Origin of the sequence: Bacillus sp. 5mfcol3.1, assembly GCF_900114335.1 — a bacterium.
Classification (GTDB): domain Bacteria; phylum Bacillota; class Bacilli; order Bacillales; family Bacillaceae_G; genus Bacillus_A; species Bacillus_A thuringiensis_S.
This window is the reverse complement of sequence record NZ_FOST01000011.1, coordinates 1-48,832: the sequence shown is the minus strand read 5'-3', so window position 1 is coordinate 48,832 and position 48,832 is coordinate 1. Positions and strand designations below refer to the sequence as shown.

Here is a 48,832-nt window from a genome sequence, read left to right as displayed (position 1 = left end):
ACTAGCTAATGCGACGCGGGTCCATCCATAAGTGACAGCCGAAGCCGCCTTTCAATTTCGAACCATGCAGTTCAAAATGTTATCCGGTATTAGCCCCGGTTTCCCGGAGTTATCCCAGTCTTACGGGCAGGTTACCCACGTGTTACTCACCCGTCCGCCGCTAACTTCTTGAGAGCAAGCTCTCAATCCATTCGCTCGACTTGCATGTATTAGGCACGCCGCCAGCGTTCATCCTGAGCCAGGATCAAACTCTCCAATAAAGTTAGTTTGTCTAGCATCTAAAAATAAAAATTGACGTTTCACGTTGTTTGTTTCGTTCAGTTTTCAAAGAACTACGTTTTCGCTCACAAGCGACTTTATCAATATAACATTTTGTTATATTTTCGTCAACAACTTTTTTCAATAAGTTGTTTTTCGTTTGTTTTGCTTGTTACCTTTCGTGGCAACGGATATAAATATACCAGTTTAATTATTAAAATGCAATAGTTTTTCTAATAAAATTTTTAACTTAGTAAAAAAGTATAAAAACAGCACATTTCTTCTATATAAATATAATTTCTCGCACCAGCAAGATCTATTATACCCACGCAACTCATACTCAAATAAAAAAAGCTTTGGAGAAATCTCCAAAGCTTAGTCTTGTTTATGACGCATAGCAGGGAATAATAATACATCACGAATAGATGGTGCATTTGTTAATAACATAACTAGACGATCAATACCGATTCCTAATCCACCCGTAGGAGGCATACCGTACTCAAGAGCTTCGATATAATCATCATCCATCATGTGAGCTTCGTCATTACCTTGCTCACGCTCTTTTAATTGAGCTTCAAAACGTTCTTTTTGATCAATTGGATCGTTTAACTCAGTGAATGCATTTGCATGTTCACGTGCAACGATAAATAACTCGAAACGATCTGTGAATCGTGGATCTTCGTCATTCTTTTTCGCAAGTGGCGAAATTTCTACCGGATGACCGTAAATAAATGTTGGTTGAATTAATTTATCTTCTACTTTTTGCTCGAAGAACTCATTAATGATATGACCAACTTCCATTGTATCCTTAATTTCTACATTATGTTCTTTTGCAAGCTCACGCGCTTCTTCTACACTCATCGGAGTCCAGAAATCCGCTCCAGAGTGTTGCTTAATTGCATCTACCATATGAAGACGTGTCCATTCTGGTTCTAGATTAATTTCATAATCACCATATTGGATCGTTGTTGTACCCAATACTTTTTTCGCAATATGAGCAACCATATTTTCTGTTAGTTTCATAATATCATTATAATCAGCGTACGCTTCATATAATTCAATCATCGTAAACTCAGGATTATGACGAGTTGATACACCCTCATTACGGAATACACGGCCGATCTCATAAACTTTTTCTAATCCGCCCACAATAAGACGTTTTAAATGAAGTTCAATTGCGATACGCATATATAATTCCATATCTAACGCATTATGATGCGTAGTGAAAGGACGAGCAGATGCTCCACCCGCAATCGCGTGCATCATAGGCGTTTCTACTTCAAGATAACCGTTGTCATCTAAATATCTTCTCATTTCACGAATGATTTTACTACGAGTAACAAATGTTTCACGACTTTCCATACTTGTAATTAAGTCTAAGTAACGTTGACGGTATCTTTGTTCAACATCTTTTAATCCATGGTATTTATCCGGCAATGGACGAAGAGATTTCGTTAAAAGCGTAAATCCTGTTGCTTTTACTGAAAGTTCTCCAACGTTTGTTTTGAACACTTTACCTTCAATACCTACTAAGTCACCTAAATCTGCTGTCGTAAATAACTCGTACTCTTCATCTCCAACAGTATCTTTACGAACGTAAATTTGAACTTGTCCGTGTAAATCTTGAATGTGTGCGAATCCAGCTTTTCCTTTACCGCGTTTTGTCATAATACGACCAGCGATAGAAACCGTGATTTCCTTCTCTTCTAATTCTTCTTTAGAGAATTCTCCATATAGACTTACTAAGTCGGTTGTTGAATTTGTGCGTTCAAATCGTTTACCGAACGGATCGATTCCTTGCTCACGTAAATTATGTAGCTTTTCACGACGAACAAGCAATTGGTCGTTTAATTCTTCGTGGTTCATGTTATCCATGATATTGATATCACTCCAGCTCTATTAATTTTTACAATATATACAGTATAGCATTTTCTACTCAACTAGAAAAACTGCCAGCAACTAACTGGCAGTTCTTCTTTCTTTCACGTAATTATAGGAAGTGTGTAGAAGAATGTCAATCTTCTCCGTCCTCCTTATTAACCAACGTAAATTGTTTGTTGTTTCGCCTCTACTTCTTCTACAAATGCACCTAATACATTCGCAAGGTCTTCACGCGTGTTGCAAGTATTGATACCATTACGCACACTCGCATTACCACGAACACCTTTTAAATACCAAGCCGCATGCTTTCTCATCTCTCTTACAGCAACATTTTCGTTCTTTAAATCGATAAGACGATCTAGATGCAACATACATACATCAATTTTCTCACGGACTGTTGGTTCCGGCATTAATTCACCTGTCTCTAAATACTTTACCGTACGATAAATCATCCATGGATCCCCAAGAGCTGCACGACCAATCATAACACCATCTACACCAATCTCATCAAGCATACGCTTCGCATCTTGCGGTGTTTCGACATCACCATTTCCGATAACCGGGATATTCACAGCTTGCTTTACTTGTTTAATGATATCCCAATCTGCTTTCCCTTCATACATTTGCACTCGCGTACGTCCGTGAACCGCCACAGCTTGTCCGCCAGCACGCTCAACAGCTCTAGCATTTTCTATTGCGAAAATATGTTCTTCATCCCAACCGATACGCATTTTAACCGTAACCGGCTTTTCAACAGCATCTACAACCGCTGCTACCATTTCGTATATTTTATTTGGATCTAGAAGCCACCTTGCCCCCGCATCACATTTAACGATTTTCGGTACTGGGCAACCCATATTAATATCAATAATGTCTGCTGTCGTATATTTATCTACGTATTTCGCAGCATCTACAAGCGTTTCTTTCTCTCCACCGAAAATTTGTAAACTTAATGGTTTTTCTCTCTCATCAATATATAACATATCTAATGTTCTTTTGTTATTCAGTAATATTGCCTTATCACTTACCATTTCAGCACAAACTAAACCTGCACCAAATTCTTTAACTGTTAAACGGAATGCAGAGTTACACACTCCCGCCATCGGTGCTAATACAACCGGATTTTTCATCTCAATATTTGCAATCTTTAACAATCAACCTACTCCTTCCCGCACAGTCACTTTGGCATTAATTCATCTATCGAAACATTTAACGCCTTAGCAACTTCTACTACAAAATCTTGAGAAGGCGATCGATTCCCTCTCTCAACTTCACCTAAAACAGATACTGATACCCCTAATTCTTTAGCAAAACCTTCTTGCGTGTAGCCTTTTAGCTTTCGAAAAGCACGAATGCGTCTTCCCCATTTTTCTGCTTCCATACCGTTACTCCCTCTCGCCTTTTCATTTCTTCTACTTGTGAACGTGAAATGTTTTGTTTTATATCCTGATTAATCTCTAACAACGGAACGATAACAAAAGCTCTTTCGAACATCCGCGGATGCGGAACAATAAGATTCTCTGCTTCAATATTCTCTTGATTATAAAGTAAAATGTCAAGGTCGATAGTCCTCGGCCCCCACCTAATTTCCCTTTTTCTTCCTAGGTCATTTTCTACTTTTTGTGTTACTTTCAATAATTCTTGCGGTGATAAATTGGTAGAAATTTTTATAACTAAATTTAAAAAACAACTTTGGTCAGTATAGCCAACTGGATCAGTTTCATACACTGACGAAACATCATCAACTTGAATATACGGACTTTTATTTAAAAACTGAATGGCTTCAGTTAAATACGTATAACGCTCTCCAATATTTGACCCTAATGCAATGTACGCTATATTATTCATGGACGTTCTCTCGTAATTTCTACTGCTACAGCGCGATAATGGCCCGGTATCGGCGGATCTGGTTTAATCACCTTAATTGTACACCGTGAAATACTTTTATATTGCTTTAATATATCTGCAGCAATATTTTCAGCGATACTCTCCACAAGCTTATACTTTCTATCCTCAACAACTTTTCTACATAATTCGAAAAGCTCTCCATAATTGACCGAATGCTCTAAGTCATCACTTTCCCCTGCACGCTTTAAATCCAACTCCACCGTTAAGTCAACTTTAAATCTCTGACCTAATCTATTCTCCTCTGGAAACACACCATGATAACCGTAAAATTCCATATCATGGATATAAATTTTATCCAATTACCTTACCCCCTTACCAATCATCGCATCCATCATTTTAGCCATACGCGCCATTTCTTTCACATCATGGACACGAACAAACTCACAGCCCTTTTCAATACCAAGACAAACAGTAGCTCCCGTTCCCTCAAGGCGTTCCTCTACTGGCAAATCTAATACGTGCCCAATAAAGGACTTTCTCGAAGTACCTAAGAGAACCGGATAACCTAGCACATTTAACTGTTCTAAATTACGCATCGCCTCTAAGTTCTGCTCCGGTGTTTTAGCAAAACCGATACCTGGATCTAAAATAATATTCTCATCTCGCACACCAGCATTTTTAGCAATTTTAATACTGTCATACAAATCAGCAATCATATCCGCCATTAAATTACGATAATTCATATTATCACGGTTATGCATTAAAATGATGGGTACATCATAATGGGCTGCGACTTCAGCAATTTTTGGCTCCGCCTTCGCCCCCCAAATATCATTAATAATATGAGCACCAGCCTCAATTGCTTGCTTTGCAACTTCAGCTTTATATGTATCGATAGATATAGGTAATTTTACTTCTTTTGAAACTGCTTGAATCATCGGGACGACTCGCTTTATTTCTTCTTCTACTGATACTTTAGCAAAACCTGGGCGAGTAGATTCGCCACCAATATCAATAATATGAGCACCTTCACCTTGCATTTCTTTTGCGTGACGTACCGCAGCATCTACCTCGTTGTAACTCCCACCATCAGAAAACGAATCTGGTGTTACATTTAAAATCCCCATAATTAATGTCTTTTCATTTAAATTCAATGTATATTCGCCGCAGCGTAAATCATAATCCCACTTCAAACTACACATCTCCTCTTCGTAATTCATTTCTGCTCCATAATTTCTCTCTTTGCATTCCATAAAGGTACATTAAACTTTTTGTAACCACTCCTACTTTACCCGGGAAATCCTGCGCTTCTATACGATAAAGCGGAACAATTTCTTGAATGGAGTTTGTTACGAAGACTTCATCCGCTGAAAGTAGCTCATCTTTTGTAAAGAAACCTTCCTTTACTTCTATATTTAATTCTTCAGCACTCTTTATAATAAACGCACGAGTGATACCATTTAAAATACCTGTCTCTAACGAAGGTGTATATAAAACATCACCTTTCACAAAAAATAGATTCGAAACAATACCCTCTGCAACATAACCTGCTTCAGTAAGGAAAATACCTTCCTTGCTCACAACATTTCCAATTTCACGCTTACCTAAAATATTATTTAAATAGTGATGAGACTTCAGGCGAAATGTCCCTTCCGGTGTATTTCGCACTTGTTTTAAAATAACACCTTCTTTTTCTACTACATCTCCTGGAGCTGTTAAAGGTTTTATAAAAACAATAACCGAAGGCTCTTCGTATATTTCCGTTTGTAATCCTATTTCATCTATACCCGCCGATACATTAAAACGTACATATGCATGCTTCAATTCATTCTTAGCGAGTAAATCTTTCAAAATAAGCATCACATCATTTTTTGTCATTGTCCATTTAATTTGCAATGTATCCAGCGCCTCTATTAAACGGTCATAATGATCATCCAATAAGAAAGGATGACCATTATAAATACGAAACGTTTCAAAAACTCCAAGACCATATAAATAACCATGATCATAAGGAGAAATTCTCGCTTCACTTGCTTCTACATACTGACCATTTACGTAAATTAACATAATGTCGCACTTGGACTGTATTTACGAATGAAATTCTGCAATAACTCTTTCCCATGAGAAGTCATAATAGATTCCGGATGGAATTGCACACCCTCTATCGGCAATGTCTTATGACGAAGTGCCATAATTTCCCCTTCCTCCGTCCAAGATGTTACCTCTAAGCAATCTGGTAACGTCTCTTTCTTAACAATAAGGGAATGATAGCGCGTCGCAGTAAACGGATTAGGAATATCCGAAAAAATCGTCTTTCCATCATGATGCATAAGCGAAGTTTTCCCATGCATTAATCGCTCTGCACGAACAACTTCTCCACCAAACACTTGTGCAATAGATTGATGCCCTAAACAAACTCCAAAAATCGGAATCTTCCCCGCGAAGTATTTAATAACTTCCATACTAATCCCCGCTTCATTAGGACTACATGGACCTGGAGAAATCATTAGAAAATCTGGTTTCATATTCTCGATATCTGAAATCGTCACTTCATCGTTACGTTTAACAACGAGCTCTTGTCCAAGTTCTCCAAGAAACTGCACTAAATTAAATGTAAAAGAATCATAATTATCAATCATTAATATCATTTCTCTCACCTAACCGTTTCTTCGCTACGTTCTTTTGCACGCCATAAAGCAATCGCCTTTTTTAACGACTCTTTATATTCATTTTCCGGATTTGAATCAATTACAATTCCCGCCCCCGCTTGTACATGAGCTTTTCCATCTTTAGCAAGAAGTGTTCTAATTACAATATTCAATTCTGTATCTCCAGAATAACCAATCCAACCGATTGAACCTGTATAAATCCCTCGGCGAACAGGTTCTAATTCCTCAATAATTTCCATTGTACGTATTTTCGGGGCACCAGTAATTGTTCCACCAGGGAATACAGCCTTCACTAAATCAAAAGCATCTTTATCTTCTTCCACCTCACCACGCACATTAGAAACAATATGCATAACATGTGAGTATTTCTCAATTACCATAAATTCATCTACTTCTACAGTGCCATATTTACAAACACGCCCTAAATCATTTCTTTCTAAATCCACAAGCATTACATGCTCTGCTCTTTCTTTTTCGTTCTCAATTAATTCTCTTGCTAATTCTTCATCCTCTTGCTCATCCGCGCCTCTAGATCTCGTTCCAGCAATTGGTCTTGTACTTACTTCAGTTCCTTGTTTCTTAATTAACAACTCTGGCGATCCACTAACAATTTGAAAATCCCCAAGCTCCAGGTAACCCATATATGGAGATGGATTAATTTCACGAAGACTTGTATAAATTTCTAGTGGATGCGTTTGTAAAGTTCTTTCTTGTCTCGTCGACAAGTTTACTTGGAACACATCACCCGCCCCAATATATTCTTGAATACATTCAACTGCCTTCATAAAGCCTGTTTCTGTAAAGGCAACCGCTTCATTTTTCTTTTTAGGACGTTCAAACGGCATAGTCACTTCAGGCACTTCTGCCACCCAAAGATCCTTCCATTCATTTAAACGTTCTTCTGCTTCTGCATGCTTATCTACATAATGTGTAATAATCCACAATAGCTTTTCTTTTTGATCATAGACAAACACATCGTCAAATAATAAAAAGTATATATCGGGTATATTCAGATCATCCTCTGCAAGAGAAGGGAGTTTTTCGATATAACGGATACAATCATAACTAAAGTAGCCAATTGCACCACCTTGAAAAGGCGGGTACTCTGGATTGTAGTCTGTTTTCCATTTCTCCATATATTCTTGCATTAAATCTAATGAATTCCCTCTTTTTATTGTTTCCTTACCGCTTTCACTTATATGTAACTTTTCACCCTTCCCTTGGATTACCGCTACCGGGTTTAAACCCACTATGTTATAACGACCGCCACGTCCACTTTCCAGCAAAATATGTTGCGGCTTATCCTGAGAAAGAAATTTATATTGCTTAAAGAAATCTAACTGATATGGAATAGAAAGCGCTAAAGATTTTCTTCGTTGCATATCAACACCCCGTCTTCTTTTATCCCACCCTCTTAGATGAACCAGCTCCAACTACATAAGTTATTTATATAGAGATTGATTATACTCGAAGGCTAGTGAAAATAATTTAATTATACTACCTCTTATTTTACATGAAGTTTTCTAGTCATTCACTCTTTTCCTATTTCCAATCCAAAAAGAAAAAGCATCCTTTTTCAAGGATGCTTTTTCAATCGCATTTAATTATGATTCAAATTGATAAAGTGGTGTACTTAAATAACGTTCACCGTTACTCGGGATAATAACAAGTATCTTTTTCCCTTTACCTAACTTTTTCGCAACTTCTGTTGCTGCATAAATAACTGCGCCTGAAGAGATACCAACTAAAATACCTTCCTCTTTAGCCACTCTTCTTGCATATTCAAATGCTTGCTCTGTTTTCACTTGAATAATTTCATCATATACTTCTACATCCAACGTCTCCGGAACAAATCCCGCCCCAATTCCTTGGATTTTATGTGGACCTGGTTTCCCACCAGATAATACTGGTGAATCTGCAGGTTCTACTGCATAAATTTTAATATCTTTATACGCTTCCTTCAGCACTTCACCAGCACCAGTAATCGTTCCACCTGTACCAATACCTGCAATAAACGCATCTAATTGGTCGCCCATTTGTTCAATAATTTCTGGACCTGTTGTTAAACGGTGAATTTCTGGATTTGATTGGTTTTTGAACTGTTGTGGTATAAAGTAGCCATGCTCTTTCGCTAATTCAGTCGCTTTACGAATTGCTCCACCCATCCCTTCAGGACCTGGAGTCAATACTAATTCAGCACCGTAAGCACGTAATAAATTACGACGCTCAATACTCATTGTTTCTGGCATTACTAAAATTGCATTATATCCTTTAGCAGCCGCTACCATCGCTAAACCAATCCCTGTGTTACCACTTGTTGGCTCAATGATTGTATCGCCCTCTTTTAACAATCCCTTTTTTTCAGCATCTTCAATCATCGCTAGTGCAATACGATCTTTAACGCTACTCCCTGGATTCATAAATTCTAGTTTTAAGTATATATCTGCGCTGTCTGATTCTACGATGCGGTTCAACTTAACGATCGGCGTTTTCCCGATTAATTCTGAAACTGATTGTGCCACTCGCATTCCTGTCACTCCTAACACCGAGTATTTTTATTGGTTTTATCTATATTTAGATTTTGTCAGAAAATTCCCTGTTTGTCAATCTATTCGGAGGGTTAATCCCCTTATTACAAATTCTCAATTAAATTTGTAATATCTTCTTTAGAGAACTTGTATCGTTCATTACAGAAATGACAATGAACTTCTGTTTCTTCTTCTTCTTCACGAATTTGCTCTAACTCTGTTTTACCTAAACTAATTAACACACTCTCAATACGTTCACGTGAGCACGTACAATTAAATTGAACATCCATTGTTTCTAATACTTTTACTTTATCTTCTCCAAGGACTGCATATAGTAGCTCTTCTGGAGAAAGACCTTGTTCGATTAATGTTGATACAGGCGGGATTTTTTGCAAACGATCTTCAATGAATGAAATTGTTTCTTCCTGTGCGCCCGGCATAATTTGAAGGATAAATCCACCCGCCGCTAATACGCTGTCATCTCCATTTACAAGTACACCCACACCAACAGAAGAAGGCGTCTGCTCAGAAACTGCGAAATAATACGTGAAATCTTCCCCTAGTTCTCCCGAAACGATTGGAGATTGACCGATAAACGGCTCACGCATACCAATATCTTTAATTACTGTTACAAACCCTTCTGTACCTACCGCTTGATATACACGTAATTTCCCTTGTTCCGTTCCTTCAAAATCAACATGCGGATTCGTTACGTAGCCACGTACATCCCCATTTGCATGAGCATCTACTAAGATAGGGCCAATCGGACCATTACCTTCTACCTTAATCGTTAACTTTTGATCACCTTTTAACATCGCACCCATCATTGTACCTGCAGTTAAAGAACGACCAAGTGCCGCCGAAGCTGTCCTCCATGTATCATGACGTCTTTGTGCCTCACTTACTGTATTCGTTGTACGTACACTATACGCACGTACTTCTCCATCAAACGCTAACGCTTTTACTAAATAATCTTTCATACCTATTTATTCACCTTTCTCATGCTGTAAATTTGCATTACGCTCATATAACATATACAAGCCTTTTAACGTTAAAAATGGATCTACAATATCAATTACATTCGATTCTTCTGAAATTAATTTCGCCAATCCACCTGTTGCAATAACTTTCGGTTCTTGTTTAGCTTCTTCTTTCATACGCTTAACAATACCTTCCACTTGTCCTACATAACCATAAAGAATACCTGATTGCATCGCACTTACTGTATTCTTCCCAACAACACTGCTCGGTTTTGTAATTTCAATACGAGGAAGTTTTGCTGCCCTACTATATAAAGCCTCTGCTGAAATCATAATTCCTGGCGTAATAACTCCACCCATATAATGCTTTTCTTCATTAATATAACAATATGTAGTAGCCGTACCAAAATCAACAATAATAAGTGGACTTCCATACAATTGGATTCCCGCTACTGCATTTACAATTCGATCTGCGCCTACTTCACGTGGATTTTCATATTTAATATTTAGCCCCGTTTTTATTCCAGGCCCTACTACAAGCGGTTTAATTTTAAAATATTTTTCACACATACGTTCTAAAGCGAACATAATTGGTGGTACGACTGAAGACACAATAATACCTTTCACATCTTCAAACGAAAGACCCTCATGATCAAGTAACTGTTTTACAAGCATTCCATATTCATCTTCTGTCTTATGACGATCTGTTTCCATGCGCCAATGCTGACGAAGTTCCCCCTCTTCAAACACGCCTAGTACAGCATTTGTGTTCCCTACATCCAATACAAAAATCATATTCTCACCACTTATCTTATTTAATCTATATTTGTGTAGTATGTATAAAACTTATAAAAACATCATATCACACATACTTATATAATCAGCTTTCCTATCCTCATCATTTTACAAAAAGATTGCTCTCTATTTCAATTTTTAATACTAGTTTTACTTAAATTACTTTATCCACTAAGCCCTTAATAGTAATTAACAAAAATCTTAACAAACAAAAAAGGAGTGACGATAGTCACTCCTTCATTTCTTACTTATCTTCTTTATCTTCATCGTCTTTCTTCATATTGATGTTTACTTTCACATCATCTGAAGATGTTGGACGCTCAGGTAATCTGCCATAATCATATAAATGATTAATTTGCTCTGCGTCTAATGTTTCTACTTCAAGTAACGTTTTCGCGATAATATCAAGCTTATCTCGTTTTTCAGTAAGAATATGTTTTGCACGAGCATAACATTCTTTAATAATTGTTTGCATTTCCACATCAATTTCATGTGCGATTGCATCACTGTAGTTTTGTTCTGAATGGAAGTCTCTTCCTAAGAATACCTGACCACCTTGTGAGCTACCAAATTGCATCGGTCCAAGCTTATCACTCATACCGAATTCCGTAACCATACGTCTTGCAATACCAGTTGCACGTTGGAAATCGTTGTGAGCACCTGTACTTGCTTCACCAAATACAATCTCCTCAGCTACTCGACCACCAAGTAAACCAGTGATTTTATCAAGTAACTCTGGCTTTGTCATGAAGTAACGATCTTCCTTCGGAAGCATTACCGCATATCCACCAGCCTGACCACGAGGGACAATTGTTACTTTATGAACGACATCAGCTTCATCAAGAACAACACCAATTACAGTATGGCCTGCTTCATGGAAAGCAACGATATTACGTTCTTTTTCAGAGATAACACGACTTTTCTTAGCTGGACCTGCAATAACACGATCCGTTGCTTCATCGATATCACTCATGTCAATCTTCTTCTTATCTCGACGTGCAGCTACTAAAGCAGCTTCGTTTAATAAGTTTTCAAGATCCGCACCAGAGAATCCTGGTGTACGAGTCGCAATTGCTCTTAAATTAATATGCTCATCAAGCGGTTTATTACGCGCATGTACTTTCAGTACAGCTTCACGGCCATTTACATCTGGACGATCTACTGTAATTTGACGGTCAAAACGACCTGGACGTAATAACGCTGGGTCAAGAATGTCTGGACGGTTTGTCGCAGCAATGATAATAATACCTTCGTTTGCACCGAATCCATCCATTTCAACAAGTAACTGGTTCAATGTTTGCTCACGCTCATCATGACCACCACCAAGACCTGCGCCACGTTGACGACCTACTGCATCAATTTCATCAATGAAAATGATACAAGGAGCATTTTTCTTTGCATTTTCAAATAAATCACGTACACGTGATGCACCGACACCGACAAACATCTCTACAAAGTCAGAACCACTGATAGAGAAGAATGGAACGCCAGCCTCACCTGCAACAGCACGTGCTAATAAAGTTTTACCTGTACCTGGAGGTCCAACTAATAGGACACCCTTCGGAATACGGGCACCAACTTCAGAAAACTTACGAGGGTCTTTTAAGAATTCAACTACCTCGACAAGTTCTTGTTTCTCTTCATCCGCCCCAGCAACATCTCTGAAACGAACTTTTTTCTTTTCATCATTATATAACTTCGCCTTACTTTTCCCGAAGTTCATAACACGGCTACCGCCGCCTTGAGCCTGGTTTAATAAGAAGAAGAATAAAATGAAGATGATGACAAACGGAATGATTGAAGTAAAGAATGTTACCCAAGCACTTGTTTCTTCTGCTGGTTGATACTTAACTTCGGCACCTTTCGCTTTATCATTGATTTTCTTTTGTAATTCCTCAGTATTTGGTGCATAAGTAACAAATTGTTCTCCTTGGCTAGAGTTATTGAATTGTCCTTTTACCTCAAATACACCATTTTTCGGTTGAAGTTGCACATTACGCACTTCACCGCTTTCTAGTTTAGTAATGAATTTGTCGTAGCTAACTGATGTCGTTTTTTGTGTCGAACCATTAAAATAGCTCACGATTCCAATTACTACTAAGAATATCAGTAAATAAAAGATGGTATTACGGAAGATACGATTCATTCCTAACCTCCTCTCACGGCATAAACACTATAGTAAATCGTAACATAGAAAAACTTTCCTATACAATTGTAAAGCCTGTATTTAATTAATTTGAGTAAACGCTTGGTTTTAATACGCCTACATAAGGAAGATTACGGTACTGCTCTTTATAATCTAATCCATATCCTACTACAAATTCATGTGGAACAGTAAATCCAACATAATCCGCTTTCAGATCAACCTTACGGCCTGTTGGCTTATCTAATAATGTAACAATTTTTACAGACTTCGCTTTACGATATTTGAATAAGTCTACTAAGTAGCTTAGTGTAAGACCACTATCAATAATATCTTCGACGATTAAAATATCGCGACCTTCTACAGAAGTATCAAGATCTTTTAAAATTTTCACTTCGCCTGTTGAAACTGTAGAGTGACCATAACTAGATACAGCCATAAAATCCATTTCAAGATATGTATCTGTTCTCTTTAATAAATCTGCCATAAATGGCATTGCGCCTTTTAATACACCAATTGCAAGAGGTACTGTGTTTTTATAATCCTCTGCAATAACTGCACCTAGTTCGCGCACCTTTTCTTGTATTTGTTCTTCAGAAATTAATACTTTTTCGATATCTTGATTCATCATTTCATTATCCTCCCGGAAGACTCCTTGCTTTTGTAGTGAATAATCATATATTTACCCTTCTTTGCCATCTCTTTCGAAATTGCAAATGCAGATCGCTTCAACAAGGGTACCCAAATAATGTTCCCACTTGCATCACAAACGACCGGCCATTCTTCTCTTTTTTCTTTTGGTACTTTCGCTTCGATAAAAATAGCTTTTATCTTTTTCGTGCCATCCATACCTTGTATTGACATGCGATCTCCATTTTCCCTAGAACGAATACGAAGTGGATATGATATATCATTATACTTAGCAACAAATACTGTTTCATTCATGTTACTTGGTATATCTTCGCTCACCTCTGTTACAAATTCATCCCCGTTCAATAGTGTAATGGTCCCGGGTACTGATAAATCTTGCAAAAAAGGAGAGACAATTTCTTGTTTAAATCTAAAGCTACACTCCTCGTATGTGCGAACAATTTTCAAATCACCTGGAAAATCAAGTGAACCTGAAGGTTGTGTCCGCTTAAAAAACTCAATCACCTTGTCAATATGTATAGAAGAAAGAGAAGATGGAATCTTATATTCATAAAGATAGTTTAATATTAGTTGAATCCCTCTTCTTTGTAAAGGCATAGACATGGATTCAAAGGCAGGAATTGATAAGCTAATTTGTTTATCACTTTTTTTTGTAATTACTTTATTCATTTTCTCAAAAGCTAATTCCTGCAAATAAGCCTCATCCTCTTGCATCTGCACGCTAAATTTTTGGAATTTCTCATGCATTTGTGGATTTTCTTCTTTTAAGTGAGGAAGGACATATTTACGTAATCGATTCCTTGTATATACTTCCTTTTTATTACTCGGATCTATACGTGGAATTAAATTTAGCTTATTACAGTAATCAACAATTTCTTCCTTCGTTACCCCAAGTAACGGCCTAATTAAATATCCATTATGAAAAGGACGCTTCACTGCAATTCCTGCATATCCTTTCGGAGTACTCCCTCTTACAAGACGCATTAAAATTGTCTCGACTTGATCATCTCCATGATGTCCAAGAGCAACATATCTTGCATCATATTTCTTCATTATTCTTTCCAAAAATGCATATCTGCATTCTCTAGCAGCAACCTGTGCATTCATTCCGTATTGCTGTTGATATTGTGATACATTAATCCTTATCGTTTCACAAATAATTCCCAGTTCTTCACAAAGGTCCTGCACAAACTGTAAATCCTCATGAGATTCATCACCTCTAAACATATGATCCACATGAGCTACTACAATTTCCAACTGTTTTTCCGCTCTTTTTTCTAATAAATAATATAAAAGGGCTAACGAGTCAGGACCACCAGAAACTCCCACAACAATTGTTGAATCATTCTTTAATACATCATGCTGCTTTACAAAGTCATCTACTTTTTCAACAAATGTATCTTTCAACTTCGCAATCACCTTTCATTAAACAAGAACAGCAACGTTAGTTACCTTGTCTATAATGGTACAACTTTTACAAACATTGTGCAAAAAAAAGATATACAAAAATTACATTTTTATCTTACATCCTCCGTGTATATTCATAAAATCAATAACATTACCTTTTCCCACAAAAAAACCTAGGTATTCACCTAGGTTTTTAAAATCAAATTATAGATAAACATTCCACTTATATTTTACTGCGCCTGCATTCCTACAATCGGAATCGTAGCCCACTTCGGCATATTTTTCTTCACTTTTGCCACCACAATAGTCATATCATCATTTATATAACCATCACAAGAGCGAATCACTTCTTCCATAATGATATCAGCAATTTCTTGCGGGTCTTCGGTTTGCAATTCTTTAATTTTCCGCTTCATCCATAATTCATGATTCTCTACATGCTGCGCGCCCTCAAAAATCCCATCGCTCATCATAATAAGGATATCGCCCGTTTTTAATTGTTCACCCACCACATCAACTTCAACATCTTCGATGATTCCCATCGGCAAATTACTTGCTTCAATTTTCAAAATATTATTCGCGCGTTTAACAAAACTCGGCGTTGATCCAATCTTTAAAAACCTAGCACTCGCATCCCGCAAATCTACCATAGCTAAATCTAATGTTGTAAACATCTCTTCTGTCGTTCTCAAAGAAAGGATTGAATTGATAGACTTAATAGCTATTTCTTCATCAATACCCGATTGGAGTATTTTTTGTAATAATTTCACCGTTTCCTTACTTTCCATATGAGCTCTTTGCCCATTACCCATACCATCACTAATCGCAAGTGCGTATTTACCAACACTTAAATCCATCATCGCATAAGAGTCACCCGAAACAAACCCACCGCCTTTTGCGGCTGTAGCCAATCCTGTATCAAGAGAATACGTCTTCGCCGAACCAAATGATATTAAACTGTGACCATTCGGATAAGAAGACTTTTCTTCATGTTTAACGACAATATTTTCTTTAAGGATATCCGAAAGCATCGGTGCAACTAACTTTTCACATTCACCATGTTCATTAGATGCAACTGGAATCAACATTTCAATATCAATACTTCCTCTATCTAAACAATAAATATCAACATGCTCTACTTCGACACCAAAATCACGGAACGCTTGCATAATCTGCTCTTCCTGCACTTGATGATTTTCACGCTCTCGTTGTATCTCCTTAGCAAAATCTTCCATAACTTTTGATACACCTAATAGTTGCTCCGCTACTATTCTACGATTTTCCTTCATTTGTTTTCGCAATTTTTGTCCCTCATAGAAGTGATCTAATTCACCCGCTACTAAATCCGTCACTTTTTTCCCTCTCACACAATGCTTGTCCCACTCACGAACTAATTTACGATTATGTTGCAGGGTTCCTTCTTCCGTTTCATTCATTATTTGTTTCATATAATCGTACGTTTTATCGAAATTCACTACCCAGCATTGATCCTTTTTAAAGCACGTTTGACATGTTTTCGCAGTAATTGTACTCAAAAACAAATCTGCTTCTGTCTCTTTATCTTCTTCCTCTACATACCCATATACAGAAAAACTATTAGATAAAGCAGCAAATACATTTGCGAATTGGTTGATTTTGTTCGCTGTAACATCACGCATCCTTCTTAAATATTGTTGTTGATCTTGCGAATGCTCTTGTGTACCTGGCATAAATTTAGCAATACGATCCAAAACAAGCTTTGGCGTTAATAAGAAGATAGCAATCGCTACACCTGACTCAATTAAAGTTGTTACAATATTTGTCTGCTTGTCTACATATAATGTAATTAAGCTTGTCCCTATTAATAAACCTAAACTAACACCTAAACGCTTCCCTTCTTTTAACAACCCACCAAGTAATCCAGAAAAAGCGAGAAGGCTAAGCTGAGACAAACTAGACACATTTGCTAAACTTAATATCAATCCTGTTACGACCCCCACTGTAGATCCTGTAGCAGCACCCGCAATAAATGCAAATACTAGTACTAAATACCTTGTAAAAATATGTTGAATAGAAGCATCATATACAAACCAATCTGTTGTACCCGTTAAAACAGATGCTAGTAATATAATCAAACAAACAATTTCTTCTGTCTCTAAAGCCTGTTGTTTTCCTTTCCTTTCCACTAAAAGCGGGACACTTTGTAAAAATATCATAGTTAATACGAAACTAAGCCCAGCCTCAATGGTACTAACGAGTAAATCGTACATGGTGACAGTTTGTTGCGCAAAATATACAACAACTAAGTGTGCGGTTAATGCGGAGATAAATACTTGAAATGGAACAAGTCCAACGGTTTTACGTGTAAATCTACTAAAGAAGATATTATAAATGAAGAAAGTAAAGATAGATGCAAAAGTAAAAAACAAATTATCTATCGAGACTGAAAGAGCTCCTCCCATTAGAGCTAAAAATGCTAGCGGCATCTTATCCCGCTTCATAACATAAACAGCAGCAAAAAACGGTAGTGCAAACGGTAAAATATTTGTTAATATATATGCTCTTCCCAAAAGAAAACCAATAACAACAATAATAAATCCCCATCTAAAGAAAACTTGTTCGAATTTCATTCGCAACTTACTCGTCCACTTTATTCCTCCAAGCTGACTCTCATTCATTGCCAATGCACTTGTATTCATAGTATTCCTTCCTGCTTTAGGCATATTTTTAACACCACCTGCATAGTTTAATTACTGTCATTATAAAAGATGATTGTTGGGATTTTTGTCAAAACAACAGTTTTCACTTTTATAATCGTTCGACTTTTTATTCGAAATAACTCTACAGATATACACGGTATGTAAGTTATCCTTGATTTTTTAATTAAATATTCAGAAAATATAGGGTGATTTTGTAGAAGTGTTGTATGTCTTAATCCATTTAACAAAAAAAGATCATGCAAATTTGCATGATCTTTTTAGATGACCCGTACGGGATTCGAACCCGTGTTACCGCCGTGAAAGGGCGGTGTCTTAACCACTTGACCAACGGGCCGTTAAAATAAATATAGCGGCGGAGGGGATCGAACCCCCGACCTCACGGGTATGAACCGTACGCTCTAGCCAGCTGAGCTACACCGCCATGTCGTCTTATTTAACGGACAATTATTATCTTACATCAGATATTATTTAAAGTCAACACATCTTGAAAACTTTTTTAAAATATATTTTCACATATAAAAAAGCACCCTGAGCCATCACTCTGGGTACCTCTCTATATGTTAAAAACTAAACGGCCTTATTATCCGCGACGTGCGCCACGGCCACCACGTTTAGACTCTGTGTTACGCTTTAAAGAAGTTAAACGATCTTCGCTATCCTTTAAGAAGCGTGCCATCTTTTGCTCAAATGTTTCTTTTGGAGCTCGGTCGTTACCGCCACCACGATTATCTCTGTTGAAAGAGCGATTATTACGTTGTGGACGTCCAGAACGTTGTTGATCACCACCGCGTTGGTATTCACCGCGTGGACGATCTCCTTCTGTTTTTTCACGTTCTTTCGCTTTTTTGATAGATAAACCAATCTTTCCATCTTTTTCAACATTAATAACTTTTACTTCTACTTGGTCGCCCACTTTTAAGTGATCGTTAATATCTTTTACATAGTTATCAGCAACTTCACTAATATGAACAAGACCAGTTAAGCCTTCTGGCAGCTCCACAAAAGCCCCAAAATTTGTAATACCTGTTACTTTACCCTGTAACTTGCTGCCTACCTCGATTGACATAAAAAAAATGCTCCTCCTTAGTGGTTAAAAAGTCAAATTTTACTTTATTATATATAATCCTAAAATATAGTGTCAATAAGACATACTCTACTTCGAAACAGGAAAAATTATCTCCCCTTTACCAGAGAAGAAATAATCCCTTCTAGCAATCTTTAATACGTACTCTTCATCATTTAACTTTTGAACTTCGTCTTTTAGACTTTTTTCTTTATTCGTTAATGAATCCAGTTCTTTTTTCATGTCCTTAACTTTTGCTTCTTTTGCTTTAATGGAACTGTTTTGTTGATAAAACGTTACACTAATACTCGCAATAATTGTAAAAGTAAAGACAAGAAAAACCGCTAAACGGCGATAAAGTCGCTTCCTGTTCTCATCCGTTTGTATTATATGCTCTTTAACAGGATTTGGACTCTGTTTTTCGATTGTTCTTTGTCTCAGTTCCCTCATTTCCGAGGTCCCCCTAACTTCTTTTTTATACGCTCCCATATTTGGAAGATATGTCCCTTCAATTTTGCTATATATTGCAGGAACCCTATATGTTTCACTATAAAAAGTTTAACACGATTAGGGAGAAGTTTCCATATGAGCGAAGCAATAAATCGAACAGGCCAGAAAAAAACTTTCCATATGAAAAGTAATATCCAAATCACAATTTTCCATAACACATGTCCAATTGAAAGCAGTATACGAAATAAGAATAATATAAATGCAATAAATAGCTGCGCTATAATAATAACAGGTTTTATCATGAGTAGCTGTATAATTCGAACAAAAAAATATGTTGTTTGCATAAAAATATAGATGAGAAAATTTAACAGCTTCATGTATAGTGCTTTCAGTAAGCTTTGATATGCCGCAAAACCACATAACAATGCCAAAAACACATATATACGTAGTTCAGCTTCATTTACGAGAAGCAATACATAAAAGACGAATAATGCTTGGACAATCCAAAATAATATATCTTGTATAAATACAAGCCAACGTTTACGTTCTTGGCGCTTTAAAAAACGTTGATATGTATCTAAAGACGCTCCAATCCAAGCACCCATTCCAATCATTGAAAGCATTGTATACAACTGAATTGTTAGACTCATTTAAACAACTTACTAAAGAAACCTTTAGTTTTTTCTCCTTGATTTTCATCAATATACAGCATCTCATTAACTTTCCCTTTAATCGACACAATACCTTTTTCTACATCTAAATTTTTCATTTGTAAATTTTGACCACGAATCGTTAAAAAACCCATTACGGTCTCTAGCAAAAACTCTTCGCTATCAAAACTCTCTACCTGCTTCACACCGGTAATATCAATTATACGCCTGCCACGCATAATAATGTCATGTTCTACAGAAACATTTTGTTGATTAGAAGACGTAGGTGAGTAACCATTATTCACGTAAATCCCCCCATAGGTTTTTACTAGCTAATAGTAATGTATGAGGGGATACATGATTTTAGAACAAGCCTTCTTCCGCTTTTACTTTTTCTTCACGAACTAAGCTATACATATTTGCTGCATCTTCTTTTTTAGTTGTTTCTTTCAATTCATTTATTTTTACAGTCACTATTTTTTGACCAAAACGAATTGTTAATTCATCAGCTACTTTCACATCAGAACTCGCTTTTGCCACTTGACCATTAATAGATATTCTTCCTTGATCAGCTACTTCTTTCGCTAATGTTCTTCTTTTAATTAAACGTGACACTTTTAAAAACTTATCTAGACGCATATCAAATCCCCCTATTAACGCTCTGTTTGTTTCGCTTCTTCCCATAAAACATCTAACTGTTCTAATGATAAATCTTCCATCTCTTTATTCATTTCAGCTACTTTTGCCTCCATGTATAAAAAACGACCAGTAAATTTCTCATTAGTTGAACGTAACGCCTCTTCTGGATCTATTTTGTAATGACGGGCTATATTAACAAATGCAAATAGTAAATCACCAAACTCACCTAGCATCTTTTCCTCATCCATGTTTGTAACTTCTTGTTGGAACTCTTGCCATTCTTCCAAAGCTTTCTCTATCATCGGCTGCACATCAACCCAATCAAATCCAACCTTACCAGCTTTCTTCTGAATTTCAAAGGCGCGTAGTAACTGCGGCAAACTTTTAGGAACGCCATTTAAAACAGATTCTTTCACGAATCCTTTTTCTTGTTTTTTAATTTCTTCCCAATTGGCAATCACTTCATCAGCATTGTTTACATCCGTATTTCCAAATACATGTGGATGGCGACGAACCATTTTTTCAGATAGAGTTCGAATGATATCATCTATAGAGAACCAACCTTCATCTTCTCCGATTTGAGCATGAAGCATAACTTGTAATAATATATCACCTAATTCTTCTACTAAGTGATCATCATCCTCTTCATCAATTGCTTCCAACACCTCATAAGCTTCCTCAATTAAATATTTCTTTAATGATTGATGCGTTTGCTTTTTATCCCACGGACAACCATTTGGACCACGCAGGTCTGCAATAATTTCTCTAAGAACATCAAACTGTTGATACAAGGACGCACGCTCCTGAACAGGTGGCACGTACACACTTGTTAAATTATTCAATTCCGTTTCATGATCTAACATGTACAACGGTACCTTCTTTACTTGTTCAAATGAAGTTCCTGCAGCTGTTACGATATACACTTCATAATCATCTGGCAACATCTCCATTAATGTTAATTTCACATCAGATGCAACGAATGCATCATATACTTGGCAAAAGATTAAATGTTGACGTAATTCTAATTGCCCTCTTTCAAATGATGTAGCATCAAGTAATTGAAATCCTTCAATCGGATCAATTTTTAGGCTTGCAAACATAGGATCAAGGAAACTTTGTCCACCCTCAATTCGCACTTCAACATTTGAAACGTCTCCTTTTTCCAACAATAGCTGAACTGTTCTTTCTGCTACAAGTGGATGCCCCGGAACCGCATAGATAATTTCTGTACCTTCAGCTTGTTCTAGCAATTTATTCGCAATTGTTTCATATACAATTTCAAACGTATCATGTGCTTCATATACAGCATCAAAAGCCGTATATTGTATACCTTCTTTCTCCAATTCTTCTATAACCGGATGTTCCTTCGTTCTAACAAACAGATGGTCTGCTTCTTTTATTTTTCGATATACACCCATCGTTAGCTGATCTAATTCACCAGCACCTAAACCTAAAACAGTAATGATTCCACTCACAACCTGTCACCTCTATCCACTCTTCTTCAATGAACCTTCTTTTTTCTCTTGTTTCATAACAGTTCCTAATTCTTTTTTTGTAAATACACGTAATTTTAAAATAAAAAACATATATGTCAATCCGCCGATGGCTACACCTAACAACGCTTCAAGCGTCGCGCTCGCTCTATGTTCCGTATCAATTACTAATCCAGACATCTGCAACACACGCGTGAACATCATTAATACAAATCCCATACAGATACCACTAATTACTACACCTAACATATTTCGCTTATTGATAAGTGACCCTGATACAGCTCTCATAAGCAACAAACTATTTAGTCCAGAAATTATGATTAACGCACATAAAGTCGCTAAGGCTGCCCCTTTCACACCAAAATAAGGCATGAATATATAATTTAACGCTAACTTTAAGCAACCTCCAAATACAACAAATAATGCTGGCTTAAATGTTTGTCCCAACCCTTGTAAAATAGAAGCCGTCGTAATTGACAATGAACTAAATAAAATAGATAAAGATAAAATAGATAAAACATCTGATCCATCACTATTTTCAAACAACATAATATTCGTAGGTTGAATAATACAAGTTAGTCCAATAGCTGCTGCAAATCCAATAACAAATGTTATTTTCATTGCTAACTTTACCTTTTCTTGAATAAAGGAAAGATCTCCTCTTTCCTTCGCCGCTGTAATAATTGGAATAAGTGATAACGAGAAAGAAGTCGTCACAACAGTACCTAATTGCATTAGCGGAATACTTCTATCATAAACACCCTTTAATACTTTTGCACTTTCAGCCTGTTCTCCCGCACCAATAAGTAAAGTGTACAAGGACATTGAATCAGCCATCTGTATAAAAATAAGCACTAAATTACTAACACAAATCGCTAATCCCTGCCAAAAAAGGATTTTAATTATCTTCCTTTTACCCTTAATTCTCGCTACACGTTTAAAAAATATGGAACGAAAATCTCGACGCATATACAACATAAGTACAATAATCCCAATAAGTCCACCCGCAATTGAGCCTAACATAGCCCCTGCACCAACTGTATATAAATCAAATCCGTGAGCAATTAGGAATAGCGATAAAAATACAATAATAGAAACTCGAATTGTTTGTTCTATTACTTGCGAAACAGCCGTTGGCATCATATTATTGAACCCTTGAAAATACCCTCTTGCTACAGACAAAAACGGCATCAATAAGAACGAAAATGAAATAACACGTACCAACTTATCTAAGTGCATATCGCCCATAGCTATCGCGATTGTTTCGGCCCCAAAAAACAATGTAAAGAAACCTATAAAACCAATTCCTAATAAAAACCAAAAAGATACACAAATAATTTCTTCTGCTTCTCTCTGTTTTCCCCACTCTAGTCGTTCTGCAACCATTTTTGAAATGATAACAGGAAATCCATAAGTAGCTAAAATTAAACAAAATCCATAAAACGGGTAAATTTGTTGGTAAATATAAAAACCAATATCCCCTGCTATATTTTGATATGGAATACGGTAAAAAGCGCTTAATACTTTTGTAACAAAACTTGCAATCGTTAATATAATAGCCCCACGCCAAAAGGCTTGATACTTCTTCGCTTCCATACAAGAAAACTCCTTTTTCTATTCTCACCTCTCGTATTATATCATAAAGAAAAGTACAAACTCCCTTACCACCACGGGTAATACTAGGTCCCTACACGTTAAAAATATTCAATGAAAAAAGGTAGCAAAGCGCTACCTTCATTCAATATACATATATCTCCAAATAATTGATTTCTCAAAAAGAAAGATCATAATTAGGAAAGATTGCTACTTCTAAAATCAATATACCCTTACTGTTCCATTTGTTTCGCTAAGAAACTGGCAGCAGTATTAACCGCTTTATGCTCGATTTCGCTTATAATAGCTTCTTTTGAAAAAATAATGACGGCTCCAATTGGGTCTCCGTTTGCAACAATCGGTCCAACTGTATAAGAATGAACCTTTTCTGTTACACCATCGATAATGGAAATATCACTTTCGTCCGTCATAATAACAGACTTTCTTTCTTCCATCGTTTTTTCGATTAGATCGCCAACACTTTTATTTAAGTATTCTTTTTTCGATACGCCTGATACTGCGATGATAGAATCTCGGTCACAGACAAGCACATTATGTCCTAAGCTGTCATATAAAGCCTCAGCATATTCCTTTGCAAAATCACCTAGTTCACTAATTGGAGAATACTTCTTTAAAATTACTTCTCCATCGCGATCAACAAATATTTCTAGTGGGTCTCCTTCTCGAATACGTAAAGTTCTACGAATTTCCTTTGGGATTACTACCCTGCCTAAATCATCAATTCGACGTACGATTCCAGTTGCTTTCATTCTAATGCTGCCTCACTTTCTACTGATGATCAAAGTGGTGAATTTACCTGTTCATGTAAAAATCACCAACTGTTAGACATAGTATTTTACACATTAGTTCTTCTATGCACGTCGAATTGTATTTTTTTATCTTATTTTAGGCATTTATTACTTCTTTTTTCACATCTGGTAAGCCTTTTAATAAATTTTCAGCAATTGTTAACCACTTCGATGTCTCTAAGCCATTTGTTTTCATAACAATTTTCAATTGTGATCCTTCCATTCCTAGACCGATCATACGCCCAAAACTATTTCCGAGCATGAATAATTTTCCACCATCAATATTTTGACTTGCTTGTTCAGAAAACAGGAATGTTACTTCAAATTTATTCTGCTTAATTAACTCAATTTGTTCTTTCATTGCCAACACTTTAATATTTGCAATTTGTAATAAATAACCAACTTCTTGTGGGTAATCACCGAATCTATCGATCATTTCTTCCTGCAATTCTTCAATATCCTCAATTGCAGAAACACCTCTAAATTGTTTATACATCATAATTTTTTGCTTACTATCTGAAATATAAGCATCTGGTAAGTATGCATCTACCTCTAAGTCAATTTCAACATTAACTGTATTTTCAGCCCCATCTGTTCCTCTTCGCTGTTCAATTGCATCTTTTAACATTTGAGAATACAGATCAAATCCGACAGAATCAATAAACCCATGCTGTTCTGCTCCTAACAAATTACCTGCTCCACGAATAGATAAATCTCTCATCGCAATTTTGAAACCAGATCCAAGTTCTGTGAACTCTTTAATTGCTTGCAGACGCTTCTCTGCAACTTCTGACAGCACTTTGTCACGTTTATAGGCAAAGTATGCATATGCAACACGATTAGAACGTCCAACACGCCCACGAAGCTGGTACAACTGTGATAACCCCATACGATCTGCATCAAATACAATTAACGTATTTACGTTCGGAATATCTACACCCGTCTCAATAATTGTTGTACTTACAAGAACATCATGCTGTCCTTCTAAAAATGATAGCATAACAGACTCTAATTCACTTTCGTTCATTTTCCCATGTGCGTACGTTACGCGAGCATCTGGAACTAACATCGAAATTTCATCTGCTTTTCTTTCAATATCCTCTACACGGTTATATAGGAAGTAAATTTGACCGCCTCTTGCAAGCTCTCGCTCTATCGCCTCTCGCATTAATGCTGGATTATACTCTACTACATACGTTTGGACTGGGAAACGATTTTCTGGCGGTGTCTCAATAACAGATAAGTCGCGCACACCAAGCATAGACATATGAAGCGTCCGCGGAATCGGAGTTGCCGTTAATGTTAATACGTCAACATTCGCCTTCAATTGTTTAATTTTTTCTTTATGCGTCACACCAAATCTTTGTTCTTCATCAATAATAAGAAGCCCTAAATCTTTATAAGTGACATCTTTAGATAAAATACGATGTGTTCCGATTACAATATCTATTGTGCCATCCTTTAAGCCCTTAATCGTTTCATTTTGTTGCTTTCTCGTACGGAATCTACTTAATAATCCTATATTGATTGGATAATCTTGAAAACGCTCTCGAATTGTTTCATAGTGTTGCTGCGCAAGAATCGTTGTCGGTACTAAAATCGCAACTTGTTTTTCATCCATAATTGCTTTAAATGCCGCACGAATAGCCACTTCCGTCTTTCCATACCCTACATCACCACAAAGGAGCCTATCCATCGGGCGTCCGCGTTCCATATCTTTTTTAATCTCGTCAATAGAACGTAACTGATCCTCTGTCTCTTGATATGGGAAAGATGATTCGAACTCTTGTTGTTCTGCCGTATCTGGCGTATATGCATAGCCTTTTGAAGCTTCGCGCTCAGCATATAGTTTAATTAGGTCATCCGCAATGTCTTGTACAGATTTTTCAACTTTCGTTTTAACCTTTTTCCAATCATTTCCGCCTAATTTGTAAACTTTCGGATCCTTACCTTCAGACCCTACATATTTTTGGACTTGATCAATTTGTTCAATTGGAACGTATAACTTATCATTACCTTGATATTTAATATTTAAATAATCTTTATGAACACCATTAATCTCTAATGTCTCAATACCTAAAAATTTACCTATACCATGATTTACGTGAACTACATAATCTCCAACTTTTAATTCCGAATAACTTTTAATACGTTCAGCATTCGATAACTTTTGTTTACGTTGTGATTTTTTAACTTTCTTATGAAAAAGCTCCTTTTCAGTAATGACAACAAGCTTTTGCATCGGCATTTCAAACCCTGCATGTAAATCACCTACAGCAATTTGTAGCCTTCCAGGCAATAAGATATCTGTGCCTTCTACAATATCTGCCTCAATATCATAATCACTTAAAATATGTTGTAATTTCTTCACACGTTCATCATCTGTTCCAAGTACAACAGTCGTAAAATGCCCTTCATTCCATCTATCAATTTCTGTTTTTAACAAATTCATCTGTCCATGGAAATCTTGCATTGTTTTACATGTTACATTTACAATATTTTGCGGATGTGTGTGTGCGATATGACGCAAGAATAACGTTAAATATACAAAACTTCTTTTTTTATGATGAAGAAACCCCTCAAATGCGTGAGAGAAAGATAAATCTTGAATAATTGTTCCTTCACCAAGAAGTGATATATACCATTCCGCCTCTTCTGTTTCAAGATGTGATGCTGTTTCTTGAATACGGGAAATCTCATCTAAAATTACAACACCATCTTCTGGTAAATAATCTATCAGACTAGCAGGTTCTTTATAGAAAATAGATAAGTATTTAAACATCTGTTCTATACTTTGCCCGTTTTTCAACATCTCAATTTCATGACTTACCGTCTCAAGCACTGTAGTCTTTAGTTTATCATCAGAAAGTTTTTGCATCGTCTTAGTCAAACCTTCTTCAAGATGCTGAATTCCTGATTTTAATTCTTCCTGTGAAAATAAAAACTCTGTTGCCGGACCAAACCTAACGCTTTCTTTTTTACCTTGAGAACGCTGTTCATCCACATCAAATAATCGAATAGAATCGACTTCTGTATCAAAAAATTCAATACGAAATGGTAGTTCTTCAGTTAAAGGATAAATATCTAATATTCCCCCGCGTAAACTGAACTCCCCTGGAGCTTCTACCATCGACTTACGTTCATAGCCAATATGATGTAAAGTATGCAAGAGCGCATCTAAATCAATCTCTTGCCCTAGATTGATTTCAACTTGCTTTTGCTTCCACAATTCTTTTATTGGTAAAAATCTACGCAATCCTGCCACTGGCGCTACAATGATTCCATTCTCTCCCGCAGCCAAGCGATTTAACACTTCTATACGTTGCGCCTTCAATTCTGGACTTGCAACCCCAATTTCCGATGCTATCAGTTCATTCACTGGATATAGCCACACATCTTTTTCACCAAGTAACGCCACTAAATCTTCATGTACTTTTTGTGCTTGGTATAAGTTATGTGTAACGATTAATTGTGATTTTTTTGTTTTTTTATATAAAGCCGCCATTAATAATGAACGAGAAGACGTTGCCATCCCTGATATAAGTTGTTCTTTTAACCCATCTTCTAATCCATTAATAACCGATTGTATCTCTTCATTTTTATAAAATTGCTCTAATAAACCTATCATTTTTAAAACTCCTCTCAACATAAAGAGCAAGTCATTCTATTTTATGCAAATATTTTGGAAAAGGAAAACAGAAAAATGCTTTGGACATGCCAAAGCGACAACATTTTATTGCAGAAATTTTTCATACTCATAATACTCAGGATAAGATGCGAGCGTTTCTTGACACGATTCACAAATTGTTTTTATATATATATTTCCATTCTCATGAAAATGAATCATCTCTACTACTTCTTGCTCTGTTAGTTGAAATAAAACGTCGCTATATACTTTTTCTGCGTTAATGGAGCCTACATTACCTCCGCAGTGTCTGCAATAATAATACCCTTCCATACTAGCCTCCTAAAAATTCAATTACTACTAGTATGGGTAAAACAAAAGAGAAATATTCCCAATCTCATTTTTAACTATTGAAAGTATTCATGATTTGGAGAAAAGGCTTATTTAGCCACTCTTCACATGCATCCGCTGCTTTTTCAATAGAATGGTTAACATCCGGAATCTCTTCAGATGTAAAGCGTCCTAATACATAATCGACTACCTTCATTCCATTTTTCGGGCGATCGATTCCCATACGGATACGTTGAAATTCTTGTGTTCCTAGGTGCGAAATCGTTGACTTTACACCATTATGTCCACCAGCACTACCTTTCATGCGAAGACGCAATTTACCTACAGGAATGTCTAAATCGTCGTACATAACAACGAAGTCCTCAACATCAATTTTATAATAATCCATGAGTGGACGAATACTTTCCCCAGATAAATTCATATATGTTAGCGGCTTTAATAAGATTACCTTTTCTCCATTAACAAACCCTGCACCAAATACACCTTTAAATTTTTGTTCATTCAAAGAAATGTTCCAACGCTTCGCAAGTTCATCAATGGCCATAAATCCAATATTATGCCTTGTTAATTCATATTCTCTACCTGGGTTCCCAAGTCCTACTATCAATTTCATTCTTGTACCACTACTTTCTTTTTTCGATACGAAAAGACGTAACCAAAATTGGTTACGTCTCATTCTATCCAATTAATTGAATAATACACTCACAGATTCTTCTTCGTATACACGAATGATTGCTTCTCCAATTAATGGAGCAACTGAAAGTTCATGTACTTTGTCGATTTTCTTCTCTTCTGGTAATACGATAGAGTTCGTTACAACTAACTCTTTAATATTTGAATTTTGAATACGCTCAATTGCTGGGCCAGATAATACTGGGTGTGTACAGCAAGCATATACTTCAGAAGCACCGTTCTCAACAAGAGCGTTTGCTGCTAATGTAATTGTACCAGCTGTATCAATGATGTCATCAATTAAAATCGCTGTTTTTCCTTCAATATTACCGATAATGTTCATTACCTCTGATACGTTCGGGCGAGGACGACGCTTATCAATAATAGCGATTGGCGCTTTTAGACGATCTGCCATTTTTCTTGCACGAGTTACACCACCATGATCAGGAGACACGATTACGATATCTTTAAGACCTTTTGTTTCAAAGTAATCAGAAAGAATCGGTACACCCATTAAGTGGTCGATTGGGATATCAAAGAACCCTTGAATTTGTGGAGCATGTAAATCTAGAGTGATTACACGAGTTGCACCTGCTGTTTCAAGCAAGTTTGCTACAAGTTTCGATGTAATTGGTTCACGAGAACGCGCTTTACGGTCTTGACGCGCATAACCATAATAAGGAATAACAATATTAATTGTTTTCGCAGATGCACGTTTTAATGCATCGATCATAATAAGTAATTCCATGATATGTTCGTTTACTGGGAAGCTTGTAGATTGAATAATGAATACATCGCAACCACGGATACTTTCTTCAATGTTAATTTGAACTTCTCCATCACTAAAACGATCAACAGAACATTTTCCTAGTCCTACTCCAATATGCTTTGCAATCTGCTCAGCAAGTTCCTTATTAGAGTTTAAAGAGAATACTTTCAAATTAGAATTTAGATATTGAGTCGACATCTAGATTAACCCTCCACATTATGATTTTTTCTTATTCAGCAATTGATCAACATAGTCTTCTTTGTTAACTTGACGTGCACGTGCTACCGATAATGCTTTTGATGGAACATTCTCTGTAATTGTAGAGCCTGCTGCCACATAAGCACCATCTTCAACTGTTACTGGAGCAACAAGGTTTGAATTACATCCAATAAATACCCCATTACCAATCACAGTTTTGAATTTATTCTTACCGTCATAGTTCACCGTAATTGAACCACAACCAAGATTCACGTCTTCTCCAACTTGTGCATCCCCGATATAACTCAAGTGTGAAGCTTTACTTCTATTACCAAAGACAGTTTTTTTGATTTCCACGAAGTTTCCAACGCGTACTTCGTCTCCAATAACTGAATCTGGGCGAATGTGTGCAAATGGACCAATCGATACTTCTGTACCAAGTTTACTATCATGTACAGTAGATTGACGAATTGTCGTACGATCTCCAATTTCACTATCACGAATTACTGTATGCGGTCCAATTTCACAATCAGAACCAATTACAGTGTTCCCCTCAATAATTGTTCCTGGATGAAGAACTGTATCACTACCGATAATTGCATCAGCAGAAATATAAGTGTTACTTGGATCAATAATTGTAACACCATTTACCATGTTCTTTCGGTTGATACGGTTTTTCATAATAATTTCCGCTTGCGATAGAGCGACTCTGTCGTTAACACCTAACGTTTCATCGAACTGCTCTGTTTGATAAGCTGATACGATATGACCTTCATTTTTTAAAATCTCAATAACATCTGGAAGGTAATATTCACCTTGTACGTTATCATTTGAAACTTTAGAAAGTGAAGCAAATAAAGCCTTATTATCAAAACAATACGTACCTGTATTGATTTCTTTAATAGCTAATTCTTTCTCATTTGCATCTTTATGCTCAACAATCTTTTCAACATGACCATTCTCATTACGAACAATACGGCCATATCCAGCAGGTTCTTCTATGTACGCTGTTAGCACCGTCGCCATTGCTCCTGCTTCTTTATGTTGCTGAAGTAATGCTTCCATCGTTTCAGCAGTTATTAGCGGCGTATCCCCACAAATAACTAAAGTTGTTCCTTCTTCATTTGCAAGTACACTTGCAGCTTGATCTACAGCATGTGCTGTACCAAGTTGTTCTGCTTGTAATGCAAACTCACTTACGTTTCCTAGCTGTTCTTGTACCATTTCAGCACCATGCCCAACAACCGTTACAAGTTTCTGCAATCCTAATTGAGATACTTGATCGACTACGTGTTGTACCATAGGTTTTCCACATACAGGATGCAGCACTTTGTATAGCTTAGACTTCATACGTGTGCCTTTACCTGCAGCTAGAATCACTGCAAATCTGTTTGACATATAGACCCTCCATCGCAACCTATTTATCCATTAAAGATATTATCCTAAATCATCATATATTTCAAGAAACACATTTTAACTATTAAATTTTACCATAATTCTTATAAGATGTTTTACTCTTTAGTATCTTTTTTAAGAAATAAGCTATACTATTTAAAATGATTTTGAAAAAATTAGTAGTTTCTTCTTTTTATGTTAATGAATTATGAAATTTTCAAATATAAAGCAAAAAAAAAAAACAAACTCCTGTAAATGCTTACAGGAGTTTGCTACAAAATTATAAGGCTTTTCGTCAAAGCCCTTTTCATTCGAATTTTACGAAGCACCTGCTTCTTCAAACTCAACCTCTTCTAACTCGCCTAAACGATGATACTCTGTTAAAACCGCATCTTGAATTTTAGAGCGTGTACCAGAATTAATCGGATGTGCAATGTCACGGAACTCTCCATCTGGAGTACGTTTACTTGGCATTGCTACAAATAATCCATTATTACCATCAATTACACGAATATCATGAACAACAAATTCATGGTCCAAAGTAATAGAGGCAATTGCTCTCATGCGGCCTTCTGTGTTTACGCGGCGTAATCTTACGTCAGTCACTTCCATCTTGTGTTCACCACCCTTTTCTAAATAAGCGATATATTTGTATAAATTCCACAAATTTTCTATTTTCCCTTTAATTTTTTAAAAATTTTTAAGATAAAAATTTTTAATGTAGTTGAATATAGAGATTAGTGGAGGTTATCGCTTACAAAAGGTTACTTAACTAGGGCGATTACTTCAATTTCAACGGAAACATCTTTCGGTAATTTTGCTACTTGCACACAAGATCGAGCTGGTTTATGAGTAGAGAAATAAGAGCTATATACTTCATTCACAGCATTAAAATCATCCATGTCCTTTAAAAATACTGTTGTTTTTACGACTGTATCAAATGAAGCACCCGCTTCCTCTAATACCGCTTGTAAATTTTGAAATACTTGTTCTGTTTGTACTGTTACATCTCCTGTTACAAGCTCCCCATTTTCCGTTAATGGAATTTGTCCTGAGCTATAAAACATATTATTTACAATAATCCCTTGTGAGTAAGGTCCAATCGCTTGTGGTGCCTTGCTTGTTTGAACAACTTTCATACTTTTCACCCTTTTATTATTTATTTTACTCTTTAAAAATAGTGTACGAAAGGCAGTTTGTCCATCTATTTTATAATCTATAAATAAAATAAAAAAAGATAGAGCTATCTGCTCTACCTTTTATTCAGCCTCTACAAGCCCTTCATCAAATGGTGCAAGAGAATAATTCCCTTTTTCCACTTGAATCGTTTTTTCTTTCACATCAACTTCCGATAGACGAATTAATGATACAAAATTATTAATTAGTCGTTCTTCAATATCTGTGGATTCTACTAATACACCAATACCAACAACATTAGCCTTGAACTCTTCTAACATACTCATCATACCTTGAATCGTTCCGCCAGCTTTCATGAAGTCATCAATAATTAAAACATTCGATCCTTCTGGAAGGCTGCGTTTTGCTAACGTCATTGTTTGAATTCGTTTAGAAGAACCCGACACATAGTTAATACTAACAGTCGGACCTTCTGTTACCTTATTATCTTTCCTTGCAATTACAACTGGTACATCTAAGTAATTTGCCACTGCATAAGCAAGTGGAATCCCTTTCGTTGCCACTGTCATAACCGCATCAATTGATTGCCTAGCAAAAACAGAAGCAAACAAACGACCTGCGCCATTAATATGGCGAGGATTACTCAATAAATCTGTCATGTATAAGTAACCGCCAGGCAAAATACGATCTGGATTTTCAAATAAGCCACAAAGCTCATCAATAATTAGATCTGCCTCTTCTTCACTTATATACGGTATATATTTCACTCCTCCTGCTGCTCCTGGTATCGTTTGCAATGTGCCGACCCCTTGTTGTTCAAACGTTTGCTTAATAATAACTAAATCCTCACTAATGGAAGACTTAGCCGATTGATACCTTTCAGCAAAAAAAGTGAGAGATACTAGCTGACGAGGGTTTTGTAGCAAGTAATAAGTCATATCGACTAATCTTGTACTTCTTCTAATTTTCATACTCTCACCTCAAATCACGAATATTCTAAACAAATCATAACGTATTATACGTCTTTATTCAAGCGTTTCTCGCTCTCCTAATAAACGTACCGCATAGACCTGTTCACAAAATCCTTTTAATCCGTTATAAATGCGATGCATTCGAGAATCATGGTGTACAAGTCCAAATACAGTTGGACCACTTCCACTCATCAATACAGCATCCGCTCCGAATCGCTTCATCTGTGATTTAATACGTGCAACTTCAGGATGCATTCCAAATGTTACATCTTCTAAAACGTTACCAACAGTATCACAAATCCCTTTATAATCTCCAGAATTTATGACATCAACCATTTTATCTACATTTGGATGTGTAACTCGATTTAACTTTAAATTTCCATACACATCAGCAGTAGATACACCTATATGTGGTTTCGCTAAAATAACCCAACAAGAAGGCGGAGTCTTTATATGCTCAATTTTCTCTCCTCTTCCAGTGGCAATTGCTGTGCCGCCATATACACAGAAAGATACATCTGATCCAATTTCTGCGCCAAGCTCTGCTAACTCATCAATTGTAAGCCCTAAATTCCATAATTTATTAAGACCACGTAATGTCGCTGCTGCATCACTACTTCCACCTGCTAATCCAGCTGCTACTGGAATCGTTTTTTCAATAGTAATAGATACACCTTTTTTTACATTAAACTTCTCTTTTAATAATTTCGCTGCCTGATAAGCTAAATTTCGTTGGTCGTCTGGGACATACCGATTATGGGATAAAATTTCAATACGGTCTTCTGCTAATTCCGTTAGTTCTAGACGATCTGCTAAATCAATGGTTGTCATAATCATTTTCACTTCATGATATCCGTCTTGTCTTTTTCCCAGTACATCTAACGACAGATTAATCTTTGCTGGTGCTTTCACTAGTAGCTTCAATCTATTCACCCACTCTATGTACTCAATCTTTTATCGTTTATTTTACCATAAATTTATAGTAAGACGATGACACTTCCCTAATTATAACGAAAAGCATTCAGAATGAAACTACTTATGTAAAATGATGGCACCTTTTAGAGTACAAAAAGCCGAGGAATGTCTCCTCGGCTACCGTAGCATAGAAAGTATCTTACAACTACTGGTTTCGTTTCATTAATTGCTGTTCTGCAATTTCTATAGCACGTTTCACCATGTTACCAGCATCTTTCGCACGAATTCCGCCCCATCCTTCTTTCTGAACAACATCATAAAAGCCAAGCTCTTTTGCTAGCTCTTCTTTAAATTGGTTTGACATGACACCTCTTCGTCTACTCAATGCAGAGTCCCTCCTTATTTTGCTACGGTATAGTTAGTATGCAAAATAATATAGCTTTTCATTTATGGGAATATATGTAATGATATATGGATTATAAAATGACCTCATCATGAGGGTCTCCATAAAATGTTAACTCTACTGTCTCTGTTAAAACATCTGCATAACTATAAGATACACGTTGCAACGCATCTTCTTGTTGATCCAATTGTACAACAAAAACAGAACGGTATGTTTCTGCTAGTACACCTGATTGCTCCACAGTTTTTCTTCTTCCACTATTTGCTTTTAACATAAGTCGCTGTCCAAGATGGTGATCTAATTCGCTTTTAATTTCATCTAAACGTTTTGACATATACTTCGCTACACCTCGCTGTAATTTAGATTGAACACTTAAAACACGATATATCTATCCTAATTATTAACCTCGATTCACAGCTAATATCATCTTGCGTTTGAATAGATAGAAGAAATACTATATTGTAAAAGTATCATTACGTAGTCTGTACGTTCTTGTCTCTTTTTATCCAAATTCATTTAAATCCTTCCATACAAAAAAGCAAGATACATATGTACCCTGCTTACTCCTCGTAATGTTGAAAAGGTAATCCCGTTCGTAAAATCCCTCTCGTTTCAATTCCACCTAGTCCCTTTTCACCAGTAATTGTATTACGTACGACATCCCATACATTGACTCTCTCCATAAATGAAGTAAAACTAATTTTACCAACTACATATACAGGATCTAGTGCATGAATATTAATTCTAGATGGTGAACTAGCGAAATTGGCCCCTGCACGAATTAGTGCCTCAAAGTGCGATTGACATGCCCCAGCAAAAATAACAAGTTGATCCAATGATGGATATTTTTTTCGCACTTCTCGAACAGCCTGTACAAAATGCCTTGAATGCCTATATGCCGCTAAATCTCCCTTCACTCCTTTCGATTTTGTATATGCATCATGCCCCGTAATAACGAGAATGTCTGGGCGAAAGTGATCTATTAAGTCTACTACTTTTTCATGCATCTCCGTTTCTTTACAATGAATACCTTGTACAGGAACGCCAATTTTGTTATATAAGTCTAAGCACTTGCGCAAATATAAAGGGTCTCCATCTATATGCAATACACGTCCCGGCATTTGAAAATAATTCACCTCACTTGTGTATCCACCAGTTGAAGTATGTTCATGCCTTTGTTTCATTAACACATAATCTTGTTGAAACAAACGATACGTGCGCTCCATTGTTTCTTTCTCACGCTTCACCCTTTTTTTATGTTCTCGTTGATCTATACTAATTAAATCTTCAAGTGGCGCATCCGCCACCAGTCTAATTTCCTCTCCAAACAATATAGCTATCTCGCCTTTTATTTCTATAATACGAAAAAGAATATCCCTCTTATGAGAATATCGTTCCACTAATTCTCCAACATGTAAAGCCATTCTCCTACCTCCAAACTCATTAGGCCATCTTACCTGTTTTTAAAATATGAATTTAGAGGGAGAAAGGTGACAAAAGGGACAGTTCAAGTTGAACTGTCCCTTTCATATTCTTATGATAATTTATGAAGAACCAATGCATTACTTAATGTTGCAAACTCTTCAATAGATAGCGTTTCGCCTCTTCGCTTTGGATCAATTCCTACTTCTGTTAAAATTCGATCCAATAATTCCTTATCTTTCGGGAAACCATTTAAATTATTTGATAAATTATTCATCAAAGTTTTACGGCGCTGTGCGAAACTTGCTCGTACTACTTCAAAGAAGAATGTTTCATCTGTCACCTCTACAACCGGTTTCGGACGCTTTAGAAGGCGAATAATTGCAGAATCAACATTTGGCTGTGGTACAAACACTGTACGCGGTACAGTCATAACTGTTTCAACTTCTGTATAATACTGAATAGCAATCGATAAAGAACCATACTCTTTCGTTCCAGGTTTAGCAGCTAAACGATCTCCAACTTCTTTTTGCATCATAACAACAAATCCACGAACTGGTAACTTTTCTTCAAGCAATTTAAATAAAATTGGCGTTGTAATATAGTATGGCAAGTTAGCTACTACCATTACATCTTGCCCTTCTTCAAATTGCTCATTAAATACTTCATGTACATCCGCTTTTAGTACGTCTTTATTAATAACTGTAACGTTACCATATGGTGCTAACGTCTCATCTAAAATTGGTAATAGTCTTTGATCAATTTCAAAAGCCACTACTTTTTTAGCACGCTTCGCTAATTGCTCTGTTAATGCACCGATACCTGGTCCAATTTCAATTGCACCACTTTCTGAACCAATTTCTGCATGATCGACAATACGATTTAATACATTTGTATCAATTAAAAAGTTTTGTCCTAAACTTTTTTTGAATGAAAATCCATACTTTTCAACAATGTCTTTTGTACGATTTGGCGTTGCGATATCCTTCATTTTTTTTCCTCCTGTATTACTTGCTTATAAGCTTCTCCAAATGATTCCTTTGAAACTTGAAACATCTGTAATCGTTTATGTAACTGTTTTGCATTTGTATAACCAATCTTTAATAGCTTACCCATTCTTTCTCTGCGGCTCTTTGCCATTTCTCCGCCCACTAAGCCTGCATCGACTAAATCACTCCAACTAATTTCACTTGTATAAGCTTCCATTTCTTCATGTATATTCTCTAGAGCACGGCGAATCGACTCATTAGAAGCATGTTCGATCCCAACTCCCTTTTTCCTTTTAGCAAGCGCTTCTTCCTTCGGTAAAAAGGCATGCTTACAGCCGGGAACCTTGTCAGAAATAATTTTTCGAATACGCTCTCCAGGATAATCTGGATCTGTGAAAATAATAACGCCCCTTTTTTGCTGCGCTAATTTAACTTGCTCAATAACATGATCACCGATTGCTGAACCGTTCGTTTCAATTGTATCCGCATCAACAGCACGCTTAATCGCAACTGTATCATCTTTACCTTCTACAACGATAATCTCTTTTATTTTCATGCTTGCCTCCACACTCGTTTCGTCTCTACTTAGTAAAACAAAAAAATGACGACTTTTCCATTATTATTTTCCTCATTCTTATATTTTAAAAAATAGAATAGAAAAATCTTTGTTCTCTGTCCTTATTGTAACACTTCATCATTCACATTTATTTTCTTCATCACTTCTACTAGTGTTTTTTCAAAATAAAAAAGAACAGGTTTCCCCATTCTTTTTTATTCAACACCAAATAAAGCTTTTGCATTTTTGGTTGTCATTTCTGCTACTTCCTCATAAGAAACACCTTTTAAATTCGCAATTTCTTCTGCTACGAGTTTTACATAACTCGGTTCATTTCGTTTCCCTCGAAATGGATGCGGCGTTAGATATGGACAATCCGTCTCTATTAACAATTTCTCTAATGGAATCTCCGTAGCAACCTCTTTCGGCTTTTTAGCGTTTTTAAATGTAACTGGTCCGCCTAACGAAATTAGAAAGTTCATATCAACACATCGCTCTGCTACTTCTACGCTGCCGCTAAAACAATGCATAATGCCTCCTACTTCAGCTGCATTCTCTTCTTCTAGAATATCAACAATATCTTGAGTTGCATCGCGATTATGTATAATAATCGGCAATTTCACTTTTTTCGCTAATGCAATTTGTTTACGAAATACTTCTTTCTGTATTTCTTTTGGAGACTTATCCCAATGATAATCTAAACCCATTTCTCCAAGTGCAACGACTTTAGGATGAGAAGCAAGTTCTTCTAACCAAGCTAAATGTTCTTCTGTCATGTCAATTGCATCAACTGGATGCCATCCAACCGCAGCGTAAATAAAATCATAAGCTTCAGCTAATTCCATCGCCTTTTTTATCGTTACTTCATCAAAACCAACAACAACTGTATAAGTAACTCCCGCTTCTTTCATTCGGGCAATAACTTCTTGCAAATCTTCTTCAAATTGCTCTGCATTCAAATGCGAATGTGTATCAAACAACATAATACATAACTCCTTTTATATTGAAATCCAGTTTATTCTACAAAAATAAGTTCTTTAATAACTTAACGATAACAATACTACAATCTTAATGCAAAAATAGAGAATGTAAAAAGAAAAAAGACGCTTCACACATGTTACACGTGAAACATCTCTTTTCTTGTCTTAATTACTTGATTTTTGTACCATTTGGTAGATTTTGGTCAATTGATGCTAATGACAATACGCCATTCTCTTCACCCGCTAAAATCATACCTTGCGATAATTCACCGCGTAATTTTACAGGTTTTAAGTTTGTTACACAAATAACCTTTTTACCTTTTAGGTCTTCTGGCGAATAGAATTTTGCAATTCCAGAAACAACTTGACGCTTTTCTGTGCCTAAGTCTAGTTGAATTTTTAACAACTTGTCTGCTTTTTTCACAGGTTCAGCAGATAGTACTTCAGCTACGCGTAATTCTACTTTAAAGAAATCATCAATTGTAATTTCTTCTGCCTTCGGCTCTTCTTCTTTTTTCTCTTCTACTTTAGGGGCAGAGCTTTTCATTTGTTCTTTAATGTACTCTACTTCCACTTCTATTTCTAAACGAGGGAAAATCGGGTTTCCTTTTTCTACTTTTGTTCCAGCTGGAATACAGCCAATTGTAGATAGACTTTCCCAAGATTTATGAGCCTCATCAGTAAGGCCAAGCTGAGCAAACATCTTGCTTGGTGCTACTGTTAAGAATGGCATAAGCATAATACCTGTTTGACGAAGTACTTCTGCTAAATGAGCCATTACGGAAGCTAACTTTTCACGATCATTCTCATCTTTTGCTAATACCCATGGTTGTGTTTCATCAATATATTTATTCGTACGACTAACCAATTGCCAAATAGATCCTAACGCTACAGAGAACTCCATATTCTCCATTGCTTCTTCTACTTTTTTCAAAGTATCTTGTGCAAACGCTACTAACGTTTCATCAAATTCTGTTACATTTGCTTTAAATGCAGGGATTTCTCCGTTAAAGTACTTATCAATCATAGCTACTGTACGATTTAATAAATTACCTAAGTCATTTGCTAAGTCGAAATTAATACGCTCCACAAATCCTTCTGGTGTAAATACGCCATCAGATCCAAATGGAACTTCACGAAGTAAGTAATAACGTAATGCATCCAATCCATAACGATCGATTAATGTAACTGGATCTACTACGTTTCCTTTTGACTTACTCATCTTTCCATCCTTCATTAAAATCCAGCCATGAGCAAAGACTTTCTTTGGAAGAGGTAAATCTAATGCCATTAAAATTATCGGCCAATAAATTGTATGGAAACGAACGATTTCTTTCCCAACTAAATGCACATCTGCAGGCCAGAATTTTTTATATTTCTCTTCATTTGCTGTTCCATAACCTAACGCCGTAATATAGTTAGATAATGCGTCAACCCATACGTAAATAACGTGTTTTGGGTTACCAGGAACACGAACTCCCCAGTCAAATGAAGTACGAGAAACTGCTAAATCTTCTAATCCTGGTTTAATAAAATTATTAATCATTTCATTTTTACGAGACTCCGGCTGAATGAAATGTGGATTATCTTCATAGAACTTTAATAGTCTGTCGACATATTTACCCATTCTAAAGAAATAAGATTCTTCACGAACAAGTTCTACATCATGACCACTATCTGGGCTTTTCCCTCCAACTACTTTGTCACCTTCCATAATTGGATCTACTAATTGATGCTCTGTATAGAACGTCTCATCTTGTACAGAATACCAACCTTCATATTCATCAAGATAAATGTCACCTTGATCTACTAATTGCTTAAAGATTTTTTCGACAACATCTTTATGACGATCTTCAGTTGTACGAATAAAATCATCATAAGAAATATCCATCTTCTCCCAAAGCTCTTTAATTCCTGCAACAATATTATCAACATATGCCTGTGGCGTAATATTTAACTCTTCTGCTTTCTTTTGGATCTTCTGTCCATGCTCATCAGTTCCTGTTAAATAATGCACATTATATCCTTGCATACGCTTATATCGTGCCATCGCATCTCCTGCTACTGTCGTATAAGCATGTCCAATGTGTAATTTTCCACTTGGATAATAAATTGGGGTAGTAATATAAAAGGACTTATTTTCCTCTGTCATTGTTTTGGACCTCCCGAATAACCTCATATGTATTTATAAACAGTATATCAAAAACTCATATATAAAGTGAAACTTTAATCAGTGGGGTTTTTCTTCATCCCCACTGATTATTAGCCCACATCAATCGGGCTTTTACGAGCAGCCCGAATCTCACTTATCTTCTTTAAGCCAACCTAATTTTGAATTCTGGGTCTTAATGCTCGATATCTTTATCATCTATTGCTCATATTTCAAAAAAATATACAATCTCCACTTGAAATTTGTTATTTTTTTCTGAAAATATTGTAAATAATTGTGGAATTTCCTCTCAATCTATTATATATAAGAAATAAGAAATCTATAAATCTTTTTAAAAAATATAGAATTTAAGAATTGACGGAAATGTAAATGATTGGTATCATATGTCCATAGGGTATTTTGTCGAAAAATGACGAATCTAAAAATAGACTCGAAACTTATAAACTATTTATTTAGGAGGAAAAAAATTATGAAATCTACTGGTATTGTTCGTAAAGTTGATGAATTAGGTCGTGTAGTAATTCCAATCGAATTACGCCGTACTTTAGGTATTGCAGAAAAGGACGCTCTTGAAATCTATGTTGATGACGAAAAAATCATCTTAAAGAAATATAAACCAAACATGACTTGCCAAGTAACTGGTGAAGTATCTGACGGTAACCTTTCTTTAGCTGAAGGTAAAATCATCTTAAGCAAAGAAGGCGCTGAGCAAATCTTAAACGAACTTCAAGATTATATCGAAACAGCAAAATAAGCTTCTCAATTATGAGAAGCTTATTTTTTATCGACATGATAGATTTGATATACATCTCTTTTCGACAAATCTCGATCTTTAGCGACTGTTTTAATCGCTTCTTTTGAATTCATACCTTTTTCATTTATATAGTGTTCAATATGATCATATACTGAAAGAGATTCCCACCATTGTTCTTCTGGAGCAGGTTCTTCTGTTGAACCAGCTACTAAAATACAAAACTCACCACGTACTTCATTTTGCTTCGTCCACTCAATTGCTTCTTGAATTGTCCCTCGAATAAATTCCTCAAATTTTTTCGTTAACTCTCGACACAATACAATCTCTCTATTTCCCAACACTTCCTGCATCGAAATTAAAGTATCATCTAAACGATGAGGCGCTTCATAAAACATCATTGTAGTTTGTACATAACGAAGCTTTTCTAACTCCATCTTCCGTTCCTTTTTGTTTCTCTGCAAGAAACCATAGAAATAAAACTGCTTTGTTTCAAGACCGGATGCAATTAATGCTGTAAGGGCTGCATTTGCTCCAGGAAGCGGAATTACATGATATTGCTCAGCTACTGCCTCAACAACAATATCGTAACCCGGATCAGAAATACACGGCATACCAGCGTCACTAACAAGTGCTACATTCTTTCCATCCTCTAACTTCTCTAATATTCTCTTTCCACTTACTTCTTTATTATGCTCATGATAACTCGTGACAGGTGTTTCAATTTCAAAATAATTACAAAGTTTTTTCGTTTGTCTCGTATCTTCAGCAGCAATTAAATCAACTTCTTTTAAAATTCGGATTGCACGAAATGTCATATCTTCTAAATTTCCAATAGGAGTTGGTACTAAATATAAAACTCCCTTTTCATTTTGTTGAAAGCTTTTTTGTTGCCACATAGCGTTCTCCTTTTTGCATATATGCCTCTTTTTGTTTTCTCGTTAATTGCTTAAAGTAATACTCCGCTTGCATAGCTGTACGCTTATCATCATGGGTCTCTACATATTTTAAAACGACAGGAAGCCTGACGCGTGTATACTTAGCTCCTTTGCCGCTATTATGAGTCTGTATTCGTTTTTCTATATGGTTTGTATATCCAGCATAATAACTTCCATCAGAGCACTCTACCACATAAAAAAAATGCTTATTCTTCTCCATATAAAATTGAACGTATCTCCTTTGTATATTCGTTATTGTTCTCATATACAACGAGAGGTGGTAAAATTTTTAAATCTGCATTTCCATCCTTAATTCCTTCAATTAACAATGTATTTGCTTCTTTTCCAACCTTAGGATAAACAAATCGCACACGCTTTGGTTCAATTTTATATTTACGCATTAATGTGACAATGTCGAGTAATCGCCCTGGACGATGTACAAACGCCACTTTCCCACCTTGTTTTACTAACTGACTACTTGCAGATACAACATCTTCTAATGTACACATAATTTCATGACGAGCTATCGCTAAATGTTCATTCATATTTTTCTCTGAAGTTTGAGGTGTTTGAAAATATGGTGGATTACATGTAACAACATCATATTGATGACGTCCGAGTTTCTCTGGCATATCTTTCAAATCTCCATGTATGAGGTGAATTCTTTCTTCCAGCCCATTATATTGAACACTTCTTACTCCCATATCATATAAGCGTTCTTGAATTTCCACACCAGTAATCTTTCCTTTTGTTCTTGTACTTAATAGAAGGGGGACAACTGCGTTACCTGTACACAAATCAAGTAAATTCCCCTTTTGAATTGGTACCCATGCAAAATCTGCCAGTAAAACAGCATCTAAAGAAAAATTAAATACTGATGGGCTTTGTATAATCTTCATGTCTTGCGCTAATAAGTAATCTAAACGTTCATCTTCATATAAATTCATATACTGCTCCTTTTCTTACCCTTAACCTACCCTATTTCATGTATAAAAAATTACCTTTCCAATTATAATTGGAAAGGTAATTTCACTTTTTATTTAAGAATGACAGACAGAACAAACAATCTCCCTCTTTACGTACACTTCCATAATGTAGATTGCAAATATGAAAACCTTCTTGATACAGTCTCGCTAAATTGTCATAGCCTTCACCAATATCTGTTTTCGGCTTCACTTCTTTACGCTTTTGAGTTTTTTGTTTTTCTTTATTCTGCACTTCTTCAAAACGGTGTCGCAAATTGTTATTTTCCATTTTTATATGCTGGTTTTCTTCCAACAACTCTGCAAGATGCTGTTTTAACTCTCCCAACTGTTTGTATAAATGTCCAATTTGCTCTTCCATACTAGAAACCGATTCAAAAATATCTTTTTTCTCCACAAGCACCCACCTCATTAATCTGTGGTTTGACTCGAAACGACCCCTTTATTCACTAACTCATCTAACGTATATTCTACTATCCGTTCCTTGTCTACTAGTTCCACTTGAATTAATCTTTCTAAAATATTTAATCCGATCACACGGCCAGTACCATGCGGGGTTTGTATACGTTGATCTAAATCAGGAAGTTGTTCCTTTGCTGCCTCATATTCATCATTCTCATATTTTAAGCAACACATTAAGCGACCACATAAACCAGAGATTTTTGCAGGATTTAATGATAAATTTTGATCCTTTGCCATTTTAATGGATACAGGTTCAAAATCTCCTAAAAAAGTAGAACAACAAAGCATACGACCACATGGACCAATACCACCTAGCATCTTCGCTTCATCACGAACACCAATTTGTCTTAGTTCAATTCTTGTTCTAAAAATTGCCGCTAAGTCCTTCACTAGTTCGCGGAAATCAATCCGACCATCCGCAGTAAAATAGAAAATAATCTTATTACGATCGAATGTATACTCTACATCTACAAGTTTCATATCAAGATTATGCTCTACTACCTTTTGCTGACAGACTTGATATGCTTCTTTTGCAGCATGTTTGTTCTCTTCAACAATGGTACGATCATTTTCATTTGCAATACGAATAACCTTTTTTAGCGGTAATACAACGTCGTTTTCATCAACTTGCTTTTTGGTAATAACTACTTTTCCGTATTCAATACCTCTTACCGTTTCTACAATAACAAACTCATTTTCAGAGATATCGAACTGATTTGGATCAAAGTAATATACCTTTCCGGCCTTCTTAAAGCGAACACCTACTACATCATACAAAACGGTCATCCCTCCTGCAACCGCAACACTAACTGTTCGAACACAAGCTGCGCATTTACATTAGCGTTGATTCTATTTTTTGCCTCTAATATATTAAAGAGAGCTGATACAATGCGCTTCTGAGCATAGGAAAACGATTCAAACATCTCTTTCTGCTCATGAAAAACAAGACGATCTTCTTCTCCAAGTTGAACATATAGTAAATCCTTATAAATAAGGAGTAACATATCTAACCCTTGCTGTAATTGTTCTTTCTCTCCAAAGTGTTTTCCCCATTTTTCTTGTACAAAAAAAATAGAGGTTTTATCTTTTTCGAGCGCTTCACATAATTTTATCACTAAAGCTCGTGCTTGTGCAAACCATTCATCACTACATAAAGCTAAAGCTTCATCAAAACTATTTGTGAGTTGAGCAGCAAGTGTCGATAAAGATGCTGTAATACCTTCTTCCTGTAATCTTCTAATTAAAGATTCTGTAGGTAACGGTCTAAACGTAACAACTTGGCAACGAGATAAAATCGTATTTAAAATTTGATGACTTTGTTCAGTAAGTAAAATAGCGGTTGTATCACTACTTGGTTCTTCTAAAAATTTCAAAAGTGTATTTGCCGCATTTGCCGTCATACGATCTGCGTGCTCAATAATATATAATTTTTTATTTGCCTCTAATCCTGTTTTTGAAAACTCTTCTTGTAAATCATGAATTTGCTGCTTCTTAATAGATAATCCGTCTGGTTTTACAATATGTAAGTTAGGGTGGTTACCTGAATCAATTCGCTTACAATTTGTGCATACATGACAGGGCTCTACTCCATTCCGCTGAGAACAGAGGAAACTCTTTGCCATTTGAATTGCTGTCGCAAACTTTCCCGTACCTTTCCCTCCCTCTAACAAGTAAGCGTGGGATATACGCTCTTTTGCAATGCTATTCATCAACATTTTTACACCGATGGGTTGTATAGCAGAAAGCTGCTCCCACGTCTTCATCATAATGCATACCTCACTTATTTCATTCTTTCCTTCTATTATAACAATTTATCTTCTATAATCTGAACAACTTCTTCTATAAGTTTTTCCATCGGCTGATCAGCATTTACCAATACAATACGCTCCGAGAAACGTTCTACAACTTGTAAATACCCTTCGCGCACACGTTTATGGAAAGAGATATCTTCCATATCTAGTCGATTTACTTCACGTCCTGCATCTTTTTCAATCCGAGCCAAGCCAACCTCAGGCTCAATGTCTAGATAAATTGTTAAACTAGGCATACAGTCCTCTGTTGCGAAACGATTTATTTCAAATACCTTATCCATACCCAATCCTCTTGCATAGCCTTGATATGCTAAAGAACTATCTATAAAACGATCACATAACACGAGATAGTTCTCATTAAGTGCTGGCATAACTTTTTCTACTAAATGTTGTCTGCGCGCAGCAGCATAAAGAAGCGCTTCTGTACGTGCTTCCATCATCGTATATTCTTGTTTATGTAAAATCGTCCTAATGTCCTCAGAAATTGCAATACCACCTGGTTCCCTTGTCGCCATTACCTTTTGTGCTTTTTGTTCAAAATATGGCAATAAGCTTTTAATTAACGTTGTTTTACCTGAACCTTCTGGGCCTTCAATTGTTACAAATAATCCCTTCATCCTAAAACCTACTTTCTATATCATACACTTTCATATATTTCGTATTACCTTGAAAACGAGCTCCTGCTCTCTCTAAATACATAATTTGCTCTTTATGCTCTGAAGTAATTCTCTCTCCATACATAACCAATGGAATCCCAGGTGGATACGGAATCACCATTTCCGCCGCTATCATTCCAACAGCCTCTTCTATAGATACTATCCTTGTTCCATATCTTTCTAGTTGTTTATACGTATACGGCAACGGAGAGAATTCACCTTTATAAGTATAACGAATAGATTCCCTCTTGTCTTTCACGTCATAATGTTGCAATGCTACTCGGATCATCTCTATAACCTTCATATACCCCTCATTTGCTTGCAGGGGTAAAATAAATAGGACATTGTACGGATCAGCCATCTCTGTATATATACCGACCTTTTCAAATACGGACTGTAATTCGTACCCTGATAACTGACAACGAGTTTGTACGGTAACCTTTAACTCGTCTTGCAACGGATATTCTAAAATGGCGATTTGGGGAATAGAACGTAACCGTTCCTTAAATCTCCGTAAAAACTCAACAATTTCACCATGACCTTCTTCTTTTATACGCGCCATTGTAAAGCGTGCTATATCCAAGGAAGCCATAATTGGATACGATGGACTACTAGATTGTAGCATACTTAAATAAGTAGTAACCTTCTCTTCGTCTACTAAGTGACTATTTATATGTAAATAGGAACCCATTGTCATTGCGGGTAATGTCTTATGTGCAGAATGCACTACAATATCTGCACCATATGTTAACGCTGATTTCGGGAATGGTTCTCCTAAACAAAGATGTGCCCCATGTGCCTCATCTATCAAAACAGGGATTTCATGTGCATGTGCAAAAGCGATGCTTGCCTCTAAATCCATCCCCATACCATAATAATTAGGATGCGTTAGAATGAGTGCTTTCGCATTTGGATATTTTCCAATTGCTTTCTTAATAATTTCATTACGAACTCCCACTGGTACATTATAAGTTTCATCAATCCATGGATCTAAAAAAATGGGATTTGCTCCCGCTAGTTTTAAACCATTAATAATTGATTTATGACAATTTCTTTGTACAAGAACAATATCATGTTCCCCACAACAAGACAAAATCATCGCTAAGTTCCCGACTGTTGAACCATTAATTAAAAAATAACTTTTCTTTGTATCATACACTTCAGCCAATAATTGTTGTGCCTCATCTATACATTCAAACGGACTATGCAAATCATCTAGTCCTGCTAACTCAGTTACATCAATAGATAGAATATCTTTAAACTCTCTTATTGCCTTCTGAGGGAAGTTTAAACCATTCTTATGACCTGGGACATGAAAGGATAACGGCCCTCTTTCTTTAAACTCGATTAACGCCTCATATAAAGGCATATGATTTTGATTCATCTACATCTCTTCCTTATTATTCATTCTCCATCTATTATACAGAACAAAAAAAATAATAGGCATATGCCTATTTAAAAATATGATACTTCTAATTTTCGAAGTTGCTTTAAATAATGTATATATTTCGGATCATCTGTCTCTGTATTCACCATATCCTTTTCACATTCATAACATATTAAATTATTATAAACATATATACCTTCTTTTCTTTTTGCCTCACAAACAATACAAACTTCACTTTGTAATTTCATAACCTTCCCTCCCTATTTAAGTGAACCTATTTTATACTTCTAATCCTTAACAATTTCCAGAAAAATATACACCCATCTCTTATATAATATGATTAACTCTTGGGCAACGTGTTTGTATTACCATTACTTCTTTCCCATTCTTTTTAACAATACAAAAAAACACAAGTCAAAAGACTTGTGTTTTTAGTTGCTTGGCGACGTCCTACTCTCACAGGGACAAGGTCCCAACTACCATCGGCGCTAGAGAGCTTAACTTCCGTGTTCGGTATGGGAACGGGTGTGACCTCTCTGCCATCATCACCAAACTATGAAGGCATATTCCTTCAAAACTAGATAACATTGCTACATATTATATGGTTAAGTCCTCGATCTATTAGTATTCGTCAGCTCCACATGTCACCATGCTTCCACCTCGAACCTATCAACCTGATCATCTTTCAGGGATCTTACTAGCTTACGCTATGGGAAATCTCATCTTGAGGGGGGC

50 protein-coding genes, 2 tRNA genes and 3 rRNA genes are annotated in these 48,832 nt (G+C 36.2%); 1 reads left to right on the top strand and 54 read right to left on the bottom strand.

The genetic code is table 11. The features are described from left to right. The 43 genes from BM089_RS27600 to metG form a co-directional block, all read right to left on the bottom strand. Positions 1-260: ribosomal RNA gene (locus tag BM089_RS27600) — 16S ribosomal RNA — on the bottom strand; the annotation flags it as partial. Between the two features lie 373 nt (positions 261-633). Then, a complete protein-coding gene (gene lysS / locus BM089_RS27595; RefSeq protein ID WP_000369686.1) occupies positions 634-2,133 on the bottom strand; it encodes a lysine--tRNA ligase in 1,500 nt (499 codons plus the stop codon). A gap of 161 nt (positions 2,134-2,294) precedes the next feature. Then, positions 2,295-3,293, bottom strand: a complete 999-nt coding sequence (gene dusB, locus BM089_RS27590; protein ID WP_000912249.1) for a tRNA dihydrouridine synthase DusB — start codon at positions 3,291-3,293, stop codon at positions 2,295-2,297. Positions 3,294-3,316: 23 nt separating this feature from the next. Further along, positions 3,317-3,520, bottom strand: coding sequence for a helix-turn-helix domain-containing protein (locus BM089_RS27585; RefSeq protein WP_000387030.1), 204 nt, complete (start codon positions 3,518-3,520; stop codon positions 3,317-3,319). Beyond that, positions 3,472-3,987: a 2-amino-4-hydroxy-6-hydroxymethyldihydropteridine diphosphokinase gene (gene folK, locus BM089_RS27580; RefSeq protein ID WP_001059456.1), complete on the bottom strand. Its 516-nt coding sequence runs from the start codon at positions 3,985-3,987 to the stop codon at positions 3,472-3,474. Before folK ends, BM089_RS27585 begins: the two co-directional genes overlap by 49 nt. After that, positions 3,984-4,346, bottom strand: coding sequence for a dihydroneopterin aldolase (gene folB / locus BM089_RS27575; RefSeq protein ID WP_000358070.1), 363 nt, complete (start codon positions 4,344-4,346; stop codon positions 3,984-3,986). The genes folK and folB overlap by 4 nt, the downstream gene beginning before the upstream one ends. After that, the gene (gene folP / locus BM089_RS27570) at positions 4,347-5,207 is read right to left on the bottom strand and encodes a dihydropteroate synthase (RefSeq protein WP_002103948.1); all 861 of its coding nucleotides are present in this window, start codon (positions 5,205-5,207) and stop codon (positions 4,347-4,349) included. Then, on the bottom strand, positions 5,182-6,054 hold the full coding sequence (gene pabC, locus BM089_RS27565; RefSeq protein WP_016513295.1) for an aminodeoxychorismate lyase: 873 nt from the start codon (positions 6,052-6,054) through the stop codon (positions 5,182-5,184). Before pabC ends, folP begins: the two co-directional genes overlap by 26 nt. Then, entirely contained in the window at positions 6,048-6,635 is a 588-nt protein-coding gene (gene pabA, locus BM089_RS27560) for an aminodeoxychorismate/anthranilate synthase component II (RefSeq protein WP_000602297.1), read from the bottom strand. Before pabA ends, pabC begins: the two co-directional genes overlap by 7 nt. Positions 6,636-6,640: 5 nt before the next feature. Continuing rightward, on the bottom strand, positions 6,641-8,038 hold the full coding sequence (pabB, locus tag BM089_RS27555) for an aminodeoxychorismate synthase component I (protein ID WP_090978610.1): 1,398 nt from the start codon (positions 8,036-8,038) through the stop codon (positions 6,641-6,643). A 222-nt stretch (positions 8,039-8,260) separates the two neighbouring features. Beyond that, complete coding sequence (cysK, locus tag BM089_RS27550; RefSeq protein WP_069354737.1) at positions 8,261-9,184, bottom strand: cysteine synthase A; 924 nt, start codon at positions 9,182-9,184, stop codon at positions 8,261-8,263. A gap of 104 nt (positions 9,185-9,288) precedes the next feature. Beyond that, positions 9,289-10,164 (bottom strand): redox-regulated molecular chaperone HslO, encoded by an 876-nt coding sequence (gene hslO, locus BM089_RS27545; RefSeq protein WP_000656367.1) that lies wholly within the window; start codon positions 10,162-10,164, stop codon positions 9,289-9,291. A gap of 6 nt (positions 10,165-10,170) precedes the next feature. After that, the gene (locus tag BM089_RS27540) at positions 10,171-10,959 is read right to left on the bottom strand and encodes a type III pantothenate kinase (RefSeq protein ID WP_000578365.1); all 789 of its coding nucleotides are present in this window, start codon (positions 10,957-10,959) and stop codon (positions 10,171-10,173) included. Between the two features lie 244 nt (positions 10,960-11,203). Then, a complete protein-coding gene (gene ftsH / locus BM089_RS27535; protein ID WP_001079669.1) occupies positions 11,204-13,105 on the bottom strand; it encodes an ATP-dependent zinc metalloprotease FtsH in 1,902 nt (633 codons plus the stop codon). 85 nt (positions 13,106-13,190) lie between these two features. After that, positions 13,191-13,733: a hypoxanthine phosphoribosyltransferase gene (gene hpt, locus BM089_RS27530; protein WP_000981846.1), complete on the bottom strand. Its 543-nt coding sequence runs from the start codon at positions 13,731-13,733 to the stop codon at positions 13,191-13,193. Beyond that, positions 13,730-15,160, bottom strand: coding sequence for a tRNA lysidine(34) synthetase TilS (tilS, locus tag BM089_RS27525; RefSeq protein WP_000655457.1), 1,431 nt, complete (start codon positions 15,158-15,160; stop codon positions 13,730-13,732). The genes hpt and tilS overlap by 4 nt, the downstream gene beginning before the upstream one ends. A 230-nt stretch (positions 15,161-15,390) precedes the next feature. Further along, positions 15,391-17,862 (bottom strand): stage II sporulation protein E, encoded by a 2,472-nt coding sequence (gene spoIIE, locus BM089_RS27520; protein WP_001123550.1) that lies wholly within the window; start codon positions 17,860-17,862, stop codon positions 15,391-15,393. A 259-nt stretch (positions 17,863-18,121) separates the two neighbouring features. After that, positions 18,122-18,193, bottom strand: a tRNA-Glu gene (locus tag BM089_RS27515). Positions 18,194-18,206: 13 nt separating this feature from the next. After that, positions 18,207-18,280 (bottom strand) — tRNA-Met (locus BM089_RS27510). A gap of 159 nt (positions 18,281-18,439) precedes the next feature. Continuing rightward, positions 18,440-18,925, bottom strand: coding sequence for a S1 domain-containing RNA-binding protein (locus BM089_RS27505; RefSeq protein WP_000021451.1), 486 nt, complete (start codon positions 18,923-18,925; stop codon positions 18,440-18,442). An 87-nt stretch (positions 18,926-19,012) separates the two neighbouring features. Beyond that, positions 19,013-19,372 (bottom strand): cell division protein DivIC, encoded by a 360-nt coding sequence (gene divIC / locus BM089_RS27500; protein ID WP_001208739.1) that lies wholly within the window; start codon positions 19,370-19,372, stop codon positions 19,013-19,015. After that, complete coding sequence (gene yabQ, locus BM089_RS27495; RefSeq protein ID WP_000059781.1) at positions 19,369-20,022, bottom strand: spore cortex biosynthesis protein YabQ; 654 nt, start codon at positions 20,020-20,022, stop codon at positions 19,369-19,371. Before yabQ ends, divIC begins: the two co-directional genes overlap by 4 nt. Further along, positions 20,019-20,327, bottom strand: coding sequence for a sporulation protein YabP (yabP, locus tag BM089_RS27490; protein WP_001059104.1), 309 nt, complete (start codon positions 20,325-20,327; stop codon positions 20,019-20,021). The genes yabQ and yabP overlap by 4 nt, the downstream gene beginning before the upstream one ends. Before the next feature lie 58 nt (positions 20,328-20,385). Then, positions 20,386-20,661, bottom strand: a complete 276-nt coding sequence (locus BM089_RS27485; RefSeq protein WP_001234876.1) for an RNA-binding S4 domain-containing protein — start codon at positions 20,659-20,661, stop codon at positions 20,386-20,388. A 14-nt stretch (positions 20,662-20,675) separates the two neighbouring features. Then, positions 20,676-22,136: a bifunctional methyltransferase/pyrophosphohydrolase YabN gene (mazG, locus tag BM089_RS27480; RefSeq protein ID WP_000014278.1), complete on the bottom strand. Its 1,461-nt coding sequence runs from the start codon at positions 22,134-22,136 to the stop codon at positions 20,676-20,678. A 12-nt stretch (positions 22,137-22,148) separates the two neighbouring features. Continuing rightward, positions 22,149-23,750, bottom strand: coding sequence for a putative polysaccharide biosynthesis protein (locus tag BM089_RS27475; protein ID WP_090978608.1), 1,602 nt, complete (start codon positions 23,748-23,750; stop codon positions 22,149-22,151). A gap of 230 nt (positions 23,751-23,980) precedes the next feature. After that, positions 23,981-24,517, bottom strand: a complete 537-nt coding sequence (gene spoVT, locus BM089_RS27470; protein WP_000648306.1) for a stage V sporulation protein T — start codon at positions 24,515-24,517, stop codon at positions 23,981-23,983. Between the two features lie 136 nt (positions 24,518-24,653). After that, positions 24,654-28,184: a transcription-repair coupling factor gene (gene mfd / locus BM089_RS27465; protein WP_000579684.1), complete on the bottom strand. Its 3,531-nt coding sequence runs from the start codon at positions 28,182-28,184 to the stop codon at positions 24,654-24,656. A 105-nt stretch (positions 28,185-28,289) separates the two neighbouring features. Next, complete coding sequence (locus tag BM089_RS27460) at positions 28,290-28,514, bottom strand: anti-sigma-F factor Fin family protein (protein WP_000399438.1); 225 nt, start codon at positions 28,512-28,514, stop codon at positions 28,290-28,292. A 70-nt stretch (positions 28,515-28,584) separates the two neighbouring features. Then, a complete protein-coding gene (gene pth / locus BM089_RS27455) occupies positions 28,585-29,145 on the bottom strand; it encodes an aminoacyl-tRNA hydrolase (RefSeq protein ID WP_000767702.1) in 561 nt (186 codons plus the stop codon). Between the two features lie 72 nt (positions 29,146-29,217). Then, positions 29,218-30,171 (bottom strand): ribose-phosphate diphosphokinase, encoded by a 954-nt coding sequence (locus tag BM089_RS27450; RefSeq protein WP_000107420.1) that lies wholly within the window; start codon positions 30,169-30,171, stop codon positions 29,218-29,220. A gap of 18 nt (positions 30,172-30,189) precedes the next feature. Next, the gene (glmU, locus tag BM089_RS27445; protein ID WP_053563253.1) at positions 30,190-31,569 is read right to left on the bottom strand and encodes a bifunctional UDP-N-acetylglucosamine diphosphorylase/glucosamine-1-phosphate N-acetyltransferase GlmU; all 1,380 of its coding nucleotides are present in this window, start codon (positions 31,567-31,569) and stop codon (positions 30,190-30,192) included. A gap of 315 nt (positions 31,570-31,884) precedes the next feature. After that, positions 31,885-32,178 (bottom strand): septation regulator SpoVG, encoded by a 294-nt coding sequence (gene spoVG, locus BM089_RS27440; protein WP_000454041.1) that lies wholly within the window; start codon positions 32,176-32,178, stop codon positions 31,885-31,887. A 152-nt stretch (positions 32,179-32,330) separates the two neighbouring features. Further along, a complete protein-coding gene (locus BM089_RS27435) occupies positions 32,331-32,705 on the bottom strand; it encodes a RidA family protein (RefSeq protein WP_000869823.1) in 375 nt (124 codons plus the stop codon). Positions 32,706-32,825: 120 nt separating this feature from the next. Further along, positions 32,826-33,674: a pur operon repressor gene (purR, locus tag BM089_RS27430; RefSeq protein ID WP_000702467.1), complete on the bottom strand. Its 849-nt coding sequence runs from the start codon at positions 33,672-33,674 to the stop codon at positions 32,826-32,828. Between the two features lie 54 nt (positions 33,675-33,728). Further along, the gene (gene ispE, locus BM089_RS27425) at positions 33,729-34,598 is read right to left on the bottom strand and encodes a 4-(cytidine 5'-diphospho)-2-C-methyl-D-erythritol kinase (protein WP_000772104.1); all 870 of its coding nucleotides are present in this window, start codon (positions 34,596-34,598) and stop codon (positions 33,729-33,731) included. 196 nt (positions 34,599-34,794) lie between these two features. Further along, positions 34,795-34,953 (bottom strand): small, acid-soluble spore protein, alpha/beta type, encoded by a 159-nt coding sequence (locus BM089_RS27420; RefSeq protein WP_000070633.1) that lies wholly within the window; start codon positions 34,951-34,953, stop codon positions 34,795-34,797. Between the two features lie 112 nt (positions 34,954-35,065). After that, positions 35,066-35,326: a biofilm formation stimulator Veg gene (locus tag BM089_RS27415; RefSeq protein ID WP_000044346.1), complete on the bottom strand. Its 261-nt coding sequence runs from the start codon at positions 35,324-35,326 to the stop codon at positions 35,066-35,068. 226 nt (positions 35,327-35,552) lie between these two features. Continuing rightward, positions 35,553-36,416, bottom strand: coding sequence for a sporulation peptidase YabG (yabG, locus tag BM089_RS27410; RefSeq protein ID WP_001173734.1), 864 nt, complete (start codon positions 36,414-36,416; stop codon positions 35,553-35,555). Between the two features lie 110 nt (positions 36,417-36,526). After that, positions 36,527-37,405 (bottom strand): 16S rRNA (adenine(1518)-N(6)/adenine(1519)-N(6))-dimethyltransferase RsmA, encoded by an 879-nt coding sequence (rsmA, locus tag BM089_RS27405; RefSeq protein WP_000651548.1) that lies wholly within the window; start codon positions 37,403-37,405, stop codon positions 36,527-36,529. Continuing rightward, complete coding sequence (gene rnmV, locus BM089_RS27400) at positions 37,402-37,959, bottom strand: ribonuclease M5 (protein ID WP_000692837.1); 558 nt, start codon at positions 37,957-37,959, stop codon at positions 37,402-37,404. The genes rsmA and rnmV overlap by 4 nt, the downstream gene beginning before the upstream one ends. Positions 37,960-38,174: 215 nt before the next feature. After that, positions 38,175-38,942: a TatD family hydrolase gene (locus BM089_RS27395; protein ID WP_000895840.1), complete on the bottom strand. Its 768-nt coding sequence runs from the start codon at positions 38,940-38,942 to the stop codon at positions 38,175-38,177. Positions 38,943-39,108: 166 nt separating this feature from the next. Continuing rightward, entirely contained in the window at positions 39,109-41,118 is a 2,010-nt protein-coding gene (gene metG / locus BM089_RS27390; RefSeq protein ID WP_071713453.1) for a methionine--tRNA ligase, read from the bottom strand. Positions 41,119-41,578: 460 nt separating this feature from the next. On the opposite strand from metG, the gene BM089_RS27385 reads away from it, so the two are divergent. After that, a complete protein-coding gene (locus tag BM089_RS27385) occupies positions 41,579-41,863 on the top strand; it encodes an AbrB/MazE/SpoVT family DNA-binding domain-containing protein (protein ID WP_000843036.1) in 285 nt (94 codons plus the stop codon). Between the two features lie 20 nt (positions 41,864-41,883). On the opposite strand, the gene rsmI is transcribed toward BM089_RS27385, so the two are convergent. The 11 genes from rsmI to BM089_RS27330 all read right to left on the bottom strand — a co-directional run. Beyond that, the gene (rsmI, locus tag BM089_RS27380; protein ID WP_000267824.1) at positions 41,884-42,759 is read right to left on the bottom strand and encodes a 16S rRNA (cytidine(1402)-2'-O)-methyltransferase; all 876 of its coding nucleotides are present in this window, start codon (positions 42,757-42,759) and stop codon (positions 41,884-41,886) included. Then, positions 42,728-43,018 (bottom strand): GIY-YIG nuclease family protein, encoded by a 291-nt coding sequence (locus tag BM089_RS27375; RefSeq protein ID WP_000414350.1) that lies wholly within the window; start codon positions 43,016-43,018, stop codon positions 42,728-42,730. The genes rsmI and BM089_RS27375 overlap by 32 nt, the downstream gene beginning before the upstream one ends. Next, the gene (locus tag BM089_RS27370) at positions 43,005-43,745 is read right to left on the bottom strand and encodes a tRNA1(Val) (adenine(37)-N6)-methyltransferase (RefSeq protein ID WP_001055355.1); all 741 of its coding nucleotides are present in this window, start codon (positions 43,743-43,745) and stop codon (positions 43,005-43,007) included. The genes BM089_RS27375 and BM089_RS27370 overlap by 14 nt, the downstream gene beginning before the upstream one ends. Before the next feature lie 82 nt (positions 43,746-43,827). After that, the gene (gene yabA / locus BM089_RS27365) at positions 43,828-44,178 is read right to left on the bottom strand and encodes a DNA replication initiation control protein YabA (RefSeq protein ID WP_000412063.1); all 351 of its coding nucleotides are present in this window, start codon (positions 44,176-44,178) and stop codon (positions 43,828-43,830) included. 14 nt (positions 44,179-44,192) lie between these two features. Beyond that, positions 44,193-45,020 carry a PSP1 domain-containing protein gene (locus BM089_RS27360; protein WP_000272429.1) on the bottom strand — a complete coding sequence of 276 codons (828 nt, stop codon included), beginning with the start codon at positions 45,018-45,020 and terminating at the stop codon, positions 44,193-44,195. A gap of 5 nt (positions 45,021-45,025) precedes the next feature. Further along, the gene (holB, locus tag BM089_RS27355) at positions 45,026-46,009 is read right to left on the bottom strand and encodes a DNA polymerase III subunit delta' (protein WP_000978578.1); all 984 of its coding nucleotides are present in this window, start codon (positions 46,007-46,009) and stop codon (positions 45,026-45,028) included. 35 nt (positions 46,010-46,044) lie between these two features. Beyond that, positions 46,045-46,671 (bottom strand): dTMP kinase, encoded by a 627-nt coding sequence (gene tmk / locus BM089_RS27350; RefSeq protein ID WP_000677220.1) that lies wholly within the window; start codon positions 46,669-46,671, stop codon positions 46,045-46,047. 1 nt (position 46,672) lies between these two features. Beyond that, on the bottom strand, positions 46,673-48,094 hold the full coding sequence (locus BM089_RS27345) for an aminotransferase class I/II-fold pyridoxal phosphate-dependent enzyme (RefSeq protein ID WP_001073004.1): 1,422 nt from the start codon (positions 48,092-48,094) through the stop codon (positions 46,673-46,675). Between the two features lie 71 nt (positions 48,095-48,165). Next, positions 48,166-48,345, bottom strand: coding sequence for a sigma factor G inhibitor Gin (locus BM089_RS27340; protein ID WP_090978606.1), 180 nt, complete (start codon positions 48,343-48,345; stop codon positions 48,166-48,168). Positions 48,346-48,534: 189 nt separating this feature from the next. Beyond that, positions 48,535-48,650: ribosomal RNA gene (gene rrf / locus BM089_RS27335) — 5S ribosomal RNA — on the bottom strand. A 48-nt stretch (positions 48,651-48,698) separates the two neighbouring features. Further along, positions 48,699-48,832, bottom strand: a 23S ribosomal RNA gene (locus BM089_RS27330); the annotation flags it as partial.

Coding starts and splice junctions, on each gene's coding strand:
- lysS (WP_000369686.1), bottom strand. CDS start 2,133: ATGGATAACATGAACCACGAAGAATTAAACGACCAATTGCTTGTTCGT.
- BM089_RS27585 (WP_000387030.1), bottom strand. CDS start 3,520: ATGGAAGCAGAAAAATGGGGAAGACGCATTCGTGCTTTTCGAAAGCTA.
- folK (WP_001059456.1), bottom strand. CDS start 3,987: ATGAATAATATAGCGTACATTGCATTAGGGTCAAATATTGGAGAGCGT.
- folP (WP_002103948.1), bottom strand. CDS start 5,207: ATGAATTACGAAGAGGAGATGTGTAGTTTGAAGTGGGATTATGATTTA.
- pabC (WP_016513295.1), bottom strand. CDS start 6,054: ATGTTAATTTACGTAAATGGTCAGTATGTAGAAGCAAGTGAAGCGAGA.
- pabA (WP_000602297.1), bottom strand. CDS start 6,635: ATGATATTAATGATTGATAATTATGATTCTTTTACATTTAATTTAGTG.
- pabB (WP_090978610.1), bottom strand. CDS start 8,038: ATGCAACGAAGAAAATCTTTAGCGCTTTCTATTCCATATCAGTTAGAT.
- cysK (WP_069354737.1), bottom strand. CDS start 9,184: ATGCGAGTGGCACAATCAGTTTCAGAATTAATCGGGAAAACGCCGATC.
- hslO (WP_000656367.1), bottom strand. CDS start 10,164: ATGAAAGATTATTTAGTAAAAGCGTTAGCGTTTGATGGAGAAGTACGT.
- BM089_RS27540 (WP_000578365.1), bottom strand. CDS start 10,959: ATGATTTTTGTATTGGATGTAGGGAACACAAATGCTGTACTAGGCGTG.
- ftsH (WP_001079669.1), bottom strand. CDS start 13,105: ATGAATCGTATCTTCCGTAATACCATCTTTTATTTACTGATATTCTTA.
- hpt (WP_000981846.1), bottom strand. CDS start 13,733: ATGATGAATCAAGATATCGAAAAAGTATTAATTTCTGAAGAACAAATA.
- spoIIE (WP_001123550.1), bottom strand. CDS start 17,862: ATGCCTAAAGCAGGAAGGAATACTATGAATACAAGTGCATTGGCAATG.
- BM089_RS27505 (WP_000021451.1), bottom strand. CDS start 18,925: ATGTCAATCGAGGTAGGCAGCAAGTTACAGGGTAAAGTAACAGGTATT.
- divIC (WP_001208739.1), bottom strand. CDS start 19,372: ATGAGGGAACTGAGACAAAGAACAATCGAAAAACAGAGTCCAAATCCT.
- yabQ (WP_000059781.1), bottom strand. CDS start 20,022: ATGAGTCTAACAATTCAGTTGTATACAATGCTTTCAATGATTGGAATG.
- BM089_RS27485 (WP_001234876.1), bottom strand. CDS start 20,661: ATGCGTCTAGATAAGTTTTTAAAAGTGTCACGTTTAATTAAAAGAAGA.
- BM089_RS27475 (WP_090978608.1), bottom strand. CDS start 23,750: ATGGAAGCGAAGAAGTATCAAGCCTTTTGGCGTGGGGCTATTATATTA.
- spoVT (WP_000648306.1), bottom strand. CDS start 24,517: ATGAAAGCAACTGGAATCGTACGTCGAATTGATGATTTAGGCAGGGTA.
- mfd (WP_000579684.1), bottom strand. CDS start 28,184: ATGATAGGTTTATTAGAGCAATTTTATAAAAATGAAGAGATACAATCG.
- BM089_RS27460 (WP_000399438.1), bottom strand. CDS start 28,514: ATGGAAGGGTATTATTATTGCAGACACTGCGGAGGTAATGTAGGCTCC.
- pth (WP_000767702.1), bottom strand. CDS start 29,145: ATGAAATTGATAGTAGGACTTGGGAACCCAGGTAGAGAATATGAATTA.
- BM089_RS27450 (WP_000107420.1), bottom strand. CDS start 30,171: ATGTCGACTCAATATCTAAATTCTAATTTGAAAGTATTCTCTTTAAAC.
- glmU (WP_053563253.1), bottom strand. CDS start 31,569: ATGTCAAACAGATTTGCAGTGATTCTAGCTGCAGGTAAAGGCACACGT.
- spoVG (WP_000454041.1), bottom strand. CDS start 32,178: ATGGAAGTGACTGACGTAAGATTACGCCGCGTAAACACAGAAGGCCGC.
- BM089_RS27435 (WP_000869823.1), bottom strand. CDS start 32,705: ATGAAAGTTGTTCAAACAAGCAAGGCACCACAAGCGATTGGACCTTAC.
- purR (WP_000702467.1), bottom strand. CDS start 33,674: ATGAAAATTAGAAGAAGTACAAGATTAGTCGATATGACTTATTACTTG.
- BM089_RS27420 (WP_000070633.1), bottom strand. CDS start 34,953: ATGTCAAACCAATTTAAAGAAGAGCTAGCAAAAGAGCTTGGCTTTTAT.
- BM089_RS27415 (WP_000044346.1), bottom strand. CDS start 35,326: ATGTCAAAACGTTTAGATGAAATTAAAAGCGAATTAGATCACCATCTT.
- yabG (WP_001173734.1), bottom strand. CDS start 36,416: ATGGCTTTACATGTTGGAGAATTAGTGGAACGATATTCTCATAAGAGG.
- rsmA (WP_000651548.1), bottom strand. CDS start 37,405: ATGAAGGATATCGCAACGCCAAATCGTACAAAAGACATTGTTGAAAAG.
- rnmV (WP_000692837.1), bottom strand. CDS start 37,959: ATGAAAATAAAAGAGATTATCGTTGTAGAAGGTAAAGATGATACAGTT.
- BM089_RS27395 (WP_000895840.1), bottom strand. CDS start 38,942: ATGTTGTTTGATACACATTCGCATTTGAATGCAGAGCAATTTGAAGAA.
- metG (WP_071713453.1), bottom strand. CDS start 41,118: ATGAGGTTATTCGGGAGGTCCAAAACAATGACAGAGGAAAATAAGTCC.
- BM089_RS27385 (WP_000843036.1), top strand. CDS start 41,579: ATGAAATCTACTGGTATTGTTCGTAAAGTTGATGAATTAGGTCGTGTA.
- rsmI (WP_000267824.1), bottom strand. CDS start 42,759: ATGTGGCAACAAAAAAGCTTTCAACAAAATGAAAAGGGAGTTTTATAT.
- BM089_RS27375 (WP_000414350.1), bottom strand. CDS start 43,018: ATGGAGAAGAATAAGCATTTTTTTTATGTGGTAGAGTGCTCTGATGGA.
- BM089_RS27370 (WP_001055355.1), bottom strand. CDS start 43,745: ATGAATTTATATGAAGATGAACGTTTAGATTACTTATTAGCGCAAGAC.
- holB (WP_000978578.1), bottom strand. CDS start 46,009: ATGATGAAGACGTGGGAGCAGCTTTCTGCTATACAACCCATCGGTGTA.
- tmk (WP_000677220.1), bottom strand. CDS start 46,671: ATGAAGGGATTATTTGTAACAATTGAAGGCCCAGAAGGTTCAGGTAAA.
- BM089_RS27345 (WP_001073004.1), bottom strand. CDS start 48,094: ATGAATCAAAATCATATGCCTTTATATGAGGCGTTAATCGAGTTTAAA.
- BM089_RS27340 (WP_090978606.1), bottom strand. CDS start 48,345: ATGAAATTACAAAGTGAAGTTTGTATTGTTTGTGAGGCAAAAAGAAAA.